The following is a 56,011-nucleotide window of genomic DNA, read 5'->3' as shown; positions in this document are numbered from 1 at the left end:
TTGGCGCGCAGGCGGCGGATCATCCCCGCTGTTCCCGCAGTGCCGACGATGATGACGGGGATCCACAGATGCGCGAGGATCGACTTCGCCTTCTCCCAGCTCATCGGCTCGTTCAGATATTGCTGATCCATCAGGTGGCCAATCGATAGCCCGAACCAGACATTGGCGAAATACATCAGGATCAGCGCCAGCATGAAATTCGGAATGGCGATACCGAGCAGGCCGAAAAAGGTTAGCCCGTAGTCGCCCCAGCTATACTGATGGGTGGCCGAGTAGATGCCGATCGGGAAGGCGATCAGCCAGGTGACGAGGATCGTCGTGAAGGAGACGAGGATCGTCAGCCACAACCGGTCGCCGACGACGTCCGAGACCGGCAACTGGTATTCGAACGAATAGCCGAAGTCGCCGTGCAGCATGCCGCCGACCCAGTAGAAGTAACGGACGATCTCCGGCTTGTCGAAGCCGTATTGCTTCCGGAGTTCCTCGATTTCCTGCAGGTTTGCGGTCTCGCCCTGGGCGCGCAGTTCGGCGATCTGGCTTTCGAAGAAGTCGCCCGGCGGCAGTTCGATGATCGTGAAAACGAGCGCCGAGATCACGAAGAGCGTAGGTACCATGGCGGCGATGCGCCAGAGGATATATCTCAGCATCTCACGTCTCCTTCAGCCAGAACGCATCGGGCATGTAGATGCCGAGGAAGGAGGTCGGGTCGAAGCCGTAGAGCGCACGCTCAGGCACGTTCTGCATCTTCTTCGAGATCAGGATCGGCTGTAGCGCGCCGTTGATCAGGCCGATCGAGTAGACCTGCTGGGTATAGAGTGCCAGCATCTTGTGCCAGATCGTTTCGCGTTCCTTGAAGTCGGCGGTCGCGCCCCACTGGTTCAGGAGATCGACGAGATCGGCGACTTCGGGAATGTCGGGCGCTTTGCCTTCCTGTCCGGCGGAGAGATAGTACATGCCCCAGATCGGCCATTGCAGCTGGTCGTCGGCGGTCGGCGCCAGCTGGGTCGGGGCCATGTCGGCGGTCGGCACGCCGTTTTCGATACCGAACCAGATCGCCATCATGATCGAGCCGCTCATGGCGCGGTTGCGGAAGATGTCGCGCTGCGAGGTGCGGGTATAGAGCGCAATGCCGATGGTGCGGAAGTGATCGCGCACCAGCTCCAGGACGTCGGTATCGAGCGTGCTTTCGCCGGGTGTTTCCACGGTGATCTCGGCGCGCCGGCCATCCGGCAGCAGGCGGATATCCTCGTCGTCGCGATTGGCAAGACCCAGCTCGTCGAGCAGCTTGTTGGCCTGATCCACGTCGTGCTGGATATAGGCGTCGGCATATTCCTGCTTGAAGAGCGGGCTGTCCGGCAAAACGGTATCTGCGCTCGGTGTGCCGAGCCCGTAGAAGGCGACCATATTGATCTCGTGGCGATCGATTGCCATCGACAGCGCACGGCGGAAACGGACGTCGCGGAAGAGATTGCGCCAGACATCGTCGGCACAGTTGAGATTGGGCAGCAGCGCAAGGCGGGAGCCGCGCGCCTGCTTCCAGAGATTGACCTTCACCGGGAAACGCTGCTCGGCTTCCTTCAGAAAGGTATAGTCGTTGAAGTCGATACCGGTCGCCTGCAGGTCGGATTCACCGGCACCGGCCTTGGCGGCGATGATCGACGACGAGCTGACGTTCAGGATAAAGCGGTCGATATAGGGCAGCTGCACGCCGTTTTCGTCGACGCGGTGGAAGAAGGCGTTGCGGTCGAAGATGAACTGGTCGGCCGGCGGCTTGGTCATCACCTTCCAGGGATCGAGCGTCGGCAGATCCGGATTTTCAGGGCGCGAGGCGCGCGACATCTTGATGTGCAGGTCGGCCCACTTCTTGACCCGGTTTTCCTTCATCAGCGCCGAAAGGCGGAAGTCGTCCTGATACTTCTTGTGGAACTGCTTCAGGTAGTGTGCCGGCCCGAAAATGACGAGCGGCAGCGGTCCGGCGAGTGCCGGCAGGAAGGTCGGGTTCGGCTTTTCCCAGGTGTAGCGGACGATGAGCTCGTCGAGCACCTCGAACTTCGGCAGATCGCCATGCGGGCGCAGCTCGAGCGCGCCGCCGCCCGGTGTCGCTTCCTTGTTAAGGATGATGTCTTCCCACCAGTAGCGGAAGTCATCAACCGTAAACGGCTTGCCATCCGACCACTTGTGGCCCTCGCGCAGGTGGAAGGTGAAGATGCGGTCTTCTTCGCTCGTGTAGCCGCCCAGGATATCGGGCTGGAACTGCAGATGCTTGTCGTAGCCGATCAGCCGCGAATAGCCGTAGACGGTCATGTAGCGGACGTCGCGCGGGCCGCCGATGATCGTGCGTACATTGCCGCCATAAGTGCCGGGCGTCAGCCCTGCTTCCTTCATGTTGACGATGCGCGGATGCTTCGGCAGGCGCTGCGGCATCGGCGGAATGGCGTCGGCACGCAGCAGGTCGCGCAGGAATTCCGGCTCGATGTCGCGATCGTCGGAGGCGGCGCGAACGAGGCCCGGCGCAACCGTTGCGCCGATCATGCCGCCGAGGAAAGTGCGCCGCGTTACCATGCCCGCAACTCCTTGACATCGGCGCCCTTGCGGGCGCGCACGAAATGCCCGTCGCCGAGATCGGCATAGGCAAGCTCGGAAGCGTCGTCATGCTCGGCGGTGAAGGTCAGTCCCCAGTTCTGCTTGTCGGCCGCGCCATTCTTGCGCAGCGCCTCGAAATCGAGCGGCCGGTCTAGATCGGGGAAGGGGACGGCGGCAAGCAGTGATTTCGTATAGGGATGCACGGGATCGCGCAGGATGATTTCGCGCGGCGCGATCTCGACGATGCGCCCCTTGCACATGACGGCGATGCGATCGGCCATGTAATCGACGACAGCGAGATTGTGCGAAATGAAGAGGTAGGTCAGCCCGAGCTCTTTCTGCAGATCCTTCAGCAGGTTGAGGATCTGTGCCTGAACCGAGACGTCGAGCGCCGAGACCGGCTCGTCGAGGATGACGAGCTTGGGGCCAAGCGCCAGCGCGCGGGCAATGCCGATGCGCTGGCGCTGGCCGCCGGAGAAACTGTGCGGATAGCGGCTGAGATAGCGGCGATCGAGACCGATGGCGCCCATCAGCGCCTCGACCTTGCGCTTGCGCTCCTCGCTGTCGCCGCGATCGTGGATTTCCAGCGGTTCGCTCAGGATGTTGCGCACCGTCATGCGTGGCGAGAGCGATGAGACCGGGTCCTGGAAGACCATCTGGATCTTGGTGCGCAGCTCCTGCAGCGCGTCGCCCTTGACCGAGAGGACGTCGATGACTTCCTTGCCGTCGTTGAAAACAACCGAACCGGTGTCCGGCGTGATCGCCCGCATCAGGATCTTGCTGACGGTCGTTTTGCCGCAGCCGGATTCGCCGACGAGGCCGAGGCACTCGCCGCGCTTGATATCGAAGCTCACGTCATCGACGGCGCGCAGCACCGACCTTTCACCCTGGCCGAAAAGGCTGCGCTTGCGCGTCGTATAGGTCTTGGAGAGATTGTTGACCGAAAGCAGCACCTGCGGGGCATCCGCCTCGACGGTCTTCTTCTTGCCGATCAGCGATTCCAGATTGACCGGAACATCGCGCAGCGCCTTCAGCCGCTCGCCGGGCTTCATGTCGAAATGCGGAACCGCCGCCATCAGCCCCTTCAGATAGGGATGCTGCGGGTTGCGGAAGATTTCCTTGACCGGACCCGCTTCCATGATTTCGCCGTGGTAGATGACGACGACTTCGTCGGCCATGTTGGCGACGACGCCGAGATCGTGAGTGATCAGCAGCATCGCCATGCCGAGCTTGTGCTGCAGGTCGCGCAGGAGTTCGAGGATCTGCGCCTGGATGGTGACGTCGAGCGCGGTGGTCGGCTCGTCGGCGATCAGCAGCGCCGGCCGGCAGATCAGTGCCATGGCGATCATTGCGCGCTGGCGCATGCCGCCCGACAGCTCGAACGGATACATGTCGTAGGTGCGCTTCGGATTGGCAAAGCCGACGAGACCAAGCATTTCCTCGGTTTTCTCGCGCGCCAGTTTCTTGTCGGCATCGGTATGGATCAGCAAGGACTCGCTGATCTGGTTGCCGACCGTATGGAGCGGCGAGAGCGAGGTCATCGGCTCCTGAAAGATCGTCGCCATGCGCTTGCCGCGCAGGTCGCGCATCTCTTCGCTGTCGCGGCCATATTGCAGGATGTCGGTGGTCTTGCCGTCGAGGGGATCTGTAAACAGTATCTTTCCCGTCGCCTTGGCCGGCGTCGGCAAGATGCCCATGATCGATTGGCTAATAACGGATTTTCCTGAGCCGGATTCACCGACAAGCGCGGTGACTTTACCCGGAAGGATACGAAGCCCGGCGTTTCTTACGACACGCAGCTTGTCCCCGAAAACCGAGAATGACACGTCGAGATTCTCGATACGCAACAAGTCGGACGCGGACGCCATACCAATGATATTCCCCAGTCTTTTAGTCTGTTCCCGTTAAGGCACACTATCGTACCGCAGGCGGGGTGTCCAGTTTATGACAGGCTGGGGAAAACTGGCGCGTTCCTGCTGATTTTCAAGGATAATCCGATGTTTCAGGTTCGCCTTACTGAACGAACCTCTCAACCATCGGACGCTTCTCCTGCTTCTTCGCGTCGCGGTGAAGCAGAATGACCTGTTCGGCCTCGGACAGCCCGTTCTGGGCGACCTCCGGGAAGCTTGCGCCATCGGGCAGCGCCGGCGGCGTGATGCGCGGCTGCAGCACCGTGACCTTCTGGCGGATGCCACGCAGCTTTTCCTCGCCGAGCGTCGTCCACTCGCCGCCGCAATAGCCGGCGAAGGCCTGGCTCGCGACCACTTCGCGATTGTATTTCTTGGTCAGCGACTGCAGGCGCTGCACTTCATTGACCGCAGAGCCGAAGGCCGAGAAGGTCAGCCGGTCCTTGAGGCCGACATTTCCGAACATGACATTGCCGATATGCAGGCCGATGCCGTAGCGGATGGCGTTCAGGCCCTTTTCCGCGCGCTCGCCGTTCAGTTCGGCGACGCGGGTCTGCGCCTGGTGGACGGCCGAGAGAGCGGCCTGCGTGGCGATCTTCGACGGATCCTTGTGGCGGCCGCACGGATAGACGGCGAGGAAGCCGTCGCCGAGGAAGCTCAGGATTTCGCCGCCATTGCGGTTGAACGGTGCCGCGATCGCGTCGAAAAACTCGTTCAGCGTGTCGATATAGGCCTGGCGGCCTTCCTTCTCGGCAAACATCGTCGACTGGCGCATGTCGCCCATGACGAGGGCGGCGCGGATCGTCTCGCCGTCGCCGCGGCGGATCTGGCCGTTCAGCACGCGCTTGCCGGCATCGCCACCGAGATAGGTCGTCAGCATGTTGTTGGCGAGCTTGCCGAGCACGGCCATCTTGGCCGCGACCGCCAGATGGTTCTGCATGCGCAGCAGCGCCTCGATCATGTCGTCGGAAAAGCCGGAATGTGAGTCCGTCGACCACGAACCCATCATGCCCTGGACCGAACCGTCGCCGAAAGGCTGCACGAAGGCGAGGTAGTCGGTGATCTTCTCCTTGCGCAGGTCGTCGAAGATCGGGAATTCCGCCGGTCCTTCCTGGCTCATCCGGCGGCGGATGTGCTGCAGGTTGTTGTCCAGCAGGTAATAATAGGGACTCTGCAGGAAACGGTCCGGCTTGGCGCCGGCAGAATGCCGGTAGCCCTCGATGGTCACGCCGCTGGCGCGCCGCCAGGTGAAGCTCAGCGCGTCATAGAGCGGATGCAGCATCGAAAAGGTCAGGTGGACGCGGGCGATCGGCAGACCGGCAGCGGCAATGCGCTCGCAGAAACCGCGAACGATATTTTCCAGATCGTCCCCGGCCAGCGAAGAATTCGTCAGCCATTCAGCGACGCGGTCCAGAAGAATCGAGGACACGCTGGATTCGATCGTGCTCATCTTTGGTATTATCCTCATCAAGCACGTCCATTCCCGAAGCGACGAAAAACCTGCCTGCAGCACGGTCGCGCGCAGGGCGGGGGTCAAGATGGACGAGCGGTATTATTGTGTCAACGATCTGCCGAAGACCCGGCAAACCTACCTTTCAGAGCCCGAAAAGAGCGAGGACGGATGTCCTTTCTGGTGGTTCATTATCCTATTCAAATAGGCATATGATCGATCCGAAACAATGCTATCCGGATAATTTTCTGCCTTCGGTTTTGATGTCTGCGCCAAGCGAGTCATTTCGGCCACAGTCAGCGCCAGTAGCCGGGCGATTGAGGCGGCTATCGGGCAAAATCGATCACGATCGCTTCACCGATGCGTCAGCGCCAAGGCGGGTTTAAATCCTTGCCATCTTGCATTATCTCACGAGGACTTTCCTCTTTCGAAGAGACCCGTCTTGGCCAGCTCGCAGACTTCAATCGCCCTTTCCGCAAAGATCAAAGACCGCACCGCCCGCGCCGGCATCATCGGCCTCGGCTATGTCGGCCTGCCGCTTGCCATGGCGATTGCCCGCAGCGGCTTTCCGGTCAGCGGCTTCGACATCGACCCGAAGAAGATCGTCGCCCTCGATGCGCGCAAATCCTATATCGATGCGGTCACCGACGATGCGTTGAGTGCGGAGATTGCCGCCGGCCGCTTTGGCGCGACGACCGAGTTTGCCGGGCTGAAACAGTGCGATATCATCGTCATCTGCGTGCCGACGCCGCTAACCAAACATCGCGATCCCGACCTCTCCTATGTCGAAGCGACCTCACGGGCGATCGCCGAGCATCTGCGCCCCGGCCAGCTCGTCGTGCTGGAATCGACCACCTATCCCGGCACGACCGACGATGTCGTCAAGGTCATCCTGGAGAAGACCGGCCTGAAATCCGGCACCGATTTCTTCATCGGCTTCTCGCCGGAACGCGAGGATCCGGGCAACCAGCATTACAACACGGCGACCATCCCGAAGGTCGTCGCCGGCGACGGTCCCGATGCGCTGGAACTGATGACGGATTTCTACGGCGCGGCAGTCAAGACGGTGGTGCCTGTGTCGTCGAACGCCACGGCTGAGGCCGTGAAGCTCACCGAGAACATCTTCCGTTCGGTCAATATCGCCCTCGTCAACGAGTTGAAGACGGTCTACGCCGCGATGGGTATCGACGTCTGGGAAGTGATCGATGCGGCGAAGACCAAGCCCTTCGGCTACATGCCCTTCTATCCCGGGCCCGGTCTCGGGGGACATTGCATTCCGATCGATCCCTTTTATCTCACCTGGAAATCCCGCGAATACGAATTGCCGACACGCTTCATCGAGCTTGCCGGTGAGATCAATTCGGCGATGCCGCGCTATGTCGTCGGCAAGCTTGCCGAAGCGCTCGATATCCGCGCCGGCAAGGCGCTGAGCCGCAGCAAGGTGCTGGTGCTCGGCCTCGCCTACAAGAAGAACGTCGCCGATATCCGCGAGAGCCCGTCGCTGCGGCTGATCGAGATCATCGAGGAGCGCGGCGGCAAGGCCGATTACAGCGATCCCTTCGTTTCAGAAATCCCGCCGACCCGTGAATATCAGGCGCTCAAGGGCCGCAAGTCGGTCGAAATCAGCGCCGCTACGCTGGCAAATTACGATGCCGTCCTGATCGCCACCGATCACGATGCGGTCGATTACGCAGCGCTTTCAAAGCACGCACCGCTGATCGTCGATACGCGCAACGTCTTCACGCGTCTCGGCCTCACCGGCGATCACATCATCAAGGCGTGACGCTGACCGCGCCGAGCTTCTTGCCGGTGAGCTTGCTGGCGGCGACGGCATAGCCGCCGCTGGCGCCATCGATGAAATGCATGTGGTCGCGTGACAGCGGCGTCGGCACGAAGCAGGTCATCAGCGCTGATTCCTGCCGGTGCAGGCCGTAGCGGGCGATGCCGTTCCGCTGCGCTTCCTCGAGCAGCGCCTCGATCCGCTCGAGCCGCGCGCGGTCGACATCGATCGTCATCTTCAATCCGTCGTCGAACTTGCGGAAATCGGAATTACCCGCGACATCCCGCTTGTAGCGCCGGGCGTCGAAGGGGCCGAAGGGAATGCCGAGCCTGTAGAACAGCGTTGTCAGGGCAAGCTGCATGATGATCATGAGCTTCTGGCGCAGCCTGTGGCCGGGCGCGGTCGCCTTCGCCTCGCGGTCGATGCCTTTCATCGAGAAGGAAAGCTTCGGTCCGTCGAATGGCACCGGATGGCCGCCGCGGCCCTGTTCGGAGGAGATCGCCACGATCTTGGTGACCAGCGACTGGAATTCCGGGCCGGAGCCTGCTGCGCCGGGAACGGCGATGATCGAGACGATCTCGCCGTTTTCTGCGGCAATCGGGTTCCAGCGGCAGGAGAGGCCTTCAAGATCCGGGCGCGTTCCCGGCGGCGCAGGGTCGATGGCATACTTGCCGTCCTTCATCTGCCGCTCAGCCCAGCTGTTGCCGCCGCCGGCAAACATCGCATAGGTCACGTAGGGGCTCGCCGAGTAGCGCGCCACGCGGACATCGAGACCCTCCTTGCGGATATCGGCTACCGGAACGATGGCGGCGCGCAGCGTCAGATCGAGATCTTCCTTCACCCAGGCCTGGACGGCGGCAAGCGCTTGCCGCGCGGCGTCCTCCTGCGAGGCGGGAAGCGCAATCAGTGCGCCGTCGCCACCGAAGACGAAGGGATAGTCGCCCTTTCCGACGGCGTTCAGAACGGCCGAGATGACCGAGGCGCCGGCCATGTTGACGTCCTTGTAGCGGCCGTCTTCGATCGCCTGCGTCGATCCCACGATATCGGCAAGGGCGAGAATCCAGCCCTCGGGGAGGGGGCGGTAGTTGCCTGTATTGGCCACGCCTTCGAATTCCGCGAAGACGGGAACCGAGGCAAAGAACTGATCATTCGAAACGGCGCTCATGACCCCGACCTTATCACAGACAGTTGTTGCGGCGGCAACGCCATTTCCTCAGTTACGGCAATCGACTTCTGACAGTTTCGTGTGATAGCACCGGAAGATAAAAATGAATGACGGACAAGGACATAGATGAGCCGCCTCGACAGCTTCATCCGCCGCCTGACGGCTCAGCGCGATATCCTCAATTCCATCGTCGACCTGGTTGGCCCGCTTGAAGGACCGGTGATCGAATTCGGTCTCGGCAACGGCCGCACCTACGATCATCTGCGCGAAATCTTCGCAGGACGCCGCATCATCGCCTTCGACCGCGAGGTCCGTTCCTATTCGTCGTCGACACCGCCTGCCGAAGATATGGTCACCGGCGACATCAAGGAGACCGGCCAGGCCTTCATCGGCATCGATGCGGCGCTCGCCCATGCCGATATCGGCACCGGTCACGATGAGATCGATGCGATCACCTTGACATGGCTGCCGCAGCTGATGGTCGGCGTGCTCCGCCAGGGCGGCATCGCCGTCTCCGGCCTGCCGCTCGACCGGCCGGAGCTCGAGCAGCTGCCGCTTCCCGAAGGCATCAAGTCCGGCCGCTATTTCCTCTACCGCCGCAAGTAATCAGTCGTTGCAGATCGCAGGTACAGGGCCGCTCGTGGAAAGCCGCGCATAGCGGCGTTCGAAATCGGCTGCGAGATCGCCGAGCGTCACGGATTTCAGCCGGGCGAGGATCAGCGCCTCGGCCTCGCGCAGCGCATCGCCGACGGCATCGTTGACCGCCTGTTCCACGAGACATTCCGGATGGTCGGAGGCCGGGCCGATCGCAAACAGTTCCGGCTCGCCGATCGCCTGATAGACGTCGAGCAGGGCGATCTCCGCCAGCGGCTTGACCAGCGTCCATCCGCCGTGATGGCCTTTTTCCGAGCGCACGTAACCCTGATCTCTCAGCCCCGCCATCGTGCGGCGCACGACCACGGGATTGGTGTTCAGCATCCTGGCGATCATCTCCGATGTCGCGGATTTCTGATGCCGCTCCATGTGGATCAGCACATGCAGCATGCGGGAGAGGCGGCTGTCGCTTCTCATCGTGGTCCTCATTTTCCTGTCGCCGATCTATCCCATGTCTATCGTAACAACACAAGTGACATGAGGCTTGACGATATCATTTCATGTAACTTATCTAGGTGCGTGATCATCGATATGGAGTAAGGTCATGCACTACGAAGCGATCGTCATCGGCGGCAATTTTGCCGGTCTCTCGGCTGCCATGCAGCTCGCCCGCGCCCGCCGCAAGATTCTGCTGATCGACGCGCAGAAGCCGCGAAACCGGTTCTCGGAAGCTTCCCACGGTTTCCTGGGGCAGGACGGCATAGCGCCGGCCGCGATCATGGCGGAGGGAAAGCGTCAGCTCGCTGCCTATCCGACGGTTGCCTTTGCCGATGGCGAAGCGATCTCGGCATCAAAGACCGGCGACAGGTTCTCGGTTGCTCTCAAAGATGGACGCGAATTCACCGCGAGCCGCCTGATCCTCGCGACCGGCGTGAAGGACACGCTGCCCGAGATCCCCGGCCTATCCGAACGATGGGGCCGCACCGCGCTGCATTGCCCGTACTGCCACGGCTACGAAGTGCGCGACCGCGCGCTCGGCATTCTCGGCAGTCATCCGTTCTCGGTGCATGCAGCCCTGCTTCTGCCCGATTGGGGACCGGCAACCTATTTCTCGCAAGGGCTCTTCGAGCCCGACGCCGACCAGCGCGCGCAGCTGGCCGCCCGCGGCGTCACCATCGAAAATACGCCGATCGTGGAATTTCTCGGCACAGCGCCGGAGCTAGAGGCCGTGCGTCTTCAGGATGGGCGCGTGCTGCGGCTCTCGGCAATCTTCGTCGCGCCGAAGGTCTCGATGGCAAGCCCGCTCGCCGAGCAATTGGGCTGCGCTTTCGACGACGCCCCGCTCGGCCCGGTCATCCGCCTCGATGACCGCAAGGAGACAACGGTGAAGGGCGTCTATGCCGCCGGTGACGCCACGAACCCGATGCATAACGCGACGCTCGCGTCGGCCTCGGGTGTTCTTGCTGGGGTGCATTGCCACCAGTCGCTGGCGCTGCCGGTCCTGCACTAAGGCAGGAAGAGCACGTCGTACTGATCGATGGAGCCCGGCAGATCGCGGACCTTCATCTGCTGCTCGCCTTCCTCGAAAAAGACGAGACAATCCTCGTAATGGGAGGCGAGCGTCATGATGAAGTCGCGGGTCTGTTCCGGGCCGTAGAAGAGCGGCGTGAACTCCATGTAGAGAGGCACGCGGCGGCCCATCAGCTCGGTCATCGACCGGCACGCGACCGGCTCGTAACCCTCGATGTCCATCCAGACGAGACCGACGGCGCTCTGTTCGAGCCCGAGATCGCCGAGAATGGCGGCAACGGGCCTGACGGGTACGCTGATCCTGATGTCCGTCGGGCTTTGCCGGATGGCGCTGCTCTTGCCGTGATTGGCGGCATTCATGAAGAAGTCGATCTCACCGGATGCCTCGCCTGCGGCGCAATTGACCGGAGTGACCGCCGTCTCCAGCCCGTTCTGCTCGATATTGGTCTTCAGCAGCGGGAAATTGCGCGGATCGGGTTCGACGCTGACGATGCGCGAATAGGCGCCGCTCAGCGCGAAATAGACGGTCTGTGTGCCGATATTGCCGCCGAGCTCAAGGAGCACGCTGTCTTTGCGCAGCAGCCCGCGTTCGCGCAGCACGGCAAGCAGCCGGTCGACATTCTCACGCTCGAAATGGCCCTTCCGGAACACCTTGCGGCCGATATAGTCCGATGGCGAGAAGGTCATCCGGTGGTCACCGGCATCGACGGTCATCGCCAGAACGCGCGGCCCGATATTCTCGATCAGCAGCCGCCGTCCGAAGCGGGTATCGAAAAAGCGCGTCGCGGCCGCATTGCGCAGCTTCCGGATCCGCTTCATCCAGTATTTCTTCGTCAGCAGCGGATTTGCGGCCATCAGGCTTTTCCTTGAAGCGGCTGCGCCGCCTTGTCCTTGGAGATCACGTAGACCTTAAGCGGCAGCGCCCGGCCGCGAACGCTGATCTCATGGCTCTCGATACCTTCCATATCGGCACCGGCGAGTTCCGCAACCGGCTCCGAAATGACGATCGCCGCGTCGAATTCCTTGGCCGCATGTTCAAGGCGGCTTGCAACATTCACGGTGTCGCCGACGGCCGTCAGGCTGCGCACGCGCCCGTATCCCATCGTACCGACGACGGCGGGGCCAGTGTGGATGCCGATGGCGATATGCAGCGGCACGGAGAGTTCGTCCGCCAGTTCCTCGCCGAGCTTCTCGATCTCTTCGGCGATCGTCGCGGCCGCGCGCAAGGCCTGGCGGCAGCCTTCTTCCGGCGAGGTGTTGATGCCGAAAAGCGCCATTGCGCCGTCACCGATGAACTTGTCGACGCGCCCCCCTGCCTGTTCGACCGCCTTGCCGACCAGCGCGAAATAGCGGTTCAGCAGGAAGACGATGTCGAAGGGCAGGCGCGGCTCGGTCAGCGTCGTGAAGTTGCGCATATCGCAGAAGAGTACGGCGATGTCGCGCTCCCGCCCAGGGCTCGTCTCTTGCGTATTGGCGGGCAGGGCGGCTTCCGTCGCCGGGATCAGGAGCGGCACGACGGTCAGGTCGTGGTTGGGGCGCAGCTGGCAGGCGAGGCGTACGTCGGGTGCGGCATTGATCCGCTTCAGCGTCGTCTGTTCCATCTTGTCGGGCGGCGGCAGGCTTTCGTAATCGCTGAGGATCTGCACGCGGCAGGTGGAACATTGCCCCTTGCCGCCGCAGACCGAATAATGCGGCACGCCGCCAAGGCGGCTTGCTTCCAGCACGGTGAAGCCGCGCGGCACCTTGATCGTTTCGCCGGCCGGATAGTGGACCGCGATCTGGTCGGTGGCTTCCTTCCACCGGCGGCGGCTGCGGGCAAGCACGACGGTCAGGAGAGCCAGCGAAAATCCGCCGTAGAGCCCGGCCCGGATCATGGCGATCTGGCGCTGCGCATCGGGGTCGGAATAGTAACGGCTGTTGAGATTTTCCTGGTAGCGGCCGGTATCGACGAGGCCTTCATAGTCGGGCTCGGCGATCGTCCGGCCCATCTCGACGAAGCCGAGCAATGCCAGCACCGGCAACAGGATCGCCAGTGCCAGCAGCAGCGGCGAGAAGGCCTGATACCAGGGGCGGTAGCGCAGCCAGTAATGCAGGCCGATACAGCCATGCGTCCAGACGATGACGACTGCGAGAGCCTGACGGACGCCGTTACCCGGCGAGGTGATCCACAGCAGCCGGACGATCGTCTCGTAATTATCGACGTAATTATAGAGCTCGTGGACGACGCGCGTGCCGATCACGTGATCCATGATGATCAGCGGGATGGCGAGACCAAGCGCGATCTGCGCCAGCTCACCCTTCGGCATTACAAGGCTGCGCCGGATATAGAGCGAGCGCAGCGCCAGAGCCATGTGGATGAAGATCGCGGTATAGAGCACCACCGTGCCGACGGGATTGCGCCAGGGAATCATGAACAGGCGGCGGGCATCGTCAGCGGCGTTGACCGAAATCAGCCCGACCGCGTGATTGGAGAGGTGCAGCGTCACGAAAACAAACATCACGAGACCGGCGCCGAGGCGCGCGCGCCGGATGTTCCGTTCCGTAAAAAAGCCTGTGTCTGCGACCGCCATTCATTCCCGTTCTTGAAGATCGAATCTCTTATGAAATAGAGATGTTCGAAGAGAAGCGGAATGCCGCCTTCTTCAACTGCGATCACATTCTATATGTTCACCGGTAACTCTTAAGGAAGCAGACCATAGCGCAGAATTTCGCCGCCGGCCGGACCGGGAATTGGAAACGGTGCGTCTCCGGAGGCATCCACTGATGCGCATTGCATTCTACGCTCCGCTGAAGTCCCCGGATCATCCCGTACCATCGGGTGATCGGCTGATGGCGCGGCTCCTGATTCAGGCGCTCGAGCTTGCCGGTCACGAGGTCGAGCTCGTCTCGTCGTTCAGAAATTTCGCGGCTACGCCGGAGGCGGCAGCCGTGCTCGAAGAGGGACGGCAGGCCGAACTCTTACGGCTGAGGCAGAAATTCGCGGCGAGCAGCAGGCCCGATCTCTGGTTCTGCTATCACCCCTATTACAAGTCGCCCGATCCGTTCGGCCCGGCACTCGCCGCGGAGTTCGGCTTCGCCTATGTCACGGCCGAAACCTCCTATTCGCCGAAGCGCGATCATGGCCCCTGGCAGCCATATCAGGCGCTCGTCGCCGAGAGCATCCGGACGGCCGCGGTCAATATCGCAATGACGGAGCGTGACCGGCTGGGTATCGTGAGCGCAATCCCCGATGCACGCATGGCTTCACTTGCGCCGTTCATCGATCCGAAATTTTTTGCGGGCCCGCCTGCCGGAGCCGATCCGAAGCGGCTGATCGCGGTCGCGATGATGCGTCCCGGCGACAAGATGCAGAGCTATGAGCGGCTTGCCGCCGCACTCGGCGAGATCGAGTCCGCGGACTGGACGCTGTCGATCGTCGGCGACGGACCCGAGAGGGCGGCTGTCGAAGCCCTGTTTGCCCGCTTCGAGCCCGGACGGATCGAATGGCATGGCGAGCGTAGCGCCGAAGAGGTGGCGGCGTTGCTCGGCCAATCCGGCATCTATGTCTGGCCGGGATGCGGTGAGGCCTATGGTCTTGCCTATCTCGAGGCACAGGCCGCAGGCCTCCCCGCCGTCGCGGAAAACACGGCCGGTGTTCCGGCAGTGATCGAAAACGGCCGCAGCGGCGTATTGACAGCAGAGGGCGATATCGCCGCTTATGGTCAGGCTATCCGCGATCTCCTGGAGCAGCCGGAGAGACGGCGGACGATGGGAGAGGCGGCGCGCCGCTTCGTGCTGGAAGAGCGCTCGATCGCGACAGCGGCCAAGGCGCTCGACGGCATATTGAAACAACATGCAGGAGTGAAGTGATGAGCGGCAACGAAGCCTGGGAACCTCTTCACAACGAGCTGGCGCGCTGGCAGGAGGCCGGCCGTACCGCCGTTTTTTGGTGGCGCGATGACGACGCCTTCGAGCCGACGGTCGCCCTCGATACGCTGCTCGATCTCGCTAATCGCTACGAGGTACCGGTGACGCTCGCCGTCGTTCCGGCGAAGGCCGGTCAGCCGCTCGCGCGCCGTCTCGCGGGTGAGCGTCACGCCGCCGTCGCCGTCCATGGCTGGGCACATCACAATCATGCCAGCGAGAGCGAAAAGAAGCAGGAACTTGGGCACCACCGGCTGGCCGAGGCCGTGCTCGGCGAGCTCTACCACGGCTTCCTGCATCTCAAGCAGCTGCACGAGGCGTCCTTCGTGCCGATGCTGGTGCCGCCGTGGAACCGCATCGACCCGCTGCTGATCCCCAAGCTCTCGGCGCTCGGCTTCGAAAATCTCTCGACCTATGGCCCTGCCGCCGACGAAGAGCCGATCGGTATTCTCAATACCCATGTCGACATCATCGACTGGCACGGCACCCGTGGCGGCCGGCCGGATGAGGAGCTGATCGCGGAATTGGTGGCGGAGCTGCAGAGCCGCTTCGAGGGCAGCGACGAGCCGATCGGGCTGCTGACCCATCACCTCGACCATGATGTTCAGGCCTGGGGCTTCTGCGAACGCCTGTTCAAGGCAACGGCAGGCAATAAGGCCGTCGCCTGGAAGCCGGCGGCGGCGCTTATGAAAGCTTAGATTTCGACGACCTGATTGTCGCGGGCGGCAAAGGAGCCGGGGAATACGGCCTGCGCGTCGAGCTCCATCTGGGCGAGCTGCGTATCGGTGCGCGAGGGCGCATGGTGGAAGAGCGCAAAACGCTTGGTGCCTGCCATCTTCGCCAGCTCGGTGCCGTGCTGCCAGGTGGAATGGCCGAAGCCCTTGAAGCGCTGCATCTCGTCTTCGTTATAGGTGCAGTCATAGACCGCCAGATCGGCGCCCTTCATCATCTCCAGCGATACGGGATCGTAGGAGCCGGGGATGTGTTCGACGTCGAAGACCAGTGCCAGCGACCGCCCGCCATATTCGATACGGTAGCCGATCGCGCCGCCCGGATGGTTCAGCATGTAGGTCTTGATCCTGACGCCTTCGCGCGGCTTCAGGATTTCGCCGGCATGGAAGTCGCGGAAATTCATCGTCGCCTGGCAGATATCCGTCTTCACGGGGAACCACGGCGGGCTGATGAACTGATTGACCATCTCCTTGGTGCTCATCTTTCCGTCCAGATGACCCGACCAGATATTCAGGTGGATCGACGGATAATAGATGGCCTTGAAGAAGGGCAGGCCGATGATGTGGTCGTAATGGCAGTGGCTGAAAAACAGATCGACGTCGCTGACGCTCTCATTGAGCATCGCGAGACCGGCTTCGCGCAGGCCGGAGCCCGCGTCGAAAATCATACGGTGGGCGCCGCAGCGGACTTCGATACAGGAGGTGTTGCCCCCGTAGTGATCGAATTCGGGTCCCGAAACCGGGATGCTGCCCCGTACGCCCCAAAACTTTACCTGAAACAGTTCTTTGCTCATTCTTTCGTCAAGCGGACCGTGCCGAGGCTGCAATCGTAACCACAATCTGATCGGGTTGCGAAGTGCGCAGTTCTACGGACAAGCCGTTTCCTTACCAATCCGCCTACCGCTACAGGCAGAACAAGTAGATTTTCCTAAGCAAGCGGTTTTCGCCTTGGATTGCAACTGCATATGGTTTGTTTTCCGTAAACGGAAGCGGCTGGGCCATCAAACGGCGGAGAATGCATCCGTTTCTCTCGACATTAGATGGGTTCTAATGTCGCAAATTGCAAACTCGGTTGTCAGCCGGGATGTAAAGGCAATGTCACAAAACTGAAATCCAATTGTCGCAAAGCTGTCATGTGGCCTGCCTAAATGTCGCCTTACTTTTTGCAGCGACATCGGTCCATCCCATGAGTGCCCCCGAAAATTCACCGATTTCCGCCGTTTCCGCGGCCGGGCTCGAATTGAGCTATGGGGATACCCGCATCCTCAAGGGCATCGACTTCATTCTCGAGCGCGGGGAGACGCTGGCGCTTCTCGGCCCTTCGGGCTGCGGCAAGACCACGCTGCTGCGGCTTGTTGCCGGTCTGCTGGTGCCGACCAAGGGCTCTGTCGCCATTGCTGGGCAGACGGTTGCGGCTCAGAATGTGTTCGTTCCGCCGGAGCGCCGCGGCCTCGGCATGGTCTTCCAGGACTATGCGCTCTGGCCGCATCTGACGGTCGGCGGCAACGTTTCCTTCCCGCTTGAAATGCGCGGCGTCGGCAAGGCCGAGCGCCAGGAACGGACGATGCGGGCGCTCGACAAGGTCGGGCTTGCGGCCTATGCCGACCGGCGCCCTAGCGATCTCTCCGGCGGCCAGCAGCAGCGCGTCGCAATCGCCCGCGCCATCGTTGCCGAGCCGCAGCTGATCCTCTTCGACGAGCCGCTTTCGAACCTCGATCGCGAGCTGCGCGAAAACATGGTCGGCGAGCTCGCTGATCTGATTGCGACATTGGGCCTGACGGCGATCTACGTGACCCACGATCACAGCGAAGCACTGACGCTTGCCGATCACGTTGCGGTGATGCGCGGCGGCCTGATCGAGCAGCTTGCATCGCCCGACATGCTGATCGAGCGCCCGGCCACGCCCGAGGTTGCCGACTTTTTGCGGCTTGGCTGTCTCGCCGGGATCGAGCGCCGCGGCGCGATCTGGTTCTTCAAGGGCAGCGACGTGGCGCTGATGCCGGCGGAAGACGGCGCGGCGCGGTCTGCCCGCATCCTGATCCCGACCGCCAGTATTTCGGCGGGCGAGGATACGCCGGAGCGGCTGAGCGCCGAAGTGCTGCGCTCGCAGTTCCGCGGCGACGGTCATCTGGCGACGGTTGCGCTTGCCGGTCTGCCCTCCGTCGAGCTGCAGGTGCTGAGCCGCCTGAAGCTGCGCCCCGGCGAGCGCATCGGCCTTGCCGTCGATGCAGCACAGATCCGCTGGTTTCAAGAGACTGCCGATAATTCAAAACAGGAGAGACTAGAAAATGTTTAAGTCTTTGAAGAGCATCACTTTTGGCGTTGTTGCCGCCGCCCTGATGGCCGGCGTCGCCCACGCTGACGTTACCGTTTACACCGCTGGCCCGCAGAGCCTGATCGACAAGCTGTCGGCTGGCTTCACCAAGCAGACCGGCGTCAAGGTCAATGTTTTCCAGGCAACGACCGGCAAGGTCATGGCCCGTATCGAGGCCGAAGCCGCCAATCCGGTTGTCGACGTCGTCATCTCGGCTTCCTGGGACACGGCAAACGATTTCGCCAAGCGCGGCTGGCTCGTCAATTATTCCAGCCCGAACGCTGCCAAGGTTCCCGACTTCCTGAAGTCCGAAGGCGCCGTCGCGCAGGGCATCTCGGCTCTCGGCATCGTCTGGAACTCCAAGAGCGGCACGCCGAAGCCTTCCGAATGGGCTGACCTGACGAAGCCGGAATACAAGGACCTCGTCAACATTCCGGATCCGGCCCAGTCCGGCTCCTCCTTCGAGCTGACGGCGGCTCTCGCCGGCCAGGACAGCTGGAAGCTCTTCAAGGATCTGAAGGCCAACGGCGCGATCATCGCCGGTGCCAATGCCGACGCCCTGAACCCGGTTCTCCAGGGTGCGAAGGCCGTCGTCTTCGGCGCTGTCGACTACATCGCTCTCGCTGCCCAGAAGAAAGGCGAGAACATCGAAGTCGTCTTCCCGGCATCCGGCACCGTCATCGCGCCGCGCCCGGCCATGATCATGAACTGGTCCAAGAACCAGGACGACGCCAAGAAGTTCATCGACTACATGCTGTCCGATGAAGGCCAGGCTCTCGTTGCCGGCGAAATGCTGATGCCGTCGCGCACCGACGTTGCCGCCAGCCGTCCGCTGATCAGCGACCTGAAGCTGCTGAAGTACGATTCGGCTGCCGTCTACGGCAAGCGCAAGGAAACGCTGAAGACCTTCGCCGATCTCTACGGCGCTAAGTAAGCAGGGCAGGCAGATGAAAGCGAACGGCATCGGCGGCACGGCTCCGGCCGCCTGGCTGGCAACAGCGGGTCTCATCCTCGTCGTTGCCGTTCCCTTCGTCGCCGTGGTGCTGCAGGGCATCTTCCCCGAACTCGGACAGGGCTCGTTTGCGAGCCCTTTCTCATCGCTCTACGCGACGCTTGCCGACAGCTCGCTGATCCGCATGGGCGGCAATACCATCCTGCTCGGCGCCTGCGTCGTTCTCGCCTCCGCGCTCGTCGCCGTGCCGCTCGGCGTCTTCCGCGCACTCTACCGCATTCCCTTCGCGACTTTCTGGGATGTGGTGCTGCTCGTGCCCTTCATGATCCCGCCCTATATCGCGACGCTCGGCTGGATCATGACCCTGCAGCCGCGCGGCTATCTCGAGCAGCTCGCCGGCTTCAACCTGGCGCCCTACCTCTTCTCGCTGTTCGGCATGACCGTCGTCATGGCCTTCAATACATTTCCGGTCGTCTATTTTGCCGTGTCGCGCACCGTCGAGGCCGTCGGCGCCCGCTATGCCGATGTCGGCCGTGTCTTTGGCGCGAGCCCGGCACGTGCCTTCTGGCGCATAACGCTGCCGCTTTCGGCGCCCGGCCTCACCGCAAGCCTGATGCTGGTTTTCGCCGCCGCGATCGAGGAATATGGCACGCCGGCAGCGCTCGGCCGCCGCGCCGGCTTCCAGGTGCTGGTGACCGGCATCGATCTGCGCGTCACCGACTGGCCGATCGATCTTCCGGGGGCGGCGATCCTGTCGCTGGTGCTAGTCGGCATGTCGCTCGCCACCTTCCTGCTGCAGCGCTGGATCCTGGCGCGCCGCTCCTACCAGACCGTCAGCGGCAAGCCGATGGCCAAGGACAAGCGCCCGCTCGGCGCAATGAAAGTCCCCGTCATGATCGGCTTTGCCGTCGTCGCTTTCCTGGCGACCGGCGTGCCGCTCCTGGCGATCCTGGCGACGGCGCTGGCGCGGACGATCTCCGGCGGTCTGGCGCTCGATAATGTCAGCCTCGACAATTTCATCGCAGTCTTCAGCAATAGCGCAGGCGCGGTGACGGCGCTGATCAACAGCTTCTCGCTCGGCATCGGCACCGCGGTCATCACCGGCCTCGTCGGTGTCACCGCCGCCTATACGGTCGTGAAGACGAAGATGCACGGGCGGATGGCAATCGATATCATGACCATCCTGCCGAATGCGCTTCCGGGCATCGTCGTGGCCGTCGGCCTCATCCTCGCCTGGAACATGCCGGGCCTGCCGTTCACGCCTTACAATACCGCTTTCATCCTGCTGCTCGCCTATTGCTGCATCCTGCTGCCGCAGCCGGTGCGCTATACGACGGCGGCCTTCCAGCAGATCGGCGATAATCTGGAAGCGGCCGCGCGCGTCTGCGGCGCCAGCGGCGTTACGGCTTTCCGCCGCATCCTCCTGCCGCTGGTTTTCCCGAGCCTCGCGTCTTCTATGCTGCTGGTCTTCGCGCTGGCTTCGCGCGAGCTCGTGGCCTCCGTCGTCGTCGCCCCTGTCGGCATGCAGACGATCGCCACCTTCATCTGGCGTCAGTTCGAACAGGGCTCGATCGGTCTCGGCATGGCCATGGCCTTCATCGCCATCTGCATCACGACGCTTTTGCCGCTCATTCTCATGCGGCTGATGCGCCGGGGAAATATCGTCGCCGATTAAAGGCTGGTGGTAATCCCGCCATCGACCATCAGCATATGGCCGTTGACGAAGGACGACGCTTCGGAGGCCAGGAACACGGCCGCGCCGACCAGTTCCTCGACATTGCCCCAGCGCCCAGCCGGCGTGCGGCCTTCCAGCCAGGCCGAAAACTTGGGGTCATCGACCAGCGCCTGGTTCAGCGGCGTCTTGAAATAGCCGGGCGCGATCGCGTTCACCTGCAGCCCGTGTTTCGCCCAATCTGTCGCCATGCCGCGCGTCAAGTTCTTCACGGCGCCCTTGGTCGCCGTATAGGGCGCAATGCTCGGGCGGGCGAGCTCGGCCTGAACGGAGGCGATATTGATGATCTTGCCGCGCCCGCGGCCGATCATCGCCTTGGCGACCGGCTGGCTGACATAGAAGATGCTGGAGACATTGGTCTTGAAGAGCTCGTCCCACTTCTCGACCGGAAACTCCTCGAGTGGCGTGCGGAACTGCATGCCGGCATTGTTGACGAGGATATCGATCGGGCCGATCTCGGCTTCGATATAGGCGATGCCGCTCAACGCAGCCTTCGCATCGGTTACGTCAAAGGCCGCGCTCAGCGCATGATGCCCCTTGCCCCGGATCGTCTCCGCTGCTTCCGAAGCCTTGGCGGCATTGCGCCCATTGATGACGACGGAGGCGCCATGTTCGGCAAGGCCGAGCGCCAGCGCATAGCCGATCCCCTGGCTGGAGCCGGTGATCAGCGCGCGTTTTCCGGTAAGGTCGAATAGCGGGAAGGACAAGCGAAGCACTCCTCTTTGATGGCGCGATCAAAGAGGAGAAGGAGGTTCAATGCAAGCCGCCGACACCGAGCAGCCGTTCGACGGCGTCGTGATCGGCCGAGAGCGCTTCTGGTGTGCCGCTCCAGGCGAGACGGCCGCGTTCGAGGATGATCACCTGGTCGGCGAAGTCGAGGGCGCTCTGGATGCGCTGTTCGACGAGCAGGATCGTCATGTCGCCGGTCTTGGCGAGTTCGGCGAAGGCCGCCATCAGTTCTTCGCAGATGACGGGCGCGAGGCCTTCCAGCGGCTCGTCGAGCAGGAGCACGGAGGGGCGGCCCAGGATGCTGCGGGCGGTCGAGAGCATCTGCTGTTCGCCGCCGGAGAGCTGGTTGCCGAGATTGCGGCGGCGTTCCTTCAGACGCGGAAACATCTGGTAGGCTTCCTCGATCGCCGTCTTCGGGCGGCCTTTCAGGCCGACGAAGAGGTTTTCCTCCACCGTCAGCGTCGGGAAGATGCAGCGGGCCTGCGGTACGTAGCCGAGGCCCTGATGGGCGCGGGCGGCACTCGGCATCGCCGTGACGTCGGCGGAGCCGAGCCGGATCTGGCCGTCATAGCGCTTCGTCTGTCCGGCGAGCGTCGCGAGCAGCGTCGTCTTGCCCATGCCGTTGCGGCCGAGCACGGCGAGGCGGGCGCCGGCCGGAACCGAGAAGGAGACGCCTTCGAGAACGCGCGTCGGCCCGTAACCGGCCGACAGGTTTTCCACCTCAAGCGGCGTGGCTGGCATTGGCATAGCTCCCGAGATAGGCCTCGCGGACGCGGGCATCCTTGGTGACGTCGGCGGGCGAGCCGTCGAAGATGATGGCGCCGGCGGCGAGCACGATGACGCGCTTGGCGAAGCGGAAGACGAGGTCCATGTCATGCTCGATCATCAGCACGGCGAGATCGGCGGGCAGATCGGCCAGCGCCTGCTCGATGCGGCCGGTATCGCTCTGCGGCACGCCGGCGGCGGGCTCGTCGAGCAGCAGCACCTTCGGCTTCAGCGCCATGGCGACGGCGATCTCGAGGAGGCGCTGCTGGCCATAGGCGATCTCGCTGACCTTGCGGTGCATGAGAGCACTGAGGCCGAGCGTATCGAGGAGGCCGGTGGCTTCAGTCATGACGTCGGGCATCGACAGGAAATTGCCGAACATGCGCCCCGAGCGGCCGTTGCGCTGCAGGACGGCGAGTGCGACATGCTCCGCCGGCGTCATGTCCTGGAACAGGCGTGTGACCTGGAAGGAGCGGACCAGCCCGCGCTTCACGCGGCCCGCGGCATCGACCTTCGTCACCGTCTCGCCGCCGAGGCGGACTTCGCCGGAATCGGGTGCCAGATTGCCGGTGACGAGATTGACGAAGGTGGTCTTGCCCGCGCCGTTCGGGCCGATCAGCGCGACGCGGTCGCCCGGCGCCATCGAGATCGACACATTGCTGGTAACGGCGAGGCCGCCGAAGGACTTCTTGAGATTGACGACTTCGAATACGGCGCTCATTCGCCTGCCTCCTTGCGGCGCGCGAAGAAGGCTGCGGCCGTGCCATAGAGACCCTTCGGTGCGAAGAGCACGACGGCGATCAACAGCGCGCCGACCATCGTCAGCCAGTGGAACGGATTGGCGGCCGAGACATAGTCTTCGAACAGCATGAAGATGACGGTGCCAGAGAGCGCGCCGAACAGCGAGCCGGTGCCGCCGAGAACCAGCATCACGAGGCTCTCGGCCGAGAGCGTGAAGGAGAGGCTGTCGAGGCCGACGACCTGCGTCGAGATCGCCGTCAGCGCGCCGCCGATGCCGGCGACGGCACCCGAGATCACGTAGAGCTTCATCAGCGCCGCCTTGGGCGATGCGCCCATCGCCTTGATGCGCAGCGGATCTTCCTTGATGCCGCGGCAGAGCATGCCGAAGGGCGAGCGCACCAGCAGGCGCAGCAGCACGAAGACGGCGAGCAGCAGAATGACGCCGAAGAAATAGGCGGTGTGGCCGTAGAGGTCGAATTCGAAATAGCCGAAGATCGGGTCGGCCGAGATGCCGGAGAGGCCGTCGCTGCCGCCGGTCCAGGACGATGCCTTGTTGGCGAATTCGTGGAACAGGTTGATCAGCGCGATCGACAGCACCAGCTGCGGCAGCCCGTGGGCGCGCAGGATGATCGCGCCGCAGATAAGCCCGGCCACCGCGCCGCCGACGATGCCGGCAAGCGTCATCAGCAGCGGATCGGTGATGCCGTAATGCGCCGAGACGATGCCGGCCGCATAGGCGCCGGAGCCGAACAGCGCCGCATGGCCGAGCGTCGCGATGCCGCCATAGCCGGTGACGAGATCGAGCGAGAGCACGAGGAGCGCGATGGCGATGATGCGGGTCAGCAGCGCCAGATTATCGGGGAAGAGCACGTAGCCGATCGCCGCGAGGATGATGATCGCGCCGATGCCTGCGAGGTCGCGCCCGGCGGAACGGTGACGGCGCGCGGAGGCGGCAGCTGTCGTTGTCGTGTCGGTGTTCATGGCGAGCGTCATCCTATTTCGCCCTTCCGGCAAAGCCGCGCGGGAAGATGCAGATGATGGCGATAACCGCGAGGTAGAAGAAGAATTCGCCGAACTCGGGCATCAGGTAGCGGCCCGTCGTATCGATGCCGCCAAGCACCAGACAGGCAATCAGCGCACCGGGAATGGAACCTGCGCCGCCGACGGAGACGACGACCAGGAAGGTCACCATGTAGCGCAGCGCATAATAGGGCTCGACCGGCAGCAGCTCGGCGCCGACGACGCCGCCGAAGGCGGCGAGGCCGACGGCGACCGCGAAGCTGAGCGCATAGATGATCTCGGTGCGCACGCCGAGTGCGGCGGCCATCGCGGCATTATCGACAGAGGCACGCAGCTTCACGCCGAAGCTCGTCCGCTCGATCGTGAACCAGAGCGCCACGGCAACCGCGAGGCCGCAGGCAATCGCGAAGAGACGGTGAACGGGGATTGTGCGAAAGCCGAGATTGGCGGAACCCTGCAATCCCTCGGCCAGCGGAATGGTCTTCAGCGTCGGACCCATCACATAATTGGCGATGCCGATGATGCAGAAGGTGATGCCGATGGTCATCAGCACCTGCGTCAGCTCCGGCGCGCCATAGATGCGGCGGTAGAGGAAGCGCTCCATGGGGATGGCGATGATGATCGTGCCGACCACGGCGGCGATGACGCCGATGCCGTAACCGAGGCCGAGATCGCGCACTGCGTAGGAGGCGATATAGCCGCCGATCATGGCGAAGGCGCCGTGCGCGAGGTTGACCACCCGCATCAGGCCCATGGTCACCGAAAGGCCGATCGAGATGACGAACAGCACCATGCCATAGGCGAGCGCATCGACGGCTATGCTGAAGACAGTTTGCATGGGCTTGGTGTGGTCCTTTTGTTGGCTGGCGGCGATCAAATCGGCGGGGTGCTCGTGGCCCCCTCATCCGCCTGCCGGCACCTTCTCCCCCAGGGGAGAAGGGATTTCCGAGCTGGCCGCCCGGTCCCCCTCTCCCCAGCGGGGAGAGGGTAGGGTGAGGGGGCTACTGGCGCAATGGCCTGCTAGCCGCGTTCCTTACTTCACAGCAGCAAGGCCCGGATCGCCCTGCTTCTCAAAGGTCTGGATTTCCTTGTTGATGAACTTGCCGTCGGCATCCTTGGCGACTTCGCGCAGGTAGATGTTCTGCGTGATGTGGCGGCTTTCCGGGTCGATGGAGACGGGGCCGCGCGGGCTCGTCCAGGCGAGGCCCTTGACGGCTTCGACAGCCTTTGCCGCGTCCTGCTTGCCGCCGGTTGCCTCGATCATCTTGTAGATGACATGCATGCCGTCATAGGCGCCGACGGCCGGGAAGGTCAGTTCGGCCGGGTTGCCGATTGCCTTGTCGGCGGCGGCTACGAAGGCCTTGTTCTCGGGCGAGTCGTGCGAGACGGCGTAGTGGAAGGTGGTCAGCATGCCCAATGCGGCATCGCCGAGCGCCGGAAGGTCGGATTCCTGCGTCAGGTCGCCGGGGGCGAAGAGCTGGATGTTGGCGCCCTTCAGGCCGTTTTCGTTATAGGCCTTGACGAAGCCGAGCGTCGTCGGGCCCGACGGCAGAAAGGCGAAGACGCCCTGGGCGCCCGAATCCTTGATGCGCTGCATGATCGGGCTGAAATCGTTGGTGGCGAGCGGCATGCGGATCGCTTCCACAACTTCGCCGCCGGCCTTTTCGAAGCCTGCCTTGAAGGCGTTCTCGGCATCGACACCCGGGCCGTAGTCGCTGACGACGGAGATAACCTTCTTGACGCCCTTGTCGAAGGCGACCTGCGCCATCGGCGTCGATGTCTGCCAGGTCGTGAAGGAGGTGCGAACCACGAGCGGGCTCTTGGTGACGATCGCCGAGGTCGCGGCGTTCATGATCACCAGCGGCGTATTCGCCTGCTTCAGGATCGGGGTGACGGCCATCGCATCCGGCGTGAAGTAGAAGCCGGCCAGATACTGGACCTTCTCCTTGACGACGAGCTCCTGCGCGAGGGCCTTGGACTGAGCCGGATCGGCTGCCGGGAGATCGCGATAGATGACCTCGACCGTGTGGTCGCCGACCTTGGCGCCGTTGGTCGCCATATAGGCGTCGATACCCGCCTTGAAATTCTTCCCCTGCAGGGCGAACGGACCGGAAAACGGTCCGACGACGCCGACCTTGATCGTGTCGGCATAGGCGCTTGTACCCATGACGATGGCCGCAGCGGCGGCCAAAAGCAGCTTCTTCATTCTTCTCTCTCCCTTTGTCGGCGTACTCCAGCGCCGTATTAGCTCGCAGCTAGAACTTTTCACGCTAGTGTGTCATGCGAAACGGTAATGTAAAATGAAATAAATGCCAGAATTCATGTTGGAATGGTTATGGATTGACGGCGCCAAGCCGATTTATGTTGTTCGCTAGCTCGCGCGCAAGGCGTAGTGCGGCTCCCGTGGCGATCGCCATCTGTGGCAGCACCAGCCATTCAAGCGTCCAGGCGGCACCCGAGCGTTCCTGCTCGTGGATCATCGACTGGTGGATCGCCGAAATCTGCGTAGCGTTGAAGCGTGCCAGCGCCACCAGCGTTTCGGCCGCGACCGGGTTCTGCTTGTGCGCCATGGCGGACGAGCCGCCGCCGCCGCTGAGCGCGATCTCGTCGCCCGCCTGCGCCATCAGCGCGATGTCCTGGCCGAATTTGCCGAGACTGCCGGAGATCAATGCGAGAAGATTGGCAAATTCGGCGATAACGCCCCGCTGGCTCTGCCACTGCGGCAGGTCGGCAAGGCCGAGCTCCTGCGCCAGCGAGCTGCGCACCGCAGCCGCCTTGCCACCGAATTTCTCGAGAGTGCCGGCCGCACCGCCGAACTGCAGCGGAAAGCGCAGCTCGGTCAGCTTTTCGCGGTAGCCATCGAAGGGGTTGCGCCAGGCGCGCAGCCGGTCGGCGACGGTGATCGGGATTGCCGCCTGCATGCGCGTGCGGCCCATCAGCGGCCGGCTGCCGAAGGTCTGGTGCAGTTCCGCGAGACGGACCTCGATTGCGGTCAGATGGGCCGCGAAAACGAAGGCGACCGGCTTCAGGCGAAGCATCAAGCCGGTGTCGATCACGTCTTGGCTGGTGGCGCCGATATGAACCTGCGTGCCAGCCTCTCCCGCGGCTGCGCGCAGCTGGCGCACGAGTTCCGGGATGACGACACCGTCGCGCGCCGTGGCCGTGCGCAGGCTGCCGATATCGGGCGCGAAACCTGCGCAGGCGGCTGAGATGGTTTCGGCGGCGCTGAGCGGAATGATGTCATGCGCGGCCTGCGCCCGCGCGAGCGCAGCCTCGAATTGCAGCATGGCGCGGATATCCGCTTCGCCGCTGAAATAGGCTGCGGTCTCCTCATCGCCGAGGAGGCCGGAGAGGAAGGGGTGGTCGAAGGCAATTGCGCTCACTGTTCGTCTCTTTTTGGCTTGCCGGCTTCCTGCCGCCTTGAAGCGGCAGAAAGCCTTGTGCCTGTCGAGACGTCAAGTGCGGGAAGGCACGATGCCTATGCCTTGGCTGGCTTCTCGACCGGCAGGATTGTCGTATTGGCGTTCTCGTCGACGCCACGCGCCTTGGCGACGAAGGAGAACTTCTTGCGCATGCCGAGAATGGGTTTCTCGATCATGTGCCAGGAAATCACCGCAACCGTCATCGCGGCGCAGATGCCGATCGCATAGAGCGCCAGCGCGCCGACTTTCGGCGCCAGGAAGATACCGGGGGCCAGACCGATCAGGATCTGCAGGAAGGGGTCGTGGTAGAGATAGACGCCGTATGAATAGTCGCCCTTATGAAACACCGAAGGCAGCGGCACCGGCGTCAGGCCGATGAAGACGGTGATGTAGACGAGCGCCGGGATGACGATGATCCGGTTGGGTACGGTCTCTATCGACGGGCTGCTGAGGACGAATATCGCGGCGATGGCGATCACCGCACTGATGGCGAGAAGGACGCGGCTGTGCGGGATCACTTCACGTAGCTGATAGGCCAGGATGCCGAGCAGGAAGGCGAAGACCAGCTGGGCGCCGCGGCTGACGAAGAAGGTGCTGAGCACGAGATTGACGCGGTAGGGCAGGTGATGCCCGTAGAGTTGCACGACAATGCCCATGACGACGAAGGCGACCGTCAGCGCTGCGGTCTTCTGCCAGGATTTGACGATCGAGGTGATCATCAGGCCGGACATGATGATGTAGCAGAAGATTTCCCAGGGCACTGTCCAGAGCGCGCCGTTGACGCGGTGCGTCGGGTTGTTCTCGAAGACACCCGGTAGGCTGTAGTGGATCCAGCCGACGATGTTCAGGAAATATTTGAAGAAATCGGCGCTGCCGAAATAGTAGCTCAGGGCCACCGGCGTCACCAGCGGACCGATGATCAGCGCGCAGACGACGATATCGACGGCAAGGGCCGGCACGATGCGCAGGCCGCGATTGAGCAGGAAGTTCTTGAGGCTGAGCCGCTGGGCACTGCCCGCGATCAGGAAGCCGCTCAGCGCAAAGAACATCGGAACGAGCGCATATTCCGCAAACCAGAGCGGGCTGGAGCGGAAGAACTCGTCGTTTCCGGTCAGAAGGAAGCTGTGTGAAAAAACGATCGTAAAGGCGAGAGCGATTCTCAAAAAGTCGAAGCCTGGACCGAGGCCCTTATGCGCCGCCAGGACGTGTCCGAAAGTCTTCTGCATGTTTCCACCATCAACGTTCAGCCCGTCCTTTTCATATCGCGGCGCAACATGAATGCCAACCCGCTTTACGCAGGTGCAGCATACGAAATATATTAGAGGTTGTGTTTAGAGCTGCGCGTGCTTAACGAAAAACGTTTGCTGGCGGATTTCCGGTATCGGTCCAAAATCCGCCAGCAGTAATGCCTGTCAAATATCCAGGAAGACTGTCTCGTTTTCTCCCTGCAGCCGGATATCGAACGTATAGGTTGAGCCGTCGCGTGCGGCAATAAGTGTCGCCACGCGGTCGCGATGCTCGATGCGCATCAGCAGCGGATCGGCATTGTTGGCCTCTGATTCTTCGGGGAAATACATGCGCGTGTGCAGGCCGAGATTGATGCCGCGCGCTACGATCCAGAAGGTGATGTGCGGCGCTTGTTTCCGCCCGTCCTTGAAGGGCACCTTGCCTGGCTTGATGGTCTCGAAGCTGTAGACGCCGTCTTCGGCGCGCGTCGGGCAGCGGCCCCAGCCGGTGAAATTCGGGTCGGCGGTGCCGCGCATTTCGGAGGGGCTGTTATAAAGTCCAGCACCATCGGCCTGCCAGATTTCGATGACGGCGTCGCGCACCAGAGCTCCGGCACCGTCGAAGATGCGGCCGGTCACCGTGATGCGCTCGCCTGTCGTCTTGTCGTTGATCATCGCGGTGCCGAGATCGCCTTCATAGACGCCCGAGATGTCGCAGAAATTTGGCGTCAGGCCGATATGGACATAGGGCCCTGCCGTCTGCGACGGGGTTTCCTTGAGATAGCGCAGATCCTGGGCCATCAGTTGCCCTCCAGCTTGTTTTCGAACATCGTCGAGCGGCGGCCGCGCAGCACGATGTCGAACTTGTACGCGCGGCTGTCCATCGGAATGGTGTTGCCCCAGTCCATCGGCGCGATCAGCTGCTCGATCGCTGCCTTGTCGGGGATAGTGCCGACGATCGGACACTTCCAGATCATCGGATCGCCTTCGAAATACATCTGGGTGATCAGCCGCTGGGAAAAGCCCTGGCCGAAGACCGAGAAGTGGATATGGGCCGGGCGCCAGTCGTTGACGCCGTTCGGCCAGGGATAGGCGCCGGGCCGGACGGTGCGGAAGTAGTAGCGGCCTTCCTCGTCGGTGATCGCGCGGCCGCAGCCGCCGAAATTCGGGTCGATCGCCGCCAGATAGCTTTCCTTCTTGTGGCGGTAGCGCCCGCCGGCATTGGCCTGCCAGAATTCGACGAGGACGCCGGCCTGCGGACGGCCGCGCTCGTCGAGTACCTGTCCGTGGACAATGATGCGCTCGCCGATCGCGCTCTCGCCTGATTTCGCGTAGTTATGGATCAGGTCGTTATCGAGTTCGCCGATCATGCCGTGGCCGAAGACCGGGCCGGTGATCTCGGAAATCGTGCCGTCGAGCGACAGCAGCGCGCGCTGCGGCGAGCGCAGGATCGAGGTCTTGTATCCCGGCGCGAATGCCGGCGGATGCCAGGCGTGGTCGCGGGCGAAAAAGGCGCCGGTTTCGGGCTTGCGGTTCGGTATGTCGGACATGGCTTCCTCTTATGCCGCCTTCCCGGCGTCCATCTGTTCGAAGACCTGCTTGGCGATCTTGATCGCATGATTGGCGGCCGGCACGCCGGCATAGATCGCCACGTGCAGAAGCGCCTCGCAGACGTCGTCGCGGCTGGCGCCGGTATTGACGGTGGCGCGCACATGCATGGCGACTTCATCGTCCTGGCCGAGTGCGGCCAGCAGCGCGATCGTCACGATCGAGCGCTCGCGCTTCGTCAGCCCCGGCCGTGACCAGACATGTCCCCAGGCGGCTTCGGTGATCAGGTCCTGGAACGGCTTGTCGAAATCCGTCGATCCGGCCTCGGCGCGGTCGACATGGCTGTCGCCGAGAACGGCGCGGCGCGTCGCCATACCCTGCTTGTGGCGCTCGGACGGGCGCGAACTGTCACTCATGGGCTCTTTTCTCCATGCAATGCGAAATCGATGAATGCGCGAATGACCGCTGTCAGCGCTTCTGGCTGCTCGATGCAGGGAATGTGCCCGGCATCGCGGATGATCTCGTAGCGGGCGTTGGGGATCAGCTGCGCCAGCGACTTGACGAGATCGGGCGGCGTCGAGCCGTCCTGATCGCCGACGATGCAGATCGCCGGTACGGCGATGGTCTTTGCCACTTCGGTGAAATCGGCGTCACGGACCGCCTCGCAGGTCGCGACGTAACCGGCGACCGGCTGGCGCACCAGCATGTTGCAATAGCCGTTATAGGCAGTGTTTTCAGGACGGCGGAAAGCCGGTGTGAACCAGCGCTCCATGATGGCGTCACACATGCTGCCGATGCCATCCTTCTCGATGGCCGAAATGCGGCTGTTCCAGCTCTCGGCCTTGCCGATCTTGTGGGCGGTGTCGCAGAGGATCAGCGCGCTGACGAGATCGGGGCGCTGCTGATAGAGCGACTGGGCGATCAAGCCGCCGACCGAGAGGCCGCAAATGATCGCCTTCTTGATCTCCAGCGTTTCCAGGAGACCGATCAGGTCGGAGGCATGATCCTCTATCGAATAGGGCGTCTGGCCGACATCGGAGAGGCCGTGGCCGCGCTTGTCGTAGAGCAGGATGGCGAAATCGCCCGCCAGCCGGACGATGACATCGCGCCAGATGCGGAAATCGGTGCCGAGCGAATTGGCGAAGACAAGCACCGGCTTGTCGGCCGGGCCGCCGATAACCTGATAGTGAATGGCGATGTCGTTGACGCGGGCAAACTGCACTGGAAACTCCTCCGGACAGGAAATTGAATGTTTAATCTGGTTAGGTAAAATGATATTTCGTGGCTTTCCGATAACTCCGGAGTTATGTGATCGATGATCGACAGCCGCATAAAGTTCCGCCATCTGCAGACCTTTGTCGAGGTCGCGCGCCAGAAAAGCGTGATGAAGGCGGCCGAACTGCTGCATGTCAGCCAGCCCGCCGTGACCAAGACGATCCGCGAACTGGAGGAGGTTCTGGGCGTCGAAGTCTTCGAGCGCGACGGCCGTGGCATCAAGATCACCCGCTATGGCGAGGTCTTTCTGAAGCACGCCGGAGCGGCGCTGACGGCGCTGCGCCAAGGGCTGGATTCGGTGACGCAGGAGCGCGTCGGCGACGCGCCGCCGATCCGTGTCGGCGCGCTGCCGACGGTGTCGACGCGGATCATGCCGCGAGCGATGGAGCTGTTTCTCAAGGAGAATACCTGGAGCCGCCTGAAGATCGTCACGGGCGAAAATGCTGTTCTACTTGAGCAGTTGAGGGTCGGGGATCTCGACCTCGTGGTCGGGCGTCTCGCCGGCGCTGAAAAGATGGCCGGGTTCTCCTTCGAGCATCTCTACTCGGAGCAGGTGGTGTTTGCCGTTCGCGCCGGTCATCCGCTGCTGAAGACGAGGCAGTCGCATTTCAATGCGCTCGGCGATTACACGATCCTGATGCCGACGCGCGCCTCGATCATCCGCCCCTTCGTCGAGAGCTTCCTGATCGCCAATGGCGTGCCCAGCCTGCCGAACCAGATCGAGACGGTGTCCGACAGCTTCGGCCGCGCCTTCGTGCGCTCAAGCGATGCGGTCTGGATCATCTCGACCGGCGTCGTTGCCAAGGATGTCGAGGATGGCGTTCTCGCTGTGCTGCCGATCGATACCAGCGAGACCAAGGGACCAGTCGGGCTGACGATGCGGACCGACGCGATACCGTCGCTACCGCTGTCGATCCTGATGCAGACGATCCGCGAAGCGGCCGACGAGGTGTCGGCCAAGGCCTGATCCTACCAGGCAAGCGCCTTGCGGCCGATCAGGGCGCCGAGCGTCGCGACGATGACGATCGCCAACCCATACCAGATGGCGACGAACAGCGCGCCGTCATTCTTGCAGACGAAGGCATAGGCGGCCCCGCCGATCGTCCCGGCAAGGAAGCCTGCCGCAAGCCCGGCGCGCAGCGGCTGCACCGGCACGCCGCGCTTCAGAACGCTCAGGCCGGCCGCGAGCGCCGGCAAGGAGAGGAGAACGATCGCGCCGACGCAGCTCGGGACGGCGCCGCCATGACGGCCGAGAAGCGGGAAACCGGAACTGTCGAGTGCAAGGCCCATCGCGAGCACCAGGAAGCCGGGAATGAGCATCATCCAGGCGGAGCTGCCAGTGCCCGGCTCGCCGGCGCGGCGAACCAGCGCCAGGCCGCCTGCGGCAAGCAGCAGCATCGTTGCGAATTTGAACAGGAACGGCGTGCCGGCGAGCACGGCAGGCAGATTGGGACGGATGCCGAAGACGCCGAGTGCCAGCGCGATCGACAGCATCAGCGAGAAGCCGGCGGCAAGCAGCAGCAGGCGATGGAACCGCAGGCCCTGCGGCGGCTCCTTCTCGGTCGCCTCGCGCGCCAGGCTGCGGATGAGCGCGGATGTGTCTTGGGCGGATTTCATCATTTGCCTTTTCTTGCATAGCCGGACGCCGGATCGGCAAAGGCCGTCAGGCGCTGCAGGGCGCGATGCAGGGTGACGCGGACCGCACCCTCGCTGGTCTTCAACCGTTCCGCCGTCTCGCGAACGGACTGCCCCTCGATCGCCAGGGACGAGACGACGTCGCGCTGCCCGGAGGAGAGGCTGGCAAGCGCTCTGTCCATGTCTGGCATATGGCGGTCGCCATGATCGGGCGCGGCGATGACATCGGAGAGCTCGTCCAGCGTCACATCGCAGCGGTGGCGGGCTTCGCGGCTGCGCTTGCGCACCGCATCGCCGATCTTGTAGCGGACGATCGCGTGCAGCCAGGGCAGGAACGGCCGGCTGTCGTCCCAGCGGTCGCGCATCATGTGCAGGCCGAGCAACGCTTCCTGGACGATATCCTCCGTCTGGTCGGTGCCCATGCCGAGCCGCGACAGCTTGCGCCCGACGAGCACGCGCAGCGTCCGCCCGATATCTTCGAGCAGCGCTTCGTAGGCTCCGGTATTGCCGCCGCGGGCGGCGCGCATGGCGTCCGCCCAGGTGTCTTCGCGAGGGGTCATGATCGTCTTTTCGCTGTTGCCAGCGTTTCGTTACACGGGCTGATGAAAAAATTGAGGCCGTCACAAAAGCGTGATCATGTTGCGCCCCGCGGATGCCGGTCGAATAGGGTTTTGAAGCGACGTGCTTCATCACGAAAACGATACGGACGTCAGATCATGAACATCTTCCAGAAGGCCGCCTTTGCCGCGGCAACATTCGTCGCCGCAGTCTCCTTTGCCGGTGCCTCCTCTGCTGCCAATCAGGCGCCGGTCAAGGCGCGCAACGTCGTCCTCGTCCACGGAGCCTATGCCGACGGCTCCAGCTGGTCGAAGGTCATCCCGCTGCTGCAGAAGGCCGGGCTGCATGTCACCTCGGTCCAGAACCCGCTCACCTCCTTTGCCGATGACGTCGCCGCGACCAAGCGTGCTCTCGCCCTGCAGGACGGCCCGACCGTGCTCGTCGGCCATTCCTATGCCGGCATGGTGGTCAGCGAGACCGGCGTCGACCCGAAGGTTTCGGCACTGGTCTATCTGGCCGCCCGCGCGCCGGATGCCGGCGAGGACTATCCGGCACTCGCGGCCAAGTTCCCGGCTCCCCCGGCAAGCAAGGGGCTGGTTCATAACGGCGGTTTCGCCCAGCTCAGCGAAGATGCCTTCGTGCATGACTTCGCCGGTGACCTGAGCCACAAGGACGCGCTGGCGCTCTATGCCGTACAGGGTCCGATCTCCGATACGCTCTTTACCGCGAAGACGACGCAGGCTGCCTGGAAGACCAAGCCGAGCTGGTATGCCGTTTCCAAGAATGACCGCACCACCAATCCGGACCTCGAGCGCTTCCTTGCCAAGCGCATGAACGCCACCACGGTGGAGCTAAATTCGAGCCATGTGTCGCTGATTTCGCACCCGCGCGAGGTTGCCAACCTGATCCTCGCAGCCGCCGGTTACCCGGTTAAGAAGTAGCCCGTTTGGGCCGGGCATGCGCCTCATGCGGGTCGTGCCCGGCCATTTCACCAACTCGCGGCTGAGTAATCGTCATGTGTGCGCTGCACAACAGTTGAATTCGCGCGCATATTAAGCCAAACTCATATCTCCTGACCGCTTGGCAAGCGCTTGCTTTGCTGAGCGTTATTCGTATTTTGGTTGCATAATTGTCTCGCATGAGAGATGCGACTCGGGGCGGCGCGCAACTCATAGGTTAATATGGCTTTTATCGTCGAAACGTTCGGACGCTTGCGGCTTGCCGACGCGGAAGGCAACGATATCGCTTTCCCGGAAAAAGGCCTGCTCCTGATCGCCTACCTGCTGACGCTCGACAAGAACGCCGCACACCGCACCATGGCCGCCGATTTCCTGTGGGGCAACGAGGACAAGGCCGTCTCGCTCTCCAACCTGCGCAAGACGATCTCGCGCATCAAGGCGCGCCAGGACCAACTCGGCGCTCAGTTCCTGATCTTCACCGATACCGCCGTCTCGCTCGACCCGGCTTCGCTGACCGCCGACTTCACCGATCTGCCGCTTCCCGGCGATGCGATGCCACGGCTTGCGAAACTGACCAAGGCGATGAGCCATCCCTTTCTCGGTCAGGTGAATTGCCAGAGCGGCGTGTTCGAGACCTGGCAGAAGGATCAGATCTACCGCCATTCCGGCCTGCTCCAGGATGCGCTGAAAGCGGTTTCGCTGCCGGTCGAGTCCACCGAGGATTGGGAAATCCTGCGCAAGGCCGGTCTCCTCGTCTTTCGCGACGAGCCGAAGGATTCCGACATTCTTCGCCTGCTGCTCGAAATCTTCGATGCGCAGGAGGAGGTTGATTATATCCGGGATTATATCGAGCGGCGCAAAAGCTCGATCTCGCGCGGCCTTGAAGCGGTGGCGCCGAACGGTGCGAACGGCCAGCACAAGGTCGAAGCGCGCCCGGCTGCGGCCAATGACGGCATCGACGCGTTGCCGCTCAACAAGATCGGCCGGCCGGCCATTCCGCGTCTCGTGCTGCTGCCGCCTCGCAATCTTTCCAGCAATCCGCAATCGATCTTGATCGCCGCCTCGCTGATCGAGGACATCACCATCGGCTTCTGCGCCTTCAACAGCCTGCAGGTGATCGCCCCGCATTCGGCCGTGCAGATCGGCCATCAGAACGAGGACCAGTCGGCCTTCTTCGAACGCCACTCGGTCAATTACGTGCTGGATACGCAGATCACCGGCTTCGACGAGGTCAAGCTGTTCGCCCAGCTGATCTTCTTCGACGATAACCAGATCGTCTGGGCCGAGCGGTTCAGCCTCAGCCAAGCCGATCTGCTGCGCGACCGCCGGGTGATATCGCGCCGCGTCGCGCTGTCGGTCTCGAGCGAGATCGAGCGACACGAGGCGACGCGCTCCTACCTGGAGCTCAATCCGGCCGCCTATCACCAATATCTGGTCGGCAAGCAATATCTCGGCCGGCTGACGCTGCCGAACCTGCGCCGCGCCCGCAAGGAGATGCGGGCTGCGCTGAAGGCAACGCCGGATTTTGCTCCGGCGCTGAGCTCGACGGCGCGCACCTATTCGAAGGAATGGCTGCTGACCGCCCGCGGTGACATGGAACTGCTGAAATCGGCCGAGGAATTCGCGACGAAATCGATCGAGGCCCGCAACGATCTGGCCGACGGCTACCGCGAATTCGGCGTTGCCAAGCTGCTGCAGGGCGCTTTCGACGAAAGCGCCGAGGCGATGGAAGTGGCCGAGACGCTCTCGCCGCATTACGCCGACGTCATCGCCGACCATGCCGATACGCTGGTTCACTGCTCGCGCCCCGGCATGGCGCTGCAGAAGATCGAGCGGGCGATCGAGCTCAATCCGCTGAGCCCGGATCCCTATCTCTGGACTGCGGCCGGCGCCAACTATGCGCTGGGCGAATTCTCGGCTTCACTGGACTATATCAGCCAGATGAGCGATCCGAGCCTGGCAGACAGGCTTGCGGCCGCCAGCTGGGCGATGCTCGGCAACAAGGACAAGGCGCGTGTCCTCGTTCGCCGTGTCCGCGAGGCCAATCCGAACTTCGATGTCGATAAATGGTTGTCCGCCGTTCCGAGCAAGGAACAGTGGCATAAAGACCTTTATCGCGAAGGACTGAAGAAGGCAGGCTTTTAACATCAACTCTGGAAGAGGGAATTGCAGCATGACTAAGGTTGTTGTGATCAGTGTTGAAGGTGAAAAAGGGCTTTGGGTGGCGGATCTCGGCCGCGGGACGGTGACGCCGCTCAGCGTGCCGAAGGCGGGCGCGCTGGCGGAGGCGGCGGCACTCGCGGCGCGGGGCAGCGTCATCACCAAGGGCATCAATCTCGCAGTCGCCGTGAAATCTGCCGATTCCGTTGCCGCCGGCCATTACGACGGCTGATATCGACTGATTGAATTCTGGGATCTTGAAGCGCGGGCGACGATCGAGTTGCCCGCTGCTTTCGTGTGTCCAGATGGTAGCCATCAAGGCCAGATCCGGTCTGCTGCGCGAAGGCGTGTCTACTTCAGCGGCTTCGAGTAGATGCGGTGATTAGGAGACTGCTTGTAGCTCGCGGACCGGTAGTAGTCCGCGGCGACGCCCTCGTTCTGCGACAAGAGCCAGGTGCTGGAGAAGCCGCTGGCCAAGGCTTCCTGTTCGAGGAGCTTCAACAGCGTGGTGCCGATGCCCTTGCCCTGGTGAGCGGGCATGACGGCGATTTCGGGAATGTAGAGCATGCAGCCGGTGGCCGCCGTGTGCGGATAGCCGATGGCGAAGCCGTGCAGATCGTCGCCATCCAGCGCGCCGACGCCCATCCAGCCCGGCGTCGTCGACAGCTCGACCATGCGGGCAGTCGCCCGCTCGATCGACCAATGTTCGTGCCAGGGTTCGGCGCTATAGGCTTCGACGATGATGGCGGCGCCGAGAAGCGCCTGATCTTTATTGATCCGCTTGAAAACGACTGTCATGGCCACTGTCTAACGAAGCACCGCAAGGGCTATGTAATGATGATGAGTATTATGCGCACCGGTCCTAAACAACTGGTTGCTGTATTTTTTACCGCTGAATTGTGGTCTAAAGTTGTGATTTCAATGACGGTACACGTCTTTATTTTCTCCGGCTCTCATCCACCCGGCACTAACGTTCAAGACAGCCCGGTCCGCGCCCGCGCATAGTCTTCCCGAATGGGAGGACAAGCCATGCGGATAGGGTTCATCGGGCTCGGGATCATGGGAACGCCGATGGCGCTCAATCTGCTGCGCTCGGGCCAGCCGCTGATCGTCTGGAACCGGTCGGCGGATAAGGCCGAGCCGCTGCGGCGGGCCGGGGCCGAGGTTGCCGCGAGCGCAGGCGAGGTCTTCACCCAGGCCGATGCGATCATCCTGATGCTGGCGACGCAGGCGGCGATCGACGACGTGCTCGGCCGCGGCTCCGCTCTCTTTGCCGAACGTGTGCGTGGCCGCACGCTGATCCATATGGGCACGACGGCACCCGAATATTCGAGGGCTCTGGAAAGCGATATCCGCGCCGCGGGCGGATTCTACGTCGAGGCGCCAGTCTCCGGATCGCGCATGCCGGCCGAGGCTGGTGAACTCGTTGTGATGCTTGCCGGGGAGAGTGACGCTGTCGCGCGCATCCGGCCATTGCTCTCGCCGATGTGCCGCGATGCGCTCGCCTGCGGTTCGGTGCCGAATGCGCTGCTGATGAAGCTCGCCGTCAACATCTTCCTGATCTCGACGGTGACGGGGCTGGCGGAAGCCGCCAATTTCGCCGCCAGCCAGGGGCTCGACATGCAGCTCTTCAAGCGGATCGCCGATGGCGGCCAGATGGCGAGTGGCATATCGAGGATCAAGACCGGCAAGCTCGCCGATGAGGATTTCGCGCCGCAGGCGGCGATCGCCGACGTCTTGAAGAACAACCGGCTGGTCGTCGATGCCGCCCGCGCGAGCCGCACGCCGGTGCCGTTGCTCGATATCTGCGGCGATCTCTATGCGGAGGCCGTGGAGATGGGCCTCGGCGCCCTCGATATGGCCGCCGTCATCAAGGCGATCGCTGCCCGTGCACCGAAATCCTAGGCTGGTTTCTCGGCAGGCGTTTCCACCGCGGCCAATGCCTCCATCAGCGCCGCCTTGACCTTGTTCCTTTCGGCCGGTTCCAGCTGCGACATGTTGAGATGCAGGTCGAGACCGGCAAAATGCTCGCTCATCACCCGCGTATGGCCGTCGCCGCCGACAAGCAGGCCCTGCACCTCGTAGGGCACGATATCGCGCTGGATGCCCTTCATTGTGATCGGTGTCAGTGGCACGGCCTCGACGATGTCCTCGACCAGCGCGTAGGTCTCATAGCTCATGACGATCTTGCCGCCTTCGGCGATCGATTGCAGCCGCGCCGCCAGATTGGCCTCGGCGCCGATGATCGTATAGTCCATACGGTCGGTGCTGCCGAAATTGCCGACATTGCAGTAGCCGCTATTGATGCCCATGCGCACGATAAAGGGCTCGGCCGTGCCATCGCGGCGCCATTTCGCCTTCAGCTCGCCGAGGCGCTGTTGCATGTCGACGGCCATGCGCAGGCAGGCCTTGGCATCCTCCACCGCGCCCTTGGTCTCGGGATCGCCGAAGAAGACGAGGATCGCGTCGCCGATGAACTTGTCGACGGTGCCGCCATGCTTCAGCGCGATCTTCGACATTTCCGTCAGATACTCGTTCAGCATTTCCGTCAGCGCTTCCGGCTGCAGCCGCTCGGTCGTTGCGGTGAAGTCCTTGATATCGGAGAAGAAGATCGTCAGCCGCTTGCGCTCGGTCTGGATGACGACGTCGCGCTGGCCACTGAAGATGCTCTTGTAGATCTGCGGCGAGAGATAGCGCGAGATCTTCAGCGAGATGCTGGCGAGGAACTCATTGGTGGATTCGAGGTCGTGGTTGAAGGCATGCAGCAGCGAAGCCTGGCGCCGCTGCATGACGATGAAGGAGGCGCCGAGCACCGCGACGCAGATGAAATAGGCGAGCAGATATTTGAAGGCGAAGATGTTGGCCGCAAAGGGCTGGCGGATGATCACCTCCTGAATGCCGCGGACATCGCCGACCTTCCAGTCGGTCTTCGGGCTTTCAGGGTGGGTGTTGTGGCAGGCCACACAGGGCGGCCCCATCAGAACCGGGGTCACCAGCCGGAAGACATTGGTGAAGCCGGAGCGCTTGTTTTCCGTCAGCGTCTGTTTCGGATTGCTCCTGAGGGCGGTCAGCGCATCGCTCTCGAACTTGTCCAGATCGTGCGATGCCCGGTTCTTGAAGGGAAGGTCGGAGACGAAGCGATAGGTGATATTCGCCTGTTGTTCCTTGATGACATCGCCGAGCTCCAGCGACAGCGTCGCCGGGATCGGCACAGCGCCCGGAATATTCGCATAGTTGTGCGAGACGGCAGTTCGCTCTTCCTGCCCGGCCGTGTGGGCCGCCAGAATCCGGCCGACGACATTGGTGGCATAGTAGGACCGGATGCTGGTGATCAGCGAGCTCATGTCCTGCGCCTGGCGATGAACGGCATCGCGCGACAGGGTGCTGACATCGAGCCAGGCCGCAAGCGGCAGGCCGGCCAGCATGATCAGCGTCACCAGAGCGATCAGATAGGCGCTCTTACGCGCCGTCGAAATTTCCTGTTCCCGCGTCTCCACGATCTGCCCCACTCGCTGACCGTTGTCCAAAGCCCAACGGTCACAGGATCGGACATCGTATTTCAGTTGTCGAGCATATTCATCGGCGAGTTGCCTGTTGTGGTGAAGCGGCGGCGGGAACGCATGAGACGCCGCCGCTTCCAGGCTGCCTTCCGTGGATCGCGGTAGGCATCAGGCTAGTAGGGGAGACCCACATAGTTTTCGGCAAGCGCTGTGGCGGCAGCTGTGGAATGGGTGAGATAATCGAGCTCGGCCTCCTGGATCTTCTGGCCGAAATCGCCGGTGTCCGGGAAGCGGTGCAGCATCGTCGTCATCCACCAGGAGAAGCGGACTGCCTTCCAGACCCGCGATAGAGCCCGGCCGGAATAGGCATCGATCCCGGCGCTGGAGCGTTCGCCATAATATTCCGCGAGGCCGGAGAAGAGGTAATGCACATCGCTCGCTGCAAGGTTCAGCCCCTTGGCGCCCGTCGGCGGCACGATATGGGCGGCATCGCCGACCAGGAACAGGCGTCCGAACCGCATCGGCTCGGCAACGAAGGAGCGCAGCGGCGCGATCGATTTTTCGAACGACGGCGCGGTCTGCAGCGCCTCGGCGTGATGGGCGGGCAGGCGGCGGCGCAGCTCGTCCCAGAAGCGCTCGTCGCTCCAGTCCTCGATCTTTTCGTCGAGCGGACACTGGATGTAATAGCGGCTGCGGCTTTCCGAGCGCATCGAACAGAGCGCGAAACCGCGTGGATGGTTCGCATAGATCAGCTCGTGGCTGACGGGCGCGACATCGGCGAGAATGCCGAGCCAGCCGAAGGGATAGACCTTCTCGAAAGTGCGGATCGCCGATGCGGGCACTGCCTTGCGGCTGGCGCCATGGAAGCCGTCGCAGCCGGCGATAAAATCGCAGTCGATGCGATGGGTGATGCCGTCCTTTTCGTAGGTCAGGTAGGGCGTTTCACCATCGAAATCATGCGGGGTGACATTGGCCGCATCATAGATCGTCGCTGCACCACTTGCTTCGCGATGCTCCATCAGGTCGCGTGTCAGCTCGGTCTGGCCATAGACCATGACGCGCTTACCGCCGGTGAGGCCGTGTAGATCGATGCGGTGATCGCGGCCGTCGAAGGCGAGCGAAAAGCCGTCATGCGGCAGCCCCTCGGCATGCATGCGCGCGCCTGACTTCGCCTGATCCATCAGGCCGACCGTGCCTTCTTCCAGCACACCGGCGCGCACGCGGCCGAGAATGTAATCCTTGCCGGCGCGATCGAGGATGACGTTGTCGATCCCGGCTTCCGTCAGCAACTGGCCGAGCAACAGGCCCGACGGGCCTGAGCCGATGATGGCGACTTTGGTGCGCATGTTTCCTCCTGGCGTCCTCTTCCTGCAATTCTGCGAAGAGGGGAGGTCCGGGACAATGGACATTTCAGGCCAGAAATTGCACTAATCGAACATCGAAGGAGGCGGCAGCGATGACGAAGTTCGTCCCGACCTATGAGCTCTATGGTGAAAATTCCGGGCGGAAGCCGGATTTCTGGCTGCATTGTGAAACAATTCCCTCACGCAGCAGCCTGCATCATTGGGAGATCAAGCTGCATCGCCATGAGAGCTTTTTCCAGATATTGTACATCAGCGCCGGATCGGGGGACGCCATCTTCGGCACCGAACATCATCAGATCACCCCTGACACCGTCATCACCGTGCCGCCCGGCCTCACACACGGCTTCCGCTTCTCGAGGGATATCGACGGCTTCGTCATCACCGTGCTCGCCTCGCACCTGAAGGCGCTGCCGGGCGGCCGCAGCCCGCTCGGCGAATGGCTCGCCCATCCGCATCTGACCGTGCTCGACAAGAATAGTCCCGATGCCGCCTATGCCGGACAGACGCTGTCGCGCCTCGGCGCCGAATTCGCCACCCGCAACAGCGGCCGCACGGATCTGCTCGAAGCCTATGTGACGATCGCATTGCAGCTGACGATGCGGCTTTCCGGAAATGCTGCGGGTGAGGGGGCGGACGAAAACGGCCGGCGCATGGAGCGGCTGAACGGCCTGATGCAGCAGCATCTGCGCACCCACAAGCCCGCCGCCTTCTATGCCGCCGAACTCGGCATCTCCCCGACCCATCTCAACCGTATCGTCAAGGCGGCGACCGGCCTCGGCACGCACGAGATGATCGCCCAGCGGCTCGCCGACGAAGCCAAGCGCGAACTGGTCTTCACCTTCGGCAGCGCCCAGGAAGTCAGCTATCGCCTCGGCTTCGCCGATCCCGCTTATTTCTCCCGCTTCTTCGTGAAGCAGACGGGCCAGACACCGCGCGCATGGCGGCTGGCGGAGCGCGCGAAGCTCGGGATGTGATCAGCGCAGAACGAGCCGAAGGGCGGCCTGCGTTTCCTTCATCAGCGGCAGATAGCGCGTCACCATCTCCTCGGCCGAAGCATGCGCCGCCGGGGCGCCGATGTTCAGCGCGCAGATCAGCTGGCCGCGGTCGTTCTCGACGGGGACCGCGATCGAGCAAAGGCCGAGCTCCAGCTCCTGGTTGATGACGGCGTAGCCCTGGGTGCGGACACGCTGGAATTCGGTGATCAGCTTCCCGGGATCGGTGATCGTGCGCGGCGTATTCGCCTTGAGATCGCTGCGGGCAAGAATGGCGCGCGCCTCGGCTTCGGGGAGTGCAGCCAGCAGAACCCGGCCCATCGAAGCGCAATAGGCGGGCAGGCGGCTTCCCGGCGTCAGGTTGATCGACATCACCCGCTTCTGCGAGGCCCGGGCGATATAGAGAATCTCAGTGCCGTCGAGCACGGAGGCCGAGGCGCTTTGCCCTGCCTTTTCCGACAGCAGGTCGAGATGCGGCTGCAGGATGGCGGGCAGCGGTGTGGCCGAGAGATACGCATGCCCCAGCCGCAGCACCTTCGGAGTCAGCGTAAAAAACTTGCCGTCGTAATCCGCATAGCCGAGTTCGGAAAGCGTCAGCAGCGAGCGCCGCACCGTTGCACGGTCCAAGCCGGTCAGCTTGGCGGCATCGGTGATCGATAGACGCTGATGCATCTCGCCAAAGGCCTCGATGACCTTCAGCCCCCTCGCAAACCCGCTGACGAAGTCCGTTTCGCGCATGCTGTACCCCGCCTGTTTTCAAAAACTACGATGTGCGATATATGAACAAATGTCAAATAACGCACAATTTGCTTGCCTGCCCCGCCGTTGCGGACTTATCCATTCCGCCTGAGGCGGGAGATCCCCGCGATGCCAGGCGAGGAGATATCCGGCATGGACAAGACGATCCGGAGCGCGGCTGAGGCCGTATCCGATATTGGTGATGGCGCCGTCGTCATGATTGGCGGGTTCGGCGGATCGGGTGCGCCGATCGAGCTTATTCATGCGCTGATCGACAAGGGGCCGAAGAACCTCACCGTCATCAACAACAACGCCGGCAACGGCCGGATCGGTATCGCGGCGATGATCGATGCCGGGATGGTCAGGAAGATGGTCTGCTCCTTCCCGCGCTCGTCCGATCCGCGGGCTTTCACCGACAAGTATCTGGCGGGCGAGATCGAGCTTGAGCTGGTGCCGCAGGGCACGCTTGCCGAACGCATCCGCGCCGGTGGTGCCGGGATCCCGGCTTTCTTTACGCCGACGACCTATGGAACCGAGCTCGCCGAAGGCAAGCCGGTCGCCGAGTTCGATGGCAGGCACTATGTGCAGGAACGCTGGCTGAAGGCCGATTTCGCGATCGTCAAAGCGCAGCTTGGGGATATCCATGGCAACCTCACCTACAACAAGGCGGGCCGCAACTTTAACCCGCTGATGTGCATGGCTGCGGCCAAGACCATCGCCCAGGTTTCGAAGCTGGTGCCCGCCGGCGGCATCGATCCGGAGCAGGTGGTAACACCCGGCATCTTCGTCGACGGCGTCGTCGAGATCGCCAATCCGCAACAGGAAGAAGAGCTCATTCGAGCCGGGGTGGCCTACGTATGACACTCGATACGCGCGAAGACATCAAGCTTTCCAACGCCCAGATCGCCTGGCGCGCGGCGCAGGACATCACGGATGGCGCTTATGTGAACCTCGGCATCGGCTTCCCCGAAATGGTGGCCCGCTACCAGCCTGAGGGGCGCGAGGCGATCTTTCATACGGAAAACGGCATCCTGAATTTCGGCGAGGCGCCGCCTGCCGGTGAAGAGGATTGGGATCTGATCAACGCCGGCAAACGGGCCGTGACGCTGAAGCCGGGTGCTGCCTTCTTCCACCATGCCGACAGCTTCGCCATGGTGCGCGGCGGCCATCTGGATATCGCCATCCTCGGCGCCTATCAGGTTTCGGAAAACGGCGATCTCGCCAATTGGCGGGTCGGCTCGAAGGGCGTGCCGGCCGTCGGCGGCGCAATGGATCTGGTGCATGGCGCCAAGCAGGTCTGCGTCATCACCGAGCATGTGACCAAGAACGGCGAGCCGAAGCTGGTCGAAAAGTGCACCTTCCCACTGACCGGTGTCGGCTGCATCACCCGCGTCTATACGAGCCATGCCGTGATCGACATCGTTAAGGGCCGCTTCGTGCTGCGCGAGAAGCTTGCCGCCATGTCGGTCGAGGAACTGCAGGCAATGACCGGCGCAAAACTGCATATCGAAGGCCCGGTGGCCGATCTCGTCGTCCCCGAGCTGTAAGGAGTTCACCGATGGCTGAAGCTTTCATCTGCGATTACATCCGCACGCCAATCGGCCGTTTCGGCGGCTCGCTTTCTTCCGTCCGAGCCGACGATCTCGGCGCCGTGCCGCTAAAGGCGCTGATGGAGCGCAATGCTTCCGTTGACTGGGATGCCGTCGATGACGTCGTCTTCGGCTGCGCCAACCAGGCAGGCGAGGACAATCGCAACGTCGCGCGCATGTCGCTGCTGCTGGCCGGTCTGCCGCTCGGCGTATCAGGTACCACGATCAACCGCCTCTGCGGTTCTGGCATGGATGCCGTCATCACGGCGGCGCGGGCGATCCGCGCGGGCGAGGCGGAGCTGATGATCGCGGGCGGCGTCGAAAGCATGTCGCGCGCGCCTTTCGTCATGCCGAAGGCCGATACGGCCTTTTCGCGCAATGCAGAGATTTACGATACGACGATCGGCTGGCGCTTCGTCAATCCGGTGATGAAAAAACAATATGGTGTCGATTCCATGCCGGAGACCGGCGAGAATGTCGCCGAAGATTACAAGGTGAGCCGCGAAGATCAGGACGCGTTTGCCGTTCGCTCGCAGGCGAAGGCGGCTGCCTCCCAGGCAAGCGGCCGGCTCGGCAAGGAGATCGCCGCCGTCACCATCCCGCAGCGCAAGGGTGATTCCATCGTCGTCGACAGGGACGAGCATCCGCGCGCGACCTCGATGGAGGCGCTTGCCAAGCTCGGAACGCCTTTCAAGAAGGAAGGCGGAACGGTCACCGCGGGTAACGCCTCGGGCGTGAACGACGGCGCTGCCGCGCTGATCATCGCCTCGGAAGCAGCGGCGAAGAAATACGGCCTGCGGCCGATCGCCCGCATTCTCGGTGGGGCCGCCGCGGGTGTTCCGCCGCGTATCATGGGTATCGGTCCAGTTCCGGCATCGCGCAGGCTGATGGACCGCCTTGGCATGAAGCAGAAGCAGTTCGACGTCATCGAGCTCAACGAGGCCTTTGCCTCGCAGGGGCTGGCGGTGCTACGCGAGCTCGGGATTGCCGATGACGACGGCCGCGTCAATCGCAATGGCGGCGCCATCGCGCTCGGCCATCCGCTCGGCATGTCGGGCGCCCGTATCACCGGCACGGCGGCACTCGAACTTGCCGAAACCGGCGGCCGCTATTCCCTCTCGACCATGTGCATCGGCGTAGGCCAGGGGATCGCCGTGGCGCTCGAGCGCGTCTGACCCGATACAAATTCCCGTGTCCGGCATTGCAGTTGGCGGACACAGCCTGCTAAGATTCCCGCATATTATTACCATGCAATTGTTTTAGGGAGGCTTTGCAGCCATGGCTGATCTTGCTCAATCACTCGCGTCCATCAAGCTGCCGGATCTGGCCGGCAAGGCCGTGCTCATCACCGGCGCATCGACCGGCATCGGCGCCGCCCTTGCCCGCGCTTTTGCCGCACAGGGCATGAAAGTCGGCATCCACTACAATGCCAGCCGCGAGCCGGCCGAAAAGCTCGCCGAAGAAATCCGCGCGACAGGTGCTACGGTCCATCTGGTACATGGCGACGTTTCCAGGGAAGGCGAGACGGAGCGCGTTGTCGAGGAGACGGCCAAGACCTTCGGCCATCTCGACGGCCTGATCAACAATGCCGGCGGCATGCTCGGCCGCAAGCCGACGTCGGAATATACCGACGAGCACTACGACAAGGTGATGAACCTCAACGCCCGCTCGGTGCTGGCAGCGGTGCGCGCCGCCCATCCCTGGCTGAAGAAGCAGGGCGGCTTCATCATCAACACCACCTCGATCGCCGCCCGCAACGGCGGCGGCAACGGCGCGATCCTTTACGCGGCATCCAAGGGCTTCGTCTCGACGATCACCCGCGGCCACGCCAAGGAATTCGTACCCGATCGCATCCGCGTCAACGCGGTCGCACCCGGCGTCATCGCCACGCCCTTCCATGAGCGCTATACCAATGACGAGCAGATGGAACTGCAGCGCAAGTCAATCCCGATGGGCTTCGTCGGCACCTCGGAGGATTGTGTCGGCGCCTATCTCTTCCTGGCCTCGCCGACGCTGTCGGGCTACATCACCGGCCAGATCATCGAGGTCAATGGCGGCCAGCTGATGCCGTAATCGGCGCTTCGTCTCACCGATATTTTGCACTGCACAAGGGAACCTTCGGGTTCCCTTCACGTTTCGAGGATTGGGGGAAGGCGATCGCCGTTCCTGTACCTTCGAGACGGACGATCATGTTCAAGCCAAGCCACTCTCATCGCTGTGCCGGGCGTTATTGCCGGACGCAGCGCTTTGCTGTGCCTGCAGATTGAACTGCCTGTCCGGCTCGCCTGCTGTCATGGCAGCGAAACCATTTAATGAAGCGATATAAAGGATGGGCGACACAACAATGAGCTACTCGTTCTCGGAACTCGATTTCCTCAAGCCTGAACTTGGCGCGGAATATACAGGCTCCGGGACGCATTTTGCCGTCTATTCCGCCCATGCCGAGCAGATGGAGCTCTGCCTCTTCTCCGCCGATGGCAAGAAAGAAGAAGCGCGCCTACCGCTGCCGAAGCGCGAAGGCGATATCTGGTCGGGCTATATCGCCGGCGTCGGCCCGGGCACCGTCTATGGCTACCGCGCCCACGGCCCCTATGATCCCCAGAACGGCCATCGCTTCAATCCCAACAAGCTGCTGCTCGATCCCTATGCCAAGCAGGTGGTCGGTGATCTCAAGTGGGACGACGCGCTCTACGGCTACACGATCGGCAAGGACGATCTTTCCTTCGACGAACGCGACAGCGCCCCCTTCATGGTCAAGGGCGTGGTGCAGGATCCGGATTTCGACTGGGACGGCGATCAGGCGATCCGCCGCCCGTGGACGGAGACGATCGTCTATGAAGCGCATGTGCGCGGCATGACCATGACTCATCCCAAGGTGCCCGACCGGCTGCGCGGCACGTTCTTGGGTATGGCGAGCGATCCGATCATCGAGCACCTGACGAAGCTCGGGGTCTCCGCGATCGAACTGCTGCCGATCCAGTTCTTTCCGAACGACCGCTATCTCGAAGAGAAGAACCTGACGAATTACTGGGGTTACCAGACGCTCGGCTTCTTCGCCCCGCAGTCGCGCTACCTCTCCAGCGACAAGATCACCGAGATCAAGACGATGGTGCGCAAATTCCATGCGGCCGGGATCGAAGTGATCATGGACGTCGTCTACAACCACACCGCCGAAGGCAGCGAGCGCGGCCCGACGCTCTCCTTCCGCGGCCTCGACAATGCGAGCTACTACATTCTCTCGCCCGATGACGCGCGCCACACCTTCGACACGACGGGCACCGGAAACACGCTGAACATCGCCAATCCGATGGTCATGCGCATGGTGCTCGACAGCCTGCGCTATTGGGTGGGCGTCATGCATATCGATGGCTTCCGCTTCGATCTGGCGAGCACGCTCGGCCGGCAGGATCTGGAGTTCGACCGCCAGGGCATCTTCTTCAGCGCCATCCGCCAGGATCCGATCCTTGCCGGGGTCAAGCTGATCGCCGAGCCTTGGGATGTCGGCGAGGGCGGCTATCAGGTCGGTGGTTTCCCGCATCCGTTCCGCGAGTGGAACGACAAGTTCCGTGACGATGTCAGGCGCTTCTGGAAGGGCGATGGCGGCCTGGTCTCCAGCCTGTCGCAGCGCATCACCGGCTCGGCCGTGCAGTTCAACCATTCCGACCGCGGCGCCACATCCTCCGTCAACCTGCTCGCTGCCCATGACGGCTTCACGCTGATGGATACGGTCTCCTTCAACGACAAGCACAACGAGGCGAATGGCGAGGACAACAACGACGGCCATTCGGACAATCATTCGGACAACATGGGTGCCGAAGGCGCCACCGATGATCCGGGGATCAACGAAAACCGTGCGCGCCGCCGCCGCAACATGATGGCGACGCTGATGCTGTCGCAGGGCGTGCCGATGATCGTCGCCGGTGACGAGATCGGCAACAGCCAGCATGGCAACAACAATGCCTATTGCCAGGACAACGAGATCGGCTGGATCGACTGGAGCGGGCTCGACGATCCATTCCTGACCTTCTGCCAGAAGATGATCGCGCTCCGGAAGGCGCATCCCGAACTGCGTCAGGAGCGTTTCCTGACGGGCGAGACCAGCGAGGACGGCCGTATCGAGATCGCCTGGTACAAGCACGACGGCACCTTCATGGATGACGGCGCCTGGAACGATGGCGAGCTTCGCGTTCTCGGCGTCTATATTTCCCGCAGCGTCCACACACCCGACAGCGAGAAGATGGATGGGCTCTTCATGCTGTTCAATGCCGGTGGCGATTGCGAGATCAGCCTGCCCGAGGTGAACGGCATCGATCACTGGCAACGGCTGGTCGAAACCGGCGCCGACGATGCCTTCGAGATCATCGATGTCGATAGCCCGATCACGCTTTACCGCGAAAGCGTCGCCGTCTTTGCGCCGAAGGGCGCGACGGAGCCGCCGAAGGAGGCTGACACGGCCGAGCGCCGCCGCTGGTTCAACTTCGGCCGCAAGCCGAAATGACGGGCCACCGATAGCGCGATGAATGCGGACGCGATTGCCGATCTTGGCCTGATCTATGTGAGCGATACCGAGCCCGGCATTCGCCGCAGCCGGAAAGGCAAGGGCTTCTGCTACCGGCTGCCTGACGGCAAACTGGTTGCCGACCCGGAACTGAAGGACCGCATTGCTGCGCTCGGCCTGCCGCCCGCCTATGACGATGTCTGGATTTGCCTGCAGGAAAACGGTCACCTGCAGGCGACCGGCTACGATGCCCGCGGGCGGAAACAGTACCGCTATCACAAGGATTGGAACGCCTTTCGCAGCGTTGAAAAATTCCATCAGCTGATCGAGTTCGGCCAGGCATTGCCAAAAATCCGCCGGCAGGCACTTAGGGATCTCGACACCGGCGTCGACGATATCAGGGGCATCCTGGCGGCGTTGACGACGCTGCTCGACGAGGCGCATCTGCGCGTCGGCAATCAGGCCTATGTCAAGGAAAACGGCACTTATGGCGCCACCACGCTGCTCAAGCGCCACATCAAACTCAACGACGGGAAGATTGAGCTGAAGTTCCGCGCCAAGGGGGGCAAGCGGGTGCAGCGGAGCCTCAAGCATCCGCGCCTGCAGAAGATACTGGAAGAGATCGCCGACCTGCCGGGCCGCCAGCTCTTCGTCTGGAAAGATGAGACGGGTTCGCTGAAGCCGGTCGAGTCCGGGCGCTTGAACAGCTATCTCGCCGAGATCTCCGGCATCGCCATCTCTGCCAAAACGTTTCGGACATGGGCGGGCTCGCTTGCCGGTTTCGGCGTGGCGAGAAGCGCAATCCTCGAAGGGCGGCGCCCGACCGTGAAGGAGATGGCGGAGGCTTCGGCCGAGGTGCTGCACAACACGGCAGCGATCTCGCGATCCAGCTATATTCATCCGCGCATCATCGGCCTTGCCGATCGCGACCGCGATATTCCGAAGGAGATGCCCGAGGCGGCGGCACCGCTGCGCGGTCTGCGCGCCGAAGAAAATCGGCTGCTAGATTTTCTGATGCGGGAGGCCGGAATGAGCGCGTGAGCCGGAGTCCGCGAAAAAAGCCCGCGCCGGGTGGACGCGGGCTTCTCAGGTGACAGGAGGTCCACCAAGGGCGGCCCGGTTCTGTCGCCGGCCTTCCTCGATTGCTCCGCTTTGCGAGCCGCACGTGGCTGCGCTCTGCAAAGCGCAGGTTGCAGGGGAAGAACAGTTGAGGCCGCCGATCGTTCCGCAATTTCTGGACGGAACAATTTCTCTTACATCACGTTTCAAAGCTTGATCGGGAGCAATTCTGAAAGGGCTTTTCTATGCCGAATGTCCGTAAGGTCTCGGAAAAGAACCAGAAGTTCGATCCGCGTGACCGGCTGATCATCGCGCTCTATGCGCAATTGAAGGCCGAACGCGAGACAAGGGAGACGCTCGAATGGGTCATCCGCAACGGCGGGCTGTCCGACGCTGTGCTGGAAGCGATCGCCTCCGATCCTGTCCGGCCGGTGACCAGCGACGAGATCGCTTCCGTCGAAAAGATCATAGCTTTGGACGAGCGCCGTAAAGGCGCTCCACGCGACTACGACTGAAGAGAGGAGAAAAAGATGGTCGACATTACCTATCAGATCGTGCCGCATGATGAAGGCTGGGCCTACAAGCTCGGCGATACGATATCCGAGACCTATGCGACGGCGGAGGAAGCCGCCGATCGCGCCAGGAGCGCCGCATCGCGGCAGAAGATCGGCGATGGCGATGCTTTGCTCGCTTATCCGGCTCCTGATGGCGGTTGGCAGTTTCAGCCCCTTGAAACTGACAGAAGCGGTAGCAGACTCTGATAGGATAACTGTAGCGTAGGAGAGTGACATGGCGGCGCGGGCAAGCTGGAAAGGCCATCTGAAGATTGGCGACCTTGTCTGCGGCGTCGGTCTCTACACCGCCATCTCATCCTCCGACCGCCTGTCCTTCAACATCATCAACCGCAAGACCGGCCACCGCGTCGAGCGGCAGTTCGTCGATAGCGAAACCGGAAAGCCCGTCGATCGCGAGGATCAGGTGAAGGGCTATCGGATGGACAATGGCGATTACATCGTCATCGAAGGCGACGAGATCGCCAGCGTCATGCCCGACAGCGACAAGGTGATGGGTGTCCAGAGCTTCATTCCCCTGGCGGAGATCGACAAGCTCTATTTCGACCGTCCCTATTACCTCGCCCCCATTGAAGATCACGATGCCGAAGCCCTCGGCCTGATCATGCGCAGCATGCGCGACAACAAGGTCGCGGCGCTTGCCCAGGCGGTGCTGTTTCGCCGTAACCGGACATTGCTGATCCGCGCGCAGGATGATCACGTCATCGCCACCATGCTGAATTTCGACTACGAGGTTCGCTCTGCCGAGACCGTCTTCAAGGACATCCCGGACATCAAGTTCGACAAGGAAATGCTGGAGCTCGCCGGCCATATTATCGGCACCAAGAAGGGCAGCTTCAATCCGGCCGAATACGAGGACCGCTACGAGGCGGCGCTGACCGAGCTCGTCAAAGCCAAGATCGAGGGCCGCGAGCCGCCGAAGCGTAAGCCGAAGCCGGAGGGCAAGGTCGTCGATCTCATGGAGGCGCTGCGCCAGAGCGCCAAGATCGGCGGCAAATCGGGATCCGGTAAACCTACCGCCAGCGCATCCAGCCGCCGCAAGAAGGCGAGCTGACAATGGCGCTCGAAACCTATCAGCAAAAGCGCGACTTCAAGGTCACCCCGGAACCGCGCGGCGCGAAAGGCAAGAGCAAGGGCAACAGCTTCGTCATCCAGAAACATGATGCGACGCGCCTGCACTACGATTTCCGCCTGGAGATGGATGGGGTGTTGAAGAGCTGGGCGGTGACGCGCGGCCCGAGCCTCAATCCTGACGACAAGCGGCTCGCCGTCCATGTAGAGGATCATCCGCTCTCCTACGGTGATTTCGAGGGCGTGATCCCGAAGGGTCAGTATGGCGGCGGCACCGTCATCGTCTGGGACCGGGGCACCTGGGCGCCGCTCGGCGACGCAAAGAAAGCATATCGCAAGGGCCATATCGAATTCGAGCTTGATGGCGACAAGCTGAAGGGCCGCTGGCATCTGGTGCGGATGCACGGCAAGCCCGGCGAGAAGCGCGAGAACTGGCTGCTGATCAAGGGTGAAGACGAGGAGGCCCGCCACGGCCGCCGCGAGGACATCCTGAAGAAACGTCCGGAATCCGCCAAGAGCGGACGGACGATCGAGCAGGTCGCCAAGAACCCCGACGATACCTGGAATTCCAAGCCGAATGGCCGCAAGACGGCTACGAAACCCGCTGCCAAGGCCAAGGCGCAGCCGCAGGTGCATCAGTGGCCGAAGGGCGCGCGCAAGACCGCGATGCCGGATTTCGTCGAGCCGGTGCTTGCCAAGCTGAAGCCGCGCCCGCCGGCAGGAGACGGCTGGATCCACGAGATCAAGTTTGACGGCTACCGCCTGCAGATCCGCATCCGCGACGGCAAGGTGACGATGCTGACGCGGACCGGGCTCGACTGGACAGAGAAGTTCGGCGAGGAGATCGCCGCCGCCTTCGGCGCGCTGCCTGTCGATAGCGCATTGATCGATGGCGAGCTCGTCGTCGAGCGGGAGAACGGCGCCTCCGACTTCTCGGCGCTTCAGCACGATCTGAGCGAAGGCCGCAGCGACCGCTTCTCCTACTACGCCTTCGACCTCATCTATCTCGACGGCCACGATCTGCAGAATGTCGCGCTTATCGACCGCAAGGCGCTGCTGGAAAAGCTGCTGCCCGCCGGCAGCGCAAAACTGCGCTACAGCGAGCATTTTAACGAGAATGGCGGTCTCGTTCTCGATCATGCCTCCCGGCTTGGGCTCGAGGGAGTGATCTCCAAGGAGCGCGACAGCCATTACGTCTCGGGCCGAACCGGTGATTGGGTGAAGTCGAAATGCGTTCAACGCAATGAGTTCGTCATCGGCGGATACGTTCCCTCGACATCGATGAAAAGCGCGATCGGCTCGCTTGCCATGGGCTACTATCACAAGGGCAAGCTGAAACATGTCGGGCGGGTCGGCACTGGCTACACCGTCAAGCTGTCGCATGATCTCTACCGGAAGCTTTCCAAGCTTGAGCAAACAGAAAGCGCCTTCGAAGGCAAGCTGACGGCGGACGAGCGCCGCGGGCTGGTTTTCGTCAAGCCGGAGCTGGTGGCCGAGGTTGAGTTCAGTGCCTGGTCGGCGGATGGGAATCTGCGCCACGCCGCCTTCCGCGGCTTGCGCGAGGACAAGGCGGCAAAGGAAGTGGGGCGCGAAATGGGTGCAACTGCTGCAAAAGAGCTGCCGGTATCGGATGTGACGCTGACGCATCCCGATCGCATCTACTGGCCCGACGAAGGTATCACCAAGGCCGGGCTGGCGGATTACTACGCCAATGTCTGGGAACTGATAAAGCCTTTCGTCGTCAATCGGCCGCTATCGCTGCTGCGTCTGCCGGATGGAATATCGGGCAAGCAGCGCTTCTTCCAGAAACATGCCTGGAAGGGCATGAACGCCCACATCGAGGAGATTGCCGACCCCAAGGATCGCGGCGGCGAGAAGCTGTTGCGGATCAAAGATTTCGACGGTCTCGTCGCGCTGGTGCAATCGGCCGTTCTGGAAATCCATCCCTGGGGCGCGACGACCGCCAAATGGGAAAAGCCCGACATGGTGATCATGGATCTCGATCCGGCCGATGATGTGCCCTGGGCCGCGGTTATTTCTGCCGCGCATGAGATCAAGGCGATCATGGAAGGCGAGGGGCTTGCGGCCTTCGTCAAGACCTCGGGCGGCAAGGGTCTGCATGTCGTGGCGCCGCTGGCCCCGAAAGCCGGCTGGACCGAGGTGAAAGCCTTCGCCAAATGGATCGCCGACACGATGGAAGGCTCCGATCCCTCGCGCTACATCGCCAAGGCGACGAAAGCGGAGCGCAACGGCAAGATCTTCATCGATTACCTGCGCAACGGCCGCGGCAACACCGCCGTCGCCCCCTATTCGGCCCGCGCCCGCCAAGGCGCACCTGTTTCGATGCCCATCGACTGGAGCGAGCTCACAAGCGAAATCGGCCCCGCATATTTCACCGTCGATAATGCGCCTGCCAGGATCAACGCGCTGTCGCGCGATCCCTGGGCGGATTTCTTCGAGGCGGCAAAGCCTCTCGAAAAGAAGAAGCGGTCCTGAGGGACCGCTCTTCCACGCATCATGCCGCAACCGTCTTCCGGCGGTCCAGCAATCCCGCGAGACCTGCTGCAACAAGGGCCGATGTCGCCGGGATCAGGATCACGCAGAGCAATTCCCGCCCGGTCGAGGCCTCATCGAGGAGAAGTCCGGCAATCGAAGCGATCACCGCACCGCCGCCGACGCTGACAGCGGCCGCCAGCCCTGCGGCCGTTCCTGCCAGATCGGGCTGGATGGCCAATATGCCGGAATTGGCGGCAGGCATGGTCAGCCCGTTGCCGATGCCGATGAAGATGCAGGCTGCGAAGAAGGCCGGAGGGGCGGTGATCCCGGCGATCGCGAGCGCCAGGCCGCCGAGCAAACCGGTACATGTCAGCGTCCGTCCGGCGATCAGTATGACGGCGATTGGAACGCGGCCGGCATAACGTCCCGCGAGATAGCTGCCGAGAATGAAGCCGGCGGGCACCATGCCCATGTAGAGACCGAGCTTGGCGCTTGATCCTCCGAGCGCCTCATTCATGACCAGCGGAGCCCCGGCAAGAAAAACGTAGAGCGTCCCCATCGAGCAGGCCATGCAGGCGGCATAGACAAGGAAACGCGGCGAGCCGAGCAGCAGCCGGTACGGCGCGAAATAGCCGTGCGCGTGCGATCGCTGCACGCCAGCATCGTCACGGATTTCATGCGCGGCAAGCGCCAGCATGATTGCGCCGAGCGCGGCGAACATCACGAAATCTGCCCGCCAGCCAAAGAGCTCGCTGACGGCTCCGCCGATCGTCGGGCCGACCATCGGCGCGACTGCCCAGCCCATGGCGAGATAGCCGAACTTGCTGGCAGCCTTCTGCCCGCCCCAGCCTTCCTTGACGATGACGAGCGCGATGGAAAAGCAGGCGGCGATCGCCGCCTGCAAGGTGCGGAAGAGCAGGAAGACATGGATATTGCCCGCTAACGCGCAACCCGCCGAAGCGAGAATGAAGATCGACAGCGAGACAAAGACCACCGGCCTGCGGCCGAAGCGGTCGGACAGGGCGCCGCCGATGATTTCGGCAAAGGCGGTCAGTGCGGCATAGGCCGCGACGCTGAGAGCCACCAGAGCCGGATCGGTGCGCAGATCGGTGGCGATCTCGGGAAGCGACGGCAGGATCAGATTGACGGGCAGGACGGAGAGGGCGGTCAGCAGGATAAGCGTGATCAGTCGCGGCGGTTTGGGTTGGCGTGTGCGCGTGAGTTCGGATGCGGAATTTCCGGTCATCGGTCGGTCTCTCGGGTGATGGGAAGAGGGATGTCCGGCAGGCCGCTGCCCGGAATCCGGGCAATAAAAAAGGCCCCGCCGGGAGCCTGCTTACCGCGCATGGGTGCTTTCGCCGGATGGCTACGCCATCCTGCCCATGCGCCCTATCACCACTACGAGAACCGTCGCGATCATCATGCCCTAGAGCTACCGGCAAACTTTGGGCCG

General features: G+C 62.7%; 52 protein-coding genes (1 of these 52 only partly in view). 24 read left to right on the top strand and 28 right to left on the bottom strand.

Annotated features, from left to right (window positions below; translation table 11 throughout):
- From ACEN84_RS30125 to ACEN84_RS30110, 4 genes are all read right to left on the bottom strand, one after another.
- A protein-coding gene (locus tag ACEN84_RS30125) for an ABC transporter permease (protein WP_199625425.1) crosses the window boundary here: on the bottom strand, positions 1-647 show its 5' portion. It extends 352 nt beyond the left edge of the window; the window shows 647 of its 999 coding nt (coding positions 1-647); it begins with the start codon at positions 645-647; its stop codon lies beyond the left edge, outside the window.
- A gap of 1 nt (position 648) precedes the next feature.
- The gene (locus tag ACEN84_RS30120; RefSeq protein WP_413711617.1) at positions 649-2,562 is read right to left on the bottom strand and encodes an ABC transporter substrate-binding protein; all 1,914 of its coding nucleotides are present in this window, start codon (positions 2,560-2,562) and stop codon (positions 649-651) included.
- Positions 2,556-4,451: an ABC transporter ATP-binding protein gene (locus ACEN84_RS30115; protein ID WP_112712330.1), complete on the bottom strand. Its 1,896-nt coding sequence runs from the start codon at positions 4,449-4,451 to the stop codon at positions 2,556-2,558. Before ACEN84_RS30115 ends, ACEN84_RS30120 begins: the two co-directional genes overlap by 7 nt.
- Positions 4,452-4,596: 145 nt before the next feature.
- Positions 4,597-5,940, bottom strand: coding sequence for an adenylate/guanylate cyclase domain-containing protein (locus ACEN84_RS30110; protein ID WP_112712327.1), 1,344 nt, complete (start codon positions 5,938-5,940; stop codon positions 4,597-4,599).
- 442 nt (positions 5,941-6,382) lie between these two features.
- On the opposite strand from ACEN84_RS30110, the gene ACEN84_RS30105 reads away from it, so the two are divergent.
- The gene (locus tag ACEN84_RS30105; protein WP_413711616.1) at positions 6,383-7,723 is read left to right on the top strand and encodes a nucleotide sugar dehydrogenase; all 1,341 of its coding nucleotides are present in this window, start codon (positions 6,383-6,385) and stop codon (positions 7,721-7,723) included.
- Here ACEN84_RS30105 and ACEN84_RS30100 read toward each other — a convergent pair.
- Positions 7,713-8,885, bottom strand: coding sequence for a DUF3095 domain-containing protein (locus ACEN84_RS30100; RefSeq protein WP_413711615.1), 1,173 nt, complete (start codon positions 8,883-8,885; stop codon positions 7,713-7,715). The genes ACEN84_RS30105 and ACEN84_RS30100 overlap by 11 nt on opposite strands.
- Before the next feature lie 126 nt (positions 8,886-9,011).
- Between ACEN84_RS30100 and ACEN84_RS30095 the strand changes: the two genes are divergently transcribed.
- Positions 9,012-9,491 (top strand): class I SAM-dependent methyltransferase, encoded by a 480-nt coding sequence (locus tag ACEN84_RS30095; protein WP_199625419.1) that lies wholly within the window; start codon positions 9,012-9,014, stop codon positions 9,489-9,491.
- Here ACEN84_RS30095 and ACEN84_RS30090 read toward each other — a convergent pair whose 3' ends face one another.
- Complete coding sequence (locus tag ACEN84_RS30090) at positions 9,492-9,956, bottom strand: Rrf2 family transcriptional regulator (RefSeq protein WP_199625418.1); 465 nt, start codon at positions 9,954-9,956, stop codon at positions 9,492-9,494.
- Positions 9,957-10,083: 127 nt separating this feature from the next.
- Between ACEN84_RS30090 and ACEN84_RS30085 the strand changes: the two genes are divergently transcribed.
- Positions 10,084-10,989, top strand: coding sequence for an NAD(P)/FAD-dependent oxidoreductase (locus ACEN84_RS30085; protein WP_413711614.1), 906 nt, complete (start codon positions 10,084-10,086; stop codon positions 10,987-10,989).
- Here the strand turns inward: ACEN84_RS30085 and ACEN84_RS30080 are convergent.
- Together ACEN84_RS30080 and ACEN84_RS30075 are read right to left on the bottom strand one after the other, a co-directional pair.
- Complete coding sequence (locus ACEN84_RS30080; protein ID WP_413711613.1) at positions 10,986-11,864, bottom strand: FkbM family methyltransferase; 879 nt, start codon at positions 11,862-11,864, stop codon at positions 10,986-10,988. The genes ACEN84_RS30085 and ACEN84_RS30080 overlap by 4 nt on opposite strands.
- A complete protein-coding gene (locus tag ACEN84_RS30075) occupies positions 11,864-13,579 on the bottom strand; it encodes an adenylate/guanylate cyclase domain-containing protein (RefSeq protein ID WP_413711612.1) in 1,716 nt (571 codons plus the stop codon). Before ACEN84_RS30075 ends, ACEN84_RS30080 begins: the two co-directional genes overlap by 1 nt.
- Positions 13,580-14,267: 688 nt before the next feature.
- Here ACEN84_RS30075 and ACEN84_RS30070 point away from each other — a divergent pair.
- Positions 14,268-14,858 (top strand): glycosyltransferase family 4 protein, encoded by a 591-nt coding sequence (locus ACEN84_RS30070; RefSeq protein ID WP_413712520.1) that lies wholly within the window; start codon positions 14,268-14,270, stop codon positions 14,856-14,858.
- Positions 14,858-15,610 carry a polysaccharide deacetylase family protein gene (locus ACEN84_RS30065; RefSeq protein ID WP_413711611.1) on the top strand — a complete coding sequence of 251 codons (753 nt, stop codon included), beginning with the start codon at positions 14,858-14,860 and terminating at the stop codon, positions 15,608-15,610. Before ACEN84_RS30070 ends, ACEN84_RS30065 begins: the two co-directional genes overlap by 1 nt.
- On the opposite strand, the gene ACEN84_RS30060 is transcribed toward ACEN84_RS30065, so the two are convergent.
- On the bottom strand, positions 15,607-16,437 hold the full coding sequence (locus tag ACEN84_RS30060; protein WP_112712309.1) for an MBL fold metallo-hydrolase: 831 nt from the start codon (positions 16,435-16,437) through the stop codon (positions 15,607-15,609). The two genes, ACEN84_RS30065 and ACEN84_RS30060, sit on opposite strands and share 4 nt — an antisense overlap.
- 392 nt (positions 16,438-16,829) lie before the next feature.
- Here ACEN84_RS30060 and ACEN84_RS30055 point away from each other — a divergent pair, with 392 nt between their 5' ends.
- From ACEN84_RS30055 to ACEN84_RS30045, 3 genes are read left to right on the top strand one after another with little or no spacing between them, the layout of a single operon-like run.
- On the top strand, positions 16,830-17,939 hold the full coding sequence (locus ACEN84_RS30055; RefSeq protein ID WP_413711610.1) for an ABC transporter ATP-binding protein: 1,110 nt from the start codon (positions 16,830-16,832) through the stop codon (positions 17,937-17,939).
- Positions 17,932-18,891 (top strand): ABC transporter substrate-binding protein, encoded by a 960-nt coding sequence (locus ACEN84_RS30050; RefSeq protein WP_112712305.1) that lies wholly within the window; start codon positions 17,932-17,934, stop codon positions 18,889-18,891. Before ACEN84_RS30055 ends, ACEN84_RS30050 begins: the two co-directional genes overlap by 8 nt.
- Positions 18,892-18,904: 13 nt before the next feature.
- On the top strand, positions 18,905-20,584 hold the full coding sequence (locus ACEN84_RS30045; RefSeq protein WP_130283544.1) for an ABC transporter permease: 1,680 nt from the start codon (positions 18,905-18,907) through the stop codon (positions 20,582-20,584).
- On the opposite strand, the gene ACEN84_RS30040 is transcribed toward ACEN84_RS30045, so the two are convergent.
- The 12 genes from ACEN84_RS30040 to pcaD form a co-directional block, all read right to left on the bottom strand.
- On the bottom strand, positions 20,581-21,348 hold the full coding sequence (locus ACEN84_RS30040) for an SDR family oxidoreductase (RefSeq protein WP_413711609.1): 768 nt from the start codon (positions 21,346-21,348) through the stop codon (positions 20,581-20,583). The two genes, ACEN84_RS30045 and ACEN84_RS30040, sit on opposite strands and share 4 nt — an antisense overlap.
- Before the next feature lie 46 nt (positions 21,349-21,394).
- The gene (locus ACEN84_RS30035; protein WP_413711608.1) at positions 21,395-22,111 is read right to left on the bottom strand and encodes an ABC transporter ATP-binding protein; all 717 of its coding nucleotides are present in this window, start codon (positions 22,109-22,111) and stop codon (positions 21,395-21,397) included.
- Positions 22,092-22,856, bottom strand: coding sequence for an ABC transporter ATP-binding protein (locus ACEN84_RS30030; RefSeq protein WP_112712297.1), 765 nt, complete (start codon positions 22,854-22,856; stop codon positions 22,092-22,094). The genes ACEN84_RS30035 and ACEN84_RS30030 overlap by 20 nt, the downstream gene beginning before the upstream one ends.
- A complete protein-coding gene (locus ACEN84_RS30025; protein WP_413711607.1) occupies positions 22,853-23,869 on the bottom strand; it encodes a branched-chain amino acid ABC transporter permease in 1,017 nt (338 codons plus the stop codon). The genes ACEN84_RS30030 and ACEN84_RS30025 overlap by 4 nt, the downstream gene beginning before the upstream one ends.
- Before the next feature lies 1 nt (position 23,870).
- Positions 23,871-24,734: a branched-chain amino acid ABC transporter permease gene (locus ACEN84_RS30020; protein ID WP_112712651.1), complete on the bottom strand. Its 864-nt coding sequence runs from the start codon at positions 24,732-24,734 to the stop codon at positions 23,871-23,873.
- Positions 24,735-24,929: 195 nt separating this feature from the next.
- Positions 24,930-26,102: an ABC transporter substrate-binding protein gene (locus ACEN84_RS30015; protein ID WP_112712295.1), complete on the bottom strand. Its 1,173-nt coding sequence runs from the start codon at positions 26,100-26,102 to the stop codon at positions 24,930-24,932.
- Between the two features lie 127 nt (positions 26,103-26,229).
- Positions 26,230-27,279, bottom strand: a complete 1,050-nt coding sequence (locus ACEN84_RS30010; RefSeq protein WP_413711606.1) for a 3-carboxy-cis,cis-muconate cycloisomerase — start codon at positions 27,277-27,279, stop codon at positions 26,230-26,232.
- A 95-nt stretch (positions 27,280-27,374) separates the two neighbouring features.
- Positions 27,375-28,544 carry an acyltransferase family protein gene (locus ACEN84_RS30005; protein ID WP_413711605.1) on the bottom strand — a complete coding sequence of 390 codons (1,170 nt, stop codon included), beginning with the start codon at positions 28,542-28,544 and terminating at the stop codon, positions 27,375-27,377.
- A gap of 186 nt (positions 28,545-28,730) precedes the next feature.
- A complete protein-coding gene (gene pcaG / locus ACEN84_RS30000; protein WP_413711604.1) occupies positions 28,731-29,345 on the bottom strand; it encodes a protocatechuate 3,4-dioxygenase subunit alpha in 615 nt (204 codons plus the stop codon).
- Positions 29,345-30,094 carry a protocatechuate 3,4-dioxygenase subunit beta gene (gene pcaH, locus ACEN84_RS29995; protein WP_413711603.1) on the bottom strand — a complete coding sequence of 250 codons (750 nt, stop codon included), beginning with the start codon at positions 30,092-30,094 and terminating at the stop codon, positions 29,345-29,347. The genes pcaG and pcaH overlap by 1 nt, the downstream gene beginning before the upstream one ends.
- 9 nt (positions 30,095-30,103) lie before the next feature.
- Positions 30,104-30,508 (bottom strand): 4-carboxymuconolactone decarboxylase, encoded by a 405-nt coding sequence (pcaC, locus tag ACEN84_RS29990; protein WP_112712285.1) that lies wholly within the window; start codon positions 30,506-30,508, stop codon positions 30,104-30,106.
- The gene (gene pcaD / locus ACEN84_RS29985; RefSeq protein WP_413711602.1) at positions 30,505-31,314 is read right to left on the bottom strand and encodes a 3-oxoadipate enol-lactonase; all 810 of its coding nucleotides are present in this window, start codon (positions 31,312-31,314) and stop codon (positions 30,505-30,507) included. Before pcaD ends, pcaC begins: the two co-directional genes overlap by 4 nt.
- Before the next feature lie 93 nt (positions 31,315-31,407).
- Here pcaD and pcaQ point away from each other — a divergent pair, with 93 nt between their 5' ends.
- Positions 31,408-32,334 (top strand): pca operon transcription factor PcaQ, encoded by a 927-nt coding sequence (gene pcaQ, locus ACEN84_RS29980; RefSeq protein WP_130283567.1) that lies wholly within the window; start codon positions 31,408-31,410, stop codon positions 32,332-32,334.
- A 2-nt stretch (positions 32,335-32,336) separates the two neighbouring features.
- On the opposite strand, the gene ACEN84_RS29975 is transcribed toward pcaQ, so the two are convergent.
- Positions 32,337-32,987, bottom strand: a complete 651-nt coding sequence (locus tag ACEN84_RS29975) for an NrsF family protein (protein ID WP_413711601.1) — start codon at positions 32,985-32,987, stop codon at positions 32,337-32,339.
- Positions 32,984-33,562, bottom strand: a complete 579-nt coding sequence (locus ACEN84_RS29970; RefSeq protein ID WP_413711600.1) for a sigma-70 family RNA polymerase sigma factor — start codon at positions 33,560-33,562, stop codon at positions 32,984-32,986. The genes ACEN84_RS29975 and ACEN84_RS29970 overlap by 4 nt, the downstream gene beginning before the upstream one ends.
- A gap of 156 nt (positions 33,563-33,718) precedes the next feature.
- Between ACEN84_RS29970 and ACEN84_RS29965 the strand changes: the two genes are divergently transcribed.
- The 3 genes from ACEN84_RS29965 to ACEN84_RS29955 all read left to right on the top strand — a co-directional run bounded on the left by ACEN84_RS29965 (position 33,719) and on the right by ACEN84_RS29955 (position 36,911).
- Entirely contained in the window at positions 33,719-34,501 is a 783-nt protein-coding gene (locus ACEN84_RS29965) for an alpha/beta fold hydrolase (protein ID WP_413711599.1), read from the top strand.
- Positions 34,502-34,741: 240 nt separating this feature from the next.
- A complete protein-coding gene (locus ACEN84_RS29960) occupies positions 34,742-36,664 on the top strand; it encodes a hypothetical protein (protein ID WP_413711598.1) in 1,923 nt (640 codons plus the stop codon).
- Positions 36,665-36,692: 28 nt separating this feature from the next.
- Complete coding sequence (locus ACEN84_RS29955) at positions 36,693-36,911, top strand: hypothetical protein (protein WP_413711597.1); 219 nt, start codon at positions 36,693-36,695, stop codon at positions 36,909-36,911.
- Between the two features lie 119 nt (positions 36,912-37,030).
- Here the strand turns inward: ACEN84_RS29955 and ACEN84_RS29950 are convergent, their stop codons facing one another.
- Positions 37,031-37,477 (bottom strand): GNAT family N-acetyltransferase, encoded by a 447-nt coding sequence (locus tag ACEN84_RS29950; protein ID WP_130283577.1) that lies wholly within the window; start codon positions 37,475-37,477, stop codon positions 37,031-37,033.
- A 231-nt stretch (positions 37,478-37,708) separates the two neighbouring features.
- Between ACEN84_RS29950 and ACEN84_RS29945 the strand changes: the two genes are divergently transcribed.
- Positions 37,709-38,584: an NAD(P)-dependent oxidoreductase gene (locus ACEN84_RS29945; RefSeq protein ID WP_413711596.1), complete on the top strand. Its 876-nt coding sequence runs from the start codon at positions 37,709-37,711 to the stop codon at positions 38,582-38,584.
- On the opposite strand, the gene ACEN84_RS29940 is transcribed toward ACEN84_RS29945, so the two are convergent.
- Complete coding sequence (locus tag ACEN84_RS29940; protein ID WP_112712649.1) at positions 38,581-40,104, bottom strand: adenylate/guanylate cyclase domain-containing protein; 1,524 nt, start codon at positions 40,102-40,104, stop codon at positions 38,581-38,583. The genes ACEN84_RS29945 and ACEN84_RS29940 overlap by 4 nt on opposite strands.
- 248 nt (positions 40,105-40,352) lie before the next feature.
- The gene (pobA, locus tag ACEN84_RS29935; protein ID WP_413711595.1) at positions 40,353-41,525 is read right to left on the bottom strand and encodes a 4-hydroxybenzoate 3-monooxygenase; all 1,173 of its coding nucleotides are present in this window, start codon (positions 41,523-41,525) and stop codon (positions 40,353-40,355) included.
- Positions 41,526-41,635: 110 nt separating this feature from the next.
- Here pobA and ACEN84_RS29930 point away from each other — a divergent pair, with 110 nt between their 5' ends.
- Complete coding sequence (locus ACEN84_RS29930; RefSeq protein ID WP_413711594.1) at positions 41,636-42,517, top strand: helix-turn-helix domain-containing protein; 882 nt, start codon at positions 41,636-41,638, stop codon at positions 42,515-42,517.
- Here ACEN84_RS29930 and ACEN84_RS29925 read toward each other — a convergent pair whose 3' ends face one another.
- Positions 42,518-43,273, bottom strand: coding sequence for an IclR family transcriptional regulator (locus ACEN84_RS29925; protein WP_413711593.1), 756 nt, complete (start codon positions 43,271-43,273; stop codon positions 42,518-42,520).
- Between the two features lie 153 nt (positions 43,274-43,426).
- Here ACEN84_RS29925 and ACEN84_RS29920 point away from each other — a divergent pair, with 153 nt between their 5' ends.
- From ACEN84_RS29920 to ligD, 10 genes are all read left to right on the top strand, one after another.
- Positions 43,427-44,134 carry a 3-oxoacid CoA-transferase subunit A gene (locus ACEN84_RS29920; protein WP_413711592.1) on the top strand — a complete coding sequence of 236 codons (708 nt, stop codon included), beginning with the start codon at positions 43,427-43,429 and terminating at the stop codon, positions 44,132-44,134.
- Positions 44,131-44,820 (top strand): CoA transferase subunit B, encoded by a 690-nt coding sequence (locus tag ACEN84_RS29915; RefSeq protein ID WP_413711591.1) that lies wholly within the window; start codon positions 44,131-44,133, stop codon positions 44,818-44,820. Before ACEN84_RS29920 ends, ACEN84_RS29915 begins: the two co-directional genes overlap by 4 nt.
- A gap of 11 nt (positions 44,821-44,831) precedes the next feature.
- Positions 44,832-46,037 (top strand): 3-oxoadipyl-CoA thiolase, encoded by a 1,206-nt coding sequence (gene pcaF / locus ACEN84_RS29910; RefSeq protein ID WP_413711590.1) that lies wholly within the window; start codon positions 44,832-44,834, stop codon positions 46,035-46,037.
- A 103-nt stretch (positions 46,038-46,140) separates the two neighbouring features.
- On the top strand, positions 46,141-46,935 hold the full coding sequence (locus tag ACEN84_RS29905) for an SDR family NAD(P)-dependent oxidoreductase (RefSeq protein WP_130283593.1): 795 nt from the start codon (positions 46,141-46,143) through the stop codon (positions 46,933-46,935).
- Positions 46,936-47,206: 271 nt separating this feature from the next.
- Complete coding sequence (gene glgX / locus ACEN84_RS29900; protein ID WP_413712519.1) at positions 47,207-49,360, top strand: glycogen debranching protein GlgX; 2,154 nt, start codon at positions 47,207-47,209, stop codon at positions 49,358-49,360.
- 18 nt (positions 49,361-49,378) lie between these two features.
- Positions 49,379-50,401 carry a DNA topoisomerase IB gene (locus ACEN84_RS29895; protein WP_413711589.1) on the top strand — a complete coding sequence of 341 codons (1,023 nt, stop codon included), beginning with the start codon at positions 49,379-49,381 and terminating at the stop codon, positions 50,399-50,401.
- Positions 50,402-50,664: 263 nt separating this feature from the next.
- Entirely contained in the window at positions 50,665-50,934 is a 270-nt protein-coding gene (locus tag ACEN84_RS29890; protein ID WP_112712251.1) for a hypothetical protein, read from the top strand.
- Between the two features lie 15 nt (positions 50,935-50,949).
- The gene (locus tag ACEN84_RS29885; protein ID WP_112712249.1) at positions 50,950-51,180 is read left to right on the top strand and encodes a DUF2188 domain-containing protein; all 231 of its coding nucleotides are present in this window, start codon (positions 50,950-50,952) and stop codon (positions 51,178-51,180) included.
- A gap of 28 nt (positions 51,181-51,208) precedes the next feature.
- Entirely contained in the window at positions 51,209-52,045 is an 837-nt protein-coding gene (locus tag ACEN84_RS29880; RefSeq protein WP_413711588.1) for a Ku protein, read from the top strand.
- Between the two features lie 2 nt (positions 52,046-52,047).
- On the top strand, positions 52,048-54,558 hold the full coding sequence (gene ligD, locus ACEN84_RS29875; protein WP_413711587.1) for a DNA ligase D: 2,511 nt from the start codon (positions 52,048-52,050) through the stop codon (positions 54,556-54,558).
- A 19-nt stretch (positions 54,559-54,577) separates the two neighbouring features.
- Here the strand turns inward: ligD and ACEN84_RS29870 are convergent, their stop codons facing one another.
- Positions 54,578-55,804: an MFS transporter gene (locus ACEN84_RS29870; RefSeq protein WP_413711586.1), complete on the bottom strand. Its 1,227-nt coding sequence runs from the start codon at positions 55,802-55,804 to the stop codon at positions 54,578-54,580.
- Between the last annotated feature and the right edge of the window lie 207 nt (positions 55,805-56,011).

Origin of the sequence: Rhizobium sp. Rhizsp82, assembly GCF_047325115.1 — a bacterium.
Lineage (GTDB): Bacteria > Pseudomonadota > Alphaproteobacteria > Rhizobiales > Rhizobiaceae > Rhizobium.
Note: the sequence above shows the minus strand (reverse complement) of the source record. Positions and strands in the feature narration are given on the sequence as shown.

What these genes read in the sequence shown, in the direction of transcription:
- ACEN84_RS29940 (WP_112712649.1), bottom strand. Translation starts at nt 40,104, where the DNA reads ATGCTGGCCGGCCTGCCGCTTGCGGCCTGGCTCGATGTCAGCACCCTG.
- pcaG (WP_413711604.1), bottom strand. Translation starts at nt 29,345, where the DNA reads ATGGCCCAGGATCTGCGCTATCTCAAGGAAACCCCGTCGCAGACGGCA.
- ACEN84_RS29905 (WP_130283593.1), top strand. Translation starts at nt 46,141, where the DNA reads ATGGCTGATCTTGCTCAATCACTCGCGTCCATCAAGCTGCCGGATCTG.
- ACEN84_RS30065 (WP_413711611.1), top strand. Translation starts at nt 14,858, where the DNA reads ATGAGCGGCAACGAAGCCTGGGAACCTCTTCACAACGAGCTGGCGCGC.
- ACEN84_RS30055 (WP_413711610.1), top strand. Translation starts at nt 16,830, where the DNA reads ATGAGTGCCCCCGAAAATTCACCGATTTCCGCCGTTTCCGCGGCCGGG.
- ACEN84_RS30050 (WP_112712305.1), top strand. Translation starts at nt 17,932, where the DNA reads ATGTTTAAGTCTTTGAAGAGCATCACTTTTGGCGTTGTTGCCGCCGCC.
- ACEN84_RS30060 (WP_112712309.1), bottom strand. Translation starts at nt 16,437, where the DNA reads ATGAGCAAAGAACTGTTTCAGGTAAAGTTTTGGGGCGTACGGGGCAGC.
- ACEN84_RS30115 (WP_112712330.1), bottom strand. Translation starts at nt 4,451, where the DNA reads ATGGCGTCCGCGTCCGACTTGTTGCGTATCGAGAATCTCGACGTGTCA.
- ACEN84_RS30085 (WP_413711614.1), top strand. Translation starts at nt 10,084, where the DNA reads ATGCACTACGAAGCGATCGTCATCGGCGGCAATTTTGCCGGTCTCTCG.
- pcaH (WP_413711603.1), bottom strand. Translation starts at nt 30,094, where the DNA reads ATGTCCGACATACCGAACCGCAAGCCCGAAACCGGCGCCTTTTTCGCC.
- pcaC (WP_112712285.1), bottom strand. Translation starts at nt 30,508, where the DNA reads ATGAGTGACAGTTCGCGCCCGTCCGAGCGCCACAAGCAGGGTATGGCG.
- ACEN84_RS29955 (WP_413711597.1), top strand. Translation starts at nt 36,693, where the DNA reads ATGACTAAGGTTGTTGTGATCAGTGTTGAAGGTGAAAAAGGGCTTTGG.
- pobA (WP_413711595.1), bottom strand. Translation starts at nt 41,525, where the DNA reads ATGCGCACCAAAGTCGCCATCATCGGCTCAGGCCCGTCGGGCCTGTTG.
- ACEN84_RS29950 (WP_130283577.1), bottom strand. Translation starts at nt 37,477, where the DNA reads ATGACAGTCGTTTTCAAGCGGATCAATAAAGATCAGGCGCTTCTCGGC.
- ACEN84_RS30080 (WP_413711613.1), bottom strand. Translation starts at nt 11,864, where the DNA reads ATGGCCGCAAATCCGCTGCTGACGAAGAAATACTGGATGAAGCGGATC.
- ACEN84_RS29945 (WP_413711596.1), top strand. Translation starts at nt 37,709, where the DNA reads ATGCGGATAGGGTTCATCGGGCTCGGGATCATGGGAACGCCGATGGCG.
- ACEN84_RS30120 (WP_413711617.1), bottom strand. Translation starts at nt 2,562, where the DNA reads ATGGTAACGCGGCGCACTTTCCTCGGCGGCATGATCGGCGCAACGGTT.
- ACEN84_RS29970 (WP_413711600.1), bottom strand. Translation starts at nt 33,562, where the DNA reads ATGACCCCTCGCGAAGACACCTGGGCGGACGCCATGCGCGCCGCCCGC.
- ACEN84_RS30100 (WP_413711615.1), bottom strand. Translation starts at nt 8,885, where the DNA reads ATGAGCGCCGTTTCGAATGATCAGTTCTTTGCCTCGGTTCCCGTCTTC.
- ACEN84_RS29925 (WP_413711593.1), bottom strand. Translation starts at nt 43,273, where the DNA reads ATGCGCGAAACGGACTTCGTCAGCGGGTTTGCGAGGGGGCTGAAGGTC.
- ligD (WP_413711587.1), top strand. Translation starts at nt 52,048, where the DNA reads ATGGCGCTCGAAACCTATCAGCAAAAGCGCGACTTCAAGGTCACCCCG.
- pcaF (WP_413711590.1), top strand. Translation starts at nt 44,832, where the DNA reads ATGGCTGAAGCTTTCATCTGCGATTACATCCGCACGCCAATCGGCCGT.
- ACEN84_RS30045 (WP_130283544.1), top strand. Translation starts at nt 18,905, where the DNA reads ATGAAAGCGAACGGCATCGGCGGCACGGCTCCGGCCGCCTGGCTGGCA.
- ACEN84_RS29920 (WP_413711592.1), top strand. Translation starts at nt 43,427, where the DNA reads ATGGACAAGACGATCCGGAGCGCGGCTGAGGCCGTATCCGATATTGGT.
- ACEN84_RS29870 (WP_413711586.1), bottom strand. Translation starts at nt 55,804, where the DNA reads ATGACCGGAAATTCCGCATCCGAACTCACGCGCACACGCCAACCCAAA.
- glgX (WP_413712519.1), top strand. Translation starts at nt 47,207, where the DNA reads ATGAGCTACTCGTTCTCGGAACTCGATTTCCTCAAGCCTGAACTTGGC.
- ACEN84_RS30020 (WP_112712651.1), bottom strand. Translation starts at nt 24,734, where the DNA reads ATGCAAACTGTCTTCAGCATAGCCGTCGATGCGCTCGCCTATGGCATG.
- ACEN84_RS30005 (WP_413711605.1), bottom strand. Translation starts at nt 28,544, where the DNA reads ATGCAGAAGACTTTCGGACACGTCCTGGCGGCGCATAAGGGCCTCGGT.
- pcaQ (WP_130283567.1), top strand. Translation starts at nt 31,408, where the DNA reads ATGATCGACAGCCGCATAAAGTTCCGCCATCTGCAGACCTTTGTCGAG.
- ACEN84_RS29885 (WP_112712249.1), top strand. Translation starts at nt 50,950, where the DNA reads ATGGTCGACATTACCTATCAGATCGTGCCGCATGATGAAGGCTGGGCC.
- ACEN84_RS29890 (WP_112712251.1), top strand. Translation starts at nt 50,665, where the DNA reads ATGCCGAATGTCCGTAAGGTCTCGGAAAAGAACCAGAAGTTCGATCCG.
- ACEN84_RS30015 (WP_112712295.1), bottom strand. Translation starts at nt 26,102, where the DNA reads ATGAAGAAGCTGCTTTTGGCCGCCGCTGCGGCCATCGTCATGGGTACA.
- ACEN84_RS29895 (WP_413711589.1), top strand. Translation starts at nt 49,379, where the DNA reads ATGAATGCGGACGCGATTGCCGATCTTGGCCTGATCTATGTGAGCGAT.
- ACEN84_RS29975 (WP_413711601.1), bottom strand. Translation starts at nt 32,987, where the DNA reads ATGATGAAATCCGCCCAAGACACATCCGCGCTCATCCGCAGCCTGGCG.
- ACEN84_RS29930 (WP_413711594.1), top strand. Translation starts at nt 41,636, where the DNA reads ATGACGAAGTTCGTCCCGACCTATGAGCTCTATGGTGAAAATTCCGGG.
- ACEN84_RS30025 (WP_413711607.1), bottom strand. Translation starts at nt 23,869, where the DNA reads ATGACGCTCGCCATGAACACCGACACGACAACGACAGCTGCCGCCTCC.
- ACEN84_RS30075 (WP_413711612.1), bottom strand. Translation starts at nt 13,579, where the DNA reads ATGGCGGTCGCAGACACAGGCTTTTTTACGGAACGGAACATCCGGCGC.
- ACEN84_RS29960 (WP_413711598.1), top strand. Translation starts at nt 34,742, where the DNA reads ATGGCTTTTATCGTCGAAACGTTCGGACGCTTGCGGCTTGCCGACGCG.
- ACEN84_RS30110 (WP_112712327.1), bottom strand. Translation starts at nt 5,940, where the DNA reads ATGAGCACGATCGAATCCAGCGTGTCCTCGATTCTTCTGGACCGCGTC.
- ACEN84_RS30030 (WP_112712297.1), bottom strand. Translation starts at nt 22,856, where the DNA reads ATGAGCGCCGTATTCGAAGTCGTCAATCTCAAGAAGTCCTTCGGCGGC.
- ACEN84_RS29880 (WP_413711588.1), top strand. Translation starts at nt 51,209, where the DNA reads ATGGCGGCGCGGGCAAGCTGGAAAGGCCATCTGAAGATTGGCGACCTT.
- ACEN84_RS29965 (WP_413711599.1), top strand. Translation starts at nt 33,719, where the DNA reads ATGAACATCTTCCAGAAGGCCGCCTTTGCCGCGGCAACATTCGTCGCC.
- ACEN84_RS30095 (WP_199625419.1), top strand. Translation starts at nt 9,012, where the DNA reads ATGAGCCGCCTCGACAGCTTCATCCGCCGCCTGACGGCTCAGCGCGAT.
- ACEN84_RS30035 (WP_413711608.1), bottom strand. Translation starts at nt 22,111, where the DNA reads ATGCCAGCCACGCCGCTTGAGGTGGAAAACCTGTCGGCCGGTTACGGG.
- ACEN84_RS30090 (WP_199625418.1), bottom strand. Translation starts at nt 9,956, where the DNA reads ATGAGAAGCGACAGCCGCCTCTCCCGCATGCTGCATGTGCTGATCCAC.
- ACEN84_RS29915 (WP_413711591.1), top strand. Translation starts at nt 44,131, where the DNA reads ATGACACTCGATACGCGCGAAGACATCAAGCTTTCCAACGCCCAGATC.